Below are 56,824 nucleotides of genomic sequence, written 5' to 3'. Positions count from 1 at the left end.
CAGGTCGAGGACGAGTACGCGCGCGTGCGTGCCGAGAACGACTGGACCGAAGCGCAGGTCGCGCGTCATCCGGACCGGCTGGTGGCCTTCTGCGGATTCAGTCCGCTGCGCCCCTACGCACTGCGGGAACTGAAGCGCTGCGCGCGGCTGCCGCACACGAAAGGAATCAAGCTGCATCTCGGCAATTCGGGCGTCGATCTGCGCAACCCCGAGCACGTCGCGCGCCTCGCCCGTGTGTTCGCCGCCGCGAACGCACATCGGCTGCCGATCATCGTCCATGCCAAGACGCGGGCGACGGATTACGGTCGCCAGGATGCGCGCGCGTTCCTGGACGACATTCTGCCGAAGGCGCCGGACGTCACGGTCCAGGTCGCGCACATGGCAGGATCGGGGCCGGGCTATCCGGCATTCGCGGACGAGGCATTCGAGGTGTTCGCCGATGCGATCGCGCGCGGCGACCCGCGCACCCGGAACCTGGTCTTCGACGCGGCTACCGTGGTGACGATGGACACGTCGCCGGAAACGGCCGAACGGATCGCGCGGCGCATCCGGCAGGTCGGGATCGAGCGCATCGTGTTCGGGGCGGATCTCGCGGTCGGCGAGGACGGCAATCCGCCGCCGCGACAGGCCTGGGCGGCGTTCCGCATGCTGCTGCCGCTGACCGATGCGGAGTTCGAGACGATCGCCGGGCACGTCCTGCCCTACCTGCGTTGAGGTGGAACGGTCGATGGTGATGCCCCGCGTGCGGCGCAGCGGCAAGATCGATCTGCGTACCGTGCAGCATGATGATTTGGAGGGCAGTGAGCACCGGCCCAGATCATGTCACCGGCACTGGAAGTCGTCCGTGCCCACCGGCTCGCAACCGTCGCCCCAGTGTCCGGTCTGGCGCCAGTAGGCGACCACGCCGGCCTCGGTCAGCAGCGTCTTGAAATCCGGGTGCGCACGCAGGTCGGAGTAGGGCGCATTCCAGAATGCGACATAGGGGAACTGCGCCATGCTGCCTTCCTTGAATCCCGCCTGGGTTTGCAGGTTCTTGCGCAGCGCGGCCACGGCCAGGTCGGCGTCGCCCAGGGCATCGGCCACGTTGATCCACGCGTGCGCGACGTCGATGCCGCCGTCGTAGGCGTCGTCGGCGAGCGCTTTGCGCACCAGGGCCAGCATCGCCTCGCGGTCGTCCAGCACCTTGCCCAGGTCGTGGAAGAACGGCGTATCGAAACTCTGCCGCACCAGGCGGCGGTGCAGTTCGCGCAGGTCCTCGAGTCCGCCGGGCCGCTTGCCCGCCAATTGGCGGAAGAAGGCGACATAGTCCGGCTCCAGCTGGTTGCCTTCCAGCTTCCGGCCGCGCTGGTACTCCGCCTCGGCATCCTGATAGCGGCGCGCGGCGGTGTAGTCGAACTGCAGGTCGCGGGAAAGGAACAGCGCCATCGGCTCGATCGCGCGCACCTGTTCGACCAGCGCCACGGCCTCGTCCAGGTGGCCCATGGCGTAGATCATGTAGCTGTAGTCCCAGACGCGCTCCTTGCTCGGCGGGCCGGAATCCACGATCTCCTTCGCCAGGGCGATGGCCTCGGCGCGCCGGCCCTGGCGCCACAGCGCATTGGACCGGTCGCGCTTGGCCACCCAGCTGTCCGGCGCGATCCGCGCGATGCGCTCACGCACCTGCAGCGCCTCGGCCCGCAGCCGCTCGGCCTGCGTGCCGCCGATTTCCTGCGCCACGGCAGTCAGCGAGCCGGCCAGCGCGTCCCAGCACAAGGCGCACTGCGGATCGAAGGTCACCATTTCGCGCGCCAGCTGCAGGCGTTCGCGGTCGTGAGCGAAATCGAACTGTTCCCGCATCACGATGCTGCGCCAGCGCAGGAAGCGCTCGTAGGCCTCCACCTGGGTGGTGCCGCCCTGCTCGCGGTTGAACCTGGCCACGTCCAGCTTCACGCTCAGGGCCAGCGCCACGTCGCGCGAGATTTCCTCCTGCACCGCGAAGACGTCGCGCAGCTCGCGCGCGTAGGTCTTGGACCACAGGTGGGTGCCGTCGTCGGCGCGGACCAGTTGCGCGGTGACGCGCAGGTGCTCGCCCTCCTTGCGCACGCTGCCTTCCAGCAGGTAGGCGACGTCGAGCTTGCGGCCGATGGCGCGCAGGTCCTCGTTCTTGCCCTTGAACGAGAAGCTCGACGTGCGTCCGGCCACCCGCAGCGCCTGCGCTTGCGCCAGCTGGTTGAGGATTTCCTCGGCCAGGCCGTCGGCCAGGTACTCCTGGTCGCGTGCCCGGGAAAGATCGGCGAACGGCAGTACCGCCAGCGAAGGCCGCACCGGCGCCGCGGGCGGATCGTCCTGGGCGGTGGGCGTCGCGGTGGGTTCGTCCTCGCGCAGCAGCCATGCCGCCGCCGCGAGTGCCAGCGCCGCGGCAACGGCAGCGGCGGTGAGCCAGGAGCGGCGCGTCCGGGCCGCTCCCGGTGCCGCGCCGGCCGGAGGCGGCGTCGGCGGCAGTGCGTTCGTTGCAGCGGGGAACTCGGCCGCCGGCGTTGCTTCCGGCACCGGTGCCGGTACCGGCAGGTCGAAGCGGTAGCCGATCCCGTGCACGGTATGCAGCAGGCGCGGGTGCTGCGCGTCTTCGCCCAGCGCCTGGCGCAGCAGGCTCATGATCCGGTTCAGCACGCTCGGGGTGACGTGCCGGTGACTCCAGACCGCGTCCAGGATCTCGTCCCGGGTGAACACCTGGCCCGGCGAACCGGCCAGCAGCGCGAGCACGGCGAAGGCCTTGGGTTCCAGCGCCTGCTCGGCCCCCGCGCGCGACAGTCGCCGGCCGGCGAAGTCGATGACCACGTCGTCGAAGGCGAGGCTGCGCGGAACGGGTTGCGACATGCGGTCTCCCGACGGGAAAGCCCCCGTCCGATCAGTATAGATGCGCGGCCGTCCGGGCCGGCCTAAACCCCTTCTGAGCTTTTCCTCACCACCCTGCGCAAGGCCTGCGGCGTTCCTCAAGACGTGCCCGCGCCGCCGCGGGAAGCTGGCCGCGCCGGAAGCGATCCGGTGCCATCCACCTGCGGGGAGCACGCCGTGAACGAGCAAGCCAGGCCGACCATGGGCCGGGTCCAGCCCCAGCCCGCTCCCGTCGAAGACCGCGTGCTCCGCGGGGTCGGCCGCTTCTACCGGTTCGCGGCCCTGGCGGGCCTGGCGGCGTTCGGCAGCTACATCATTCTCCGGGCGGCCGGCGCCACGTTCAAGAATTTCGAACAGTGGCACACCCTGGTGGCAGGCCTGCCGATGCCGACGGTGTCCGACTGGATCGCCAACATCGGCATCGGCGTGCACTTCGTCACGGGCGCGGTACTGGTGCTGGCCTGGCCGATCCTGTTCTCGGCCCGGATCCGGGCCCGCCATCGCGCCGTGCACCGCTGGACCGGCCGGGTCTACGTGAGCGCGGGTGTCCTGGCGGGGATCGGCGGCCTGTCGTTCATTCTGACCCACGGCGCCTACACCCGGTCGGCCTCCATTGCATTCGGCCTCTGGGGGGCGGTGCTGACGTTGAGTGCGGTGATGGCGTACGTCCATGCCCGCGCGAAACGGTTCGACCTGCACCGGGCGTGGGTCATCCGCCTGTTCGCGATGGTGCTCGGCGCGTGGCTGTTCGATCTCGAATTCCGGGCCTGGAAGGACCTTGCCGGTGGCATCGGTATCGGCAAGGGCGGCGCGAGCGGGCCGTTCGACCAGGCGATCCTGTACCTCTTCTTCGTCCCCAACCTGGTGATCGCGGAGTTCTTCATCCGCAACGCGCACCGGCGGATCGTCCTGCCACGCCGCCTGACGTGGCCGGCCGTGGCCGTGCTCGCAGTCACCGGGCTGGTTTTCGCCTATGCGATCCTTGCGGTCAGCGCCACCCCCACCGGGAAATACGGAAAGCACCTGTTGCAGCTCGTACCCCGCTGATCGCAGGACGGCGCGCGGATCGCGCGGCGGCAGGCCTTCGCGGAAAAGCGCCTGCCGGATCGTGGCGGCCATGGTCCGGCGATCGTCGGCTTCCCGAGAGGAACGTCCAGGCTGGGCGCCTTCGCGCGGCTCGATCCTGCCCGCGTATCAGCCGTGGAGAGCGGCGGTGCGCCGTCCGCGTCGAACGGCGCGTGCAGTGGTGTGGGTCAGTCCCGCGATGGTCCCGAGGGCACGAACGGGACGGCGCGCCGGGCGTCGGGCGTCGAGATCGCCAGCTGCGGCGGCCCCGGTTGCGCTGCGCGAGGCACGGCCTTGCACCGGGCATGTCCGGATGCCCGCAGAGCGGCTTGGCGTCACAGGTTGGGTGACGGCGCGCTGGTACCGCCGCGAAACACGCCATCGCGCGCAAGTGCCTGCTGCTGCGGCGTCATGCTGTGGGTGACGATGATCTGCCCACAGGAACTCGATTCGAAGTGGAAGGGCGCGATGGCGAGAAAGTAGTCGCCGCTGTCCACCTGGGCGAGGTCCAGCGTATCGACCACGCTGCCGGAGTCCACCGCGTATCCGCACGGCGCGTTGTTGCCGCATTGCGCGCGCAACAGGAACAAGGCCGGATCGTAGCCCGCACTCGCCGACTGCACTGAAATCTGCCCGATCGGGTAGGGCAACGGCATGCGTATGACCAGGGCCGGGCCGGTCAACGCGAACATGCCGCAGGCGACGACGAGGCTGTTGTCGCCGCTCAGGCACGTATTGAAGAAGGTCGATTCATTGACGGTCAGCACGGAGGGGGCAGCGCAGGTCTGGGCGCCCGCCTGGCCGATGACCATCGCGGCGCCGAGCACGATGCCGGACGGGAGTAGCGACAAGGAACGCCAGGTGCTCATGATCCCTTCTCCTTCGGTGATTCCGGGTTCCGGGGCTGGTCTGGCCTCGATGAGATCGCGCTTGGACAGCGTCATTTCTCGCGCGGGGACGGCCCGCGGGCGGTCGCGGCCCCTGTCCCGCAGTATTTCGCGGGCATGCGGCGGACGCTTGAGGAAAGGCATGGGGCCTGGCGAGGCCGCGTCCGCATTCCTTAGGGAAAGCTTGGGGCGGCATCCGGCCGCCCGTGCGCGCGGGCCTTCCGGCGCCGGCGCTCGCCTCGATCAGGCCGAGCGAATACGAGGCCTGGCCAGCCGCCATCGCCCCGCCGGCAGCGCGCGCGGGCGGGGCCTCGTCCTGGCCGAGGGCCAGTCCGCGGCATCGCCACGGAATCGCGGAAGGCGCCTGCGCGCCGCGTCCTGACGGACGCTCCGACCGGCGTGGCGCCCGTCAGCGGGGACGTGATCGCCGCGGTGATTGCCGCGGCGTCGGGGCTCAGTAGCGTGCCGCAGTCAGCGGTGCGTCTGCCCACTGCCACGCGGCCGCCTGCCGACGCGCCGTTTCGTGCGCGGCATCGGCCTGCCCGAGTTCGCGTTGCGCCTGCGCCAGGCCGAACAGCGACCAGCCGTTGTCCGGATAGGTCTTCAGGTCGTGGCCGAACGCTTCCGCTGCGCCGTTCGCATCGCCTGCTTCCAGCAGCGCGGCGCCCAGGTAGGGCCGGACCGGCAGCGGCCAGTCCGCCGGTTCGTTGTAGGCCAGGGTGTCCTCGACGGCCGCCGCTTCGCGCAACGCGGCGATGGCCTGCGGGTGCTCGCCCTGCGCACGCAGCAGTTCCCCGCGCAGCAGGGCGTCGGCGACGCGCAGCACGGTGTCGGCGTGGTTGATGTCGAAGAAGCTCACCGTCGCCATGGCCGGGTCGCGCGCGATTGCATGCAAGGCGTCGGCTTCACGCCCGGCCTCGGCCAATGCGCCCTTGCGCACGTGGGCCATGCCGCGGGCGAAGTGCCGGATCGCGGCGGGGTAGGGCAGCTCCGGTGGTGCGCTGGAATCGGACAGGATCGCGTCCCAGTCGCCGAACCGGACCTGGACCAGCGGGGGCGCCACCACGTACTGCTGCATGAATTCCATCGGCGGCTGGCCCATCGCGGCGCGGTCCGCGCGCTGGGCGGTCTGTCCCGCCGCTTGCAGCGCCAGCGTGCGTGATCCGGTCAGGCTGGTGGTCATCGTGACGAAGTGCCAGTTGTGCGGCACGTAGCCCAGCGGGTAGACCCCGTTGCTGCCGCGGCACACCGCCAGGAAATCCTTGTCCGCGGTGGTCGCGGCGAAGTTGGTCAGCGTCGCGTCGTGGTAGCGGCCGACGCGGATGTAGGTATGCGCGGGCATGTGCACGAGGTGGCCGGAGCCGGGTGCGAGCGCGGCCAGCGCATCGGCATAGGGCAGGGCGCGCTCGGGCGCGGGCGAGGCCTCGGTGGCGTGGATGTAGTAGTGCATCGCACCGATGTGGCGTGGGTTTCGCGCCAGCACGCGTTCCAGTTCGCCGAGGATGCGCGCAGTGAACTGCGCCGGGGCGCCATCGTTCTCCCAGTACGCCCAGGGCGAGAGGTCCATCAACGCTTCCGTGTACAGGGTCGCCGCATCGTCGTCGTCGGGGAACTGCGTGACCACGTGGGCCATCGCCTCGGCGTAGGCGCGATCCAGTGGCTGGCGGTCCTCCGGCGCCGGGTCGGCGTAGCGCGCCTGCAGCGCCTGGATCAGTGCACGGTCGGCCGGGCGCGCCGATCCGGAGAGGCGCGCCGCCTGCGCGGCGAAGGCGGTGGCGTCCTTCGCCAGCGCCGGATCCATCGGCAGGTTGATGTTGGGCCCCAGCACCAGGGCCTGGCCCCATACGCACATCGCGCAGTCCGGGTCGAGCCGCGCCGCCTCGGCGAAGGCGCGCCCGGCCGCCTCGTGGTTGAAGCCGTAGGCCATGCGCAGGCCCTGGTCGAAGTAGCGCTGGGCCGTGGGCACGCGCGTGCCCACATCACGGTGCAGGTCGCCGAAGGTGTCGAACAGCGGGACGGCGGCATCGGGAGCGGCAGCGGCACCGGTGGTCGTTTTCTGCACCGGATCGCAGCCGGCCAGCAGGACCACCAGCAGCGGCAGCAGCAAGGATCGACGAATCATCATGGTCTCCCCCCAGAGTGGTAGGCCGACAGTAGCAGAGCCCGTGGACGGGGGGCGGGCAAGGCGGCCCTCGCGTGTTTCAGCCGCTGACCCCTGTCCCGGAAAGATCCGGAGCCCTGTCGGGAAGACGCATGCACGGGCCGGAAACCGGATGAGCTTTGCGGGAGGGGCTGGCATACCCGAGCCGAGGGCGGCGAAAATCGATCATGCGCGGGGAGATCGTCGCTTGGGTGCCGATCGTGGGGGGATGGGTGCCGCGGGCCCATCCAGCGCTCAGCGGAGGAGGATGAGCAGGCGTCGGCGGGTCCGGCTACACGCCAGCTCGTTGGCCGGACCTGACAGCCCTGGGGGCGAGCGACATCGCGGTGATGGTCCGATGCGACGTACCGCATCGTGATCCGGCTATCAGTCTGCACGACACGAATTCGGAGTTCTTCATGGACCACCCCCCGCAGGAAAAAACACCGCACGTCAGTCTCGATACGGCCGTCGAGCTGTCTTTTGACTACCTCAAGCAGTTGGGGACGGTCGCCATGACGGCTGCCGGCGGACTTATCGCGCTGGTCCAGTTCGTGGATGGCGACAAGAAATTCTTCATCAAGATCATGCTGGCGGCCGGCCTCATGTTCCTGTCGGCGCTGCTGGCCTTCTTTGTACAGTTCTCACTGATGGACCGGATCCGGCAAAGTCATGAGATCCTGCGAAAGCGTGAGCGGACAGACTATCCCCATGCGGGAGCGAAGAAGCTCGAGAGACTGTTCGAGGGGCTGGCGCTCTGGCTCTTGTCCATCAGCATGGGCATTGCCTTGCAGGCACTGATCGGCATCGGCATGCCCTCCTGACAGGTGTTTCCAGCCGATGCTGCTTCGCGGCGTGGCTCGATCCGGTCGTCGGCACCCGCGGAGGGCCAGCACCGGCACGGTCAGGGCGCGCATCGCCGAAGGCAAGGCCTTCGGCAGCGAGGGCTACCACAGCGTCGTACCGCTTTTGCGCGAAGCATTGCATGCCAGCCAGGCACCTGGTGGACCGGCTGACCGCGATCGCAAGGGCGTGGGCGCCGGCATGCGCCGGCGCCGGTCGCGTTCAGTCGCCCAGGTCCGCGAGAAGCGGGCGTGCGGGCGCGAAGAACACGACACCGGTCATGGCTTTCGAGAAATCCAGGACGCGGTCGTGCAGGGGCGGCGGATCGCCGATGAACATGTGTTCGAGCATCTTCTCGATCACCCACAGGTATCGCGAGTAGCCGATGAAATAGGTGCCGTACTCGCCGCGACCCGGGGTGGCGAAAGGCATGTTGTCGCGCAGGATGTCGTGCTCGCCCTGCGCGTCGGTGATCGTGCACAGTGTCTTGTGGGATTTCTGATCGGGCGCCGGTGCATCGGGCAGTTCGGTGTTGCCATGTTTCGTGCGTCCGATGATCTGCTCCTGCGTCTCCACCTTCAGAGCACGCCACGCCGCCAGGTCGTGCAGATACTTCTGAATCACCACGTAGCTGCCACCGGCGTAGTCCGGGTCCTCCTCGCCGACGATCGTAGCCGCAGGCAGCGCCAGCCCGTCCGGGTTCGCGGTGCCATCGACGAACTCGAGCAGGTCGCGGCCGTCGAAGTAGCGAAAGCCGGCTACGTCATCCAGTGGAACGGCCGCGTCGCCGAAGGCCTCCAGAAGGATCTTCTCGAACTCGACGACCAGGTCCATGGACGGGGCGCGGATGTGGTAGAGCAGGTCGCCGGGCGTGGACACGGCGGTGTGCTTGGCGCCTTTGATTTCCTTGAACGGCCTCAGCTCCTTGGGCAAGGGCCGGCCGGTCAGTGGATGCCAGACACGGTGAGCGATACCGACGTTGCAGGTGAACGTGTGGCTGATGTCGCGGACGGTGATGCTCTTGATCAGGTCGTCCGTGCTGCCCAGCACCGAACGTGCGGTCGCCAGGGACGCGTCGTCGTCCTTGATCGCCAGGACGAGGAAGGCGGCGGCGACCGATAGCGGCGCATCGATGTACTGCGGCTCGGTGTCGAGCGCCTGCTTCGTCGCGGAGATCGGCGCGGGGCGGGAGGGCACGTATCCTTTCCTTTCAACGGATGGGGGGATTCACGCGCTACGGCGTCTACCCGGTCATGGTATCGGCCACGGCGGAGACGTCCATAGCCAAGTCCACGCCAATCGTTATAGTGCTCATCGTGACGTCGCTGCTGCCTGCACTGAGCCGTCGCAGCCGTTTGAAACTGGCCGAAATCCCGCGGCACGCGCGTGCTTCCGGGACCGGTCGTGTCGCTGATCATTAGAGATAAAAAATTGAGTTACAAAGAAAAAATTCTTTCGGTCGCGCCCATGATGGAACGGGCGGAAAGTCCTTGAGTTTCAGTTGCTTGAAAAGGGGCGTGTGCAGTATGTGTGCATTAATTGCGCACCACTATTGGTTAGCGCGTGCTGTTGTCTTAGTGAGGATGGCTCGCCACGGCTAAGCGTTGAGTTTGAACGTCATCACGGTTTCGGTGCGCATTCGCTTGGACAAGGCACCGTGTGCAGTCATGGGCAGGTAGCGGCTTCCGGTCGGCAGTTCTCGTTCGCGCAACTGCGCCAGAGTCAGGCCCGCCAGTTCGGCGGCCTTCGCTACGCCTTCGGAGTTGCGGATGAAGACCTCCTTGAGGCACGAGTTGCCCACCACGAACGTGGCCTGTCCGGAGGTCTTCAGTACCCGCTCGACCTGGGTGAGCATACGCACCAGATCGCCGGCGTATCGCTCGACCATGTGGTGCTGGCGCGGGGTCAGGGTCTTGACATCGCACATGGCTGTGGCCACGTCATGTATGGCGCGATCCGCGACCGCATCGGCAGCTCGTTCGGCACCAATCGTTGTCGATCGGATCGTGCGCAACTCTTCGAGGCGATACCCGAGCCACACCAGCGACATCCGGTGTCCGCGCATATAGTCGATGGCGTTCAGATAGGGTGGTGAGGTCAGGATGGCATCGACGCTGCGTGCCTCGAGCGTCAACGCGCGCGCATCACCAATCTCGATACGAGCGGCCTGTGGAGGACGGTTCTCAAGCAGACGACGCTTGAGTTGCTGCACCGAGCGCAGGAAGTTCGCATTGACATCATAGTCCGAGGTCTCGGCCACACGATGTGGTCGACTATGCGAGGTGTCGCGGGCTAGCGAAGCCCCTTGCTCCTTGGTCACGATCAGTCGACTTAGGGCGATGGACATCACATCCAGCGCGGCCCGGCGCCGCCCAGACAGGCGGGCGCACCGCAGCTCATCCAGGACATAGGCTAGGCGCGTCAGCGCCCGGCGCTGCGGTCCGTCGAACCAGTAGCGCACGAAGGCACGTGTCTCCTCGTCGTGCCAGTGCAGCGTCTGGGAGCGTAGGTCCACGACGGTGGCCCCATCCATCAGTCCCTGCACTTCACGATCGAGGACGGCCTCGTCGACCGGTGCGGTCCACACCCGGCTCATCAGCACGGCCAAGGGGTCCATGTCGAAGCCGATCGCACGATGGCCCAAAGCCAGGGCTTGGCGCAGGACGGTACCCGACCCTGCCATCGGGTCTAGTACGAGGCTGTCTGCTGGTAGATCCGCCAGGGAAGATAGCGCCAACTCCGGGGCCATGCGTGCCGGAAAGGGATGTATGGTGCGGATTTGCATACGGACAGGCTCGGCAGGGGCGGTGGGGCCGCGGTCAGCGTAGGAGGGTGTCATATCGTGCGCTGAGATCGGCGCGAAGTCGGGGTCACAGATGCCAGCGCCCGCTGGAGTTGAGCTAATGCGGTGTGCACAGCGTCCCAGCCCTGGATTGCACTAGGCTGCGGGAGAACGCTCTCGCCCAATATATTCATACAATGAATCACGATATGCGCGGGAGGCGCGACCCGGCCGCTCTCGTACTTGCTGACGAGACCCTGACTTTTGCTCACCCGCGCCCCGAAATCGCGCTGCGATAACCCTAAAGCTGTGCGAGCGCGCAAGACAAGTTGTGCCGGATCAGGCGAGGATGTAGGCTTCATAGGACGCCATGGTGGCATGCATATTATGAATATGCCACTGCTGCACCGTGACTGGATGGAGCGGATTGGGGGGGCGATGCAGTTCGTGGAGGTGACATCGCCAGCACAGGTGCGCGCGCGCCGGCTTGTTGACGCGCCCTTGTCCGGCCATTGGGATCAGGCCGACACGCCCGAGCCCAGGCTGCACCGTATCCATGCCTATCCCGCGAAGTTTCCGGCCTTCCTAACCGGGCGTGCCTTGGCCTACGGCGCAGCCCAAGGTATGCGTATCAAGCGCGTAGGGGACGTGTTCTGCGGCTGCGGCACCGTGGCCCATGAAGCACGGCGTGCCGGGCTTGCGTTCTGGGGCTGCGATGTCAATCCGGTAGCGACGCTGATCGCGCGCACCAAAAGCACCCCTTGCTCAGGGACGGCAGTGCGTAAGCGCAGCGACGCCATTGTCCAGGCCATGCGTACCGCGTCTCGCCGGCACGGATTGACCGAACCGGCTGCCCGGCGCCTCCGCCGCTGGTTTGCACCCAAATCGTTCGAGGACTTGGCGCGCCTGCGTAACGCGATCAAAGCGGAGGTGCCTGCGCGGTCCAAGTACCGGCCAGTCTTCTATTGCGCGTTCTCGGCGATTCTGAAGAGCTGCTCGCGCTGGCAGCAGCGCGCCATCAAGCCTGCGCTCGATCCGGACAAGATGCCGCAGGATGTACGCAAAGCCTTCCTGGAACAGGTCGAGTTGATGGCGCAGGCCTTCGACGAAGCCGGCGACGCCGCTGCCCCGGGCCCTATGCCGGACATTTGGCACGCCAACGTACTCACCGTGACGGCCCCCGCGCAGCCAGTGGACCTGATCGTGACCAGCCCGCCGTACGTCACCTCCTATGAATACGCGGACCTGCACCAGCTCTCGTCGTTGTGGCTGGGTTACGCGCAAGACTACCGCGAGCTGCGCATTGGGTCGATCGGCAGCAGCCAGCATGCGCTGAACTTCAGGCGCGGCCATGCCGCGCTCAACCACATCGGCCGGCAGATCGTATTCACGCTGTATTCCCAGGATTCGGCTGCCGCCGAGGCGGTCGCCAACTACTTCCTGGACATGCAGCGTGTGGCCGAGCGGTGTCTCGAGTTCCTTTCGACGAAAGGCATGGCGATGTTCGTGATCGGCAATACCTACTATCGCGGCGTCGAGATCGATAACGCTGCGCATTTGACTGAGGCCTTGTTGCAGGCGGGCTTCCGCTCCGTGCGCGCTGCGCGCCGGCGCATCTCCAACAAATGCGCAACGCCCTATCGTGATGGGGTGGGGCGCTACACCCGATCGCGTACTCCGCGTCCACTGTATGCTGAAGAATTCGTTCTAATTGCCCATATATGAGCCGAGCCAAATCCCTGAAGTTCCGCCCTTACGCTCGGCTGCTGACGATGCTGGGTGACCAGCTGATCAAGAATGAGCGTGTGGCGCTGGTGGAGCTGATCAAGAATGCTTATGACGCCGACGCCAGTTGGGTGAAGGTCAGTTTCGACGGATTCGACTCCACCTTCCGCGGCAACGCCGACTCCAGGATCGTGATCGAAGACGACGGCGTTGGAATGACGCCAGACATCATCGAGAACCATTGGGCCAACCCGGCTACACCTATCAAGCTGCAGGACAAGCATGCCCAGCGCGGCATCACGAAGAAGGGGCGCGTGATCCAGGGCGAAAAAGGGATCGGCCGATTCGCTCTGCTCAAGCTCGGACGCACGATCACGCTTACCACGAGGGCCAGTCGCGCCAGCGCTGAGCAGGTACTGATCCTCGACGTTTCTGGATACAACACGGATTTTATCGACGAAAATAAGAACGCCTTGTTCCTGGACGACGTGCGTCTGTCGCTGCGCGAGGTCGAGCCAGCGCAGCAGATCAGCACGCAAGTCATGGAGCTGGGTGTGAAGTCGATGCGTCGGCCTCGCCACGGCACACGCATCGAGATCAGTCATCTCACTAGCACGTGGTCCAAGAAGAAGGTGGACGAGGTATATCTGGATCTGATGCGCTTGCAGTCGATCTTCAACCTTGGCGGCGAGGATGACGAACCGGAAGACCCTTTCGAGATTGTCATCTATCGTAACGGTACCTACGAACCGTTCGCTGACGTGCGCCAGCAGGATTTGGCGAATCTGCTGAAGAGCCGCGCCGTATTCCATATAGAAGGACGCTTCGATGCGGTCACGGAGAGCTTTAAGTTCACCGTTGACGGACGGCCGCAGCAAATAGCGCTGACCGATCCGGTACTGACAGGCATGCGGATTTTCCGCGATAACTTTGGTACGTCACTCGACCGACGGACGCAATGTGGCCCATTCCGATTCGAATTCTATGTCTTCGATTTTGGTGCCGACGCTGGCACAAAGTATCGGTTGGACAACGACGACAAAGAGCTGCTCCGGCAGCACCGCATCTATCTTTATCGAGATGGCATCCGCGTATATCCCTACGGCGACCCGGATGACGACTGGCTGTTGATTGATGTTCGGCGTGGTACCGTCAAGGCCAGTGAATTCCTGAGCAACGACCAGGTTGTCGGCCATGTGAACATCACGCAGGCCGGCAACCCGGACCTGCGCGACAAGACCAGCCGCGAAGGCTTGGTGGATACTGGCGATCCCACCGCTGATTTCCGGGCCCTCCTGCAGATATTTCTGGCGTGGGTACGCAAGGACCCGTACGCCAAGTACAAGATCAAGCACCAGCGCAGCGAAGATGTCGTCGTGTTCAAGGAGAACGCGGTGCAAGCCTCGCTGGACGAAGCCGCCGAAGCGGCCAAGCAGGCAGGTACACCGACGGAAGTTCGCGAGAAGCTGGACACGGCGGCTCGTCAGTACAAACGGGAACGACGCTACCTCGTCCATCGAGCCGAGACGACCGAGCACTTGGCAGGCGTCGGCTTGTCAGTGGAATCCGCCACGCATGACCTGACCTTGGCCATGCGAACTGCGATGTCCGCGACCGACGCACTCATCGCCCAGGCGCAACGCGGCGGCGCGATCGACCCGGAGGCATTGAAGCGTGAATTGCTGTCGATCCGCGGAAGCCTGGCCTTCATCGCAGACCAGCTCAAGGACATGCAATTGCTGTTCAAGAGCACCAAGCAACGGCGCAAGGACATTGTTGTCTTCGAACTGGTCCAGAAGGTCGAGCGCTTGTTCGGCGCGCTGCTAGATAAAGCCAGCATCGAGGTGACCATCGAGCAGGCCGGCAGTCCACTGGTCGCCAAGACAACCGATGCGGTATTGCTTCAGGTGCTCCTCAACCTATTCGACAACGCGCTCTATTGGCTTAAGGGTATTCCTGAGCCGCGCAAGATTGAGATCTTATTAGACGGCGACCGAGGGCTGCTGTTCTTCGCCGACAACGGGCCTGGCATTCGTGCCGATGACGTGCCTTACATTTTCGATGCGTTCTATTCAGGTAAGGCGGAAGAAGGTCGTGGCTTGGGCTTGTACATAGCGCGGCAGCTGCTCGACCGCCATGACTACGGGATTGAGGTCGCCGACAAATCCGAGCGCCTTTTGCCCGGCGCGAATTTTGTGGTGTCGTTCGTCAAGGGGGATGGAGAATGAGCGAGATCGATCAAGGGCTGTTCAAGGGAGTTGCGGTCGTCATTGACGACCAGGCCGAGGACGGTAGCGACGAACAGATCACCGAAATTATTGCGGCGATTCGTGCCGCAGGGGGGCATCCGATCATCCATACGACTCTGCCGCCCTTACGTGCTGATCTGGAGAATTACACGGGTGTCGCCTTCGTCATCATGGACTGGCACCTCTTCCCTTCCGAAACTCCGCTGAACGAATCGCTTCGAGAGCAGTTTTACGAGGCCAATGTCGACTTCATACGTCGGCTCGGCACATATCGGCACACTCCGGTCGTAATCTTCACCAACGAGGACCTGGAAACCGTTGAGGGGCATCTCAAACGGCACGATGACATGGGCGGGTACCTCGCCAGCGGGCGGCTCCTGCTTAAGAACAAACGTGATGTCGGTGCGAAGGTGTATCACGTCCTGAACGAGTGGGCGAAAAACGTACCCTCGGTGCTTACGCTCAAGACGTGGGAGCGGGAAAGTATCCGGGCGCTCAATGAGCTGTTCATCGACTTGCACGATCGCAGTCCCCATTGGCCAGTAATGCTGTGGGAAACCTATACCGACGATGGTCCGTCTGCTGCTGACGATCTTGGACGCCTAATCACTCGGCTGGTCGCATCGCGGATGGACACGCTCAAGCTTGACCTGGATTCCTTCGTGTCCGAAATCGAGGCCAAGCACACTGCCGATCCTTCCGGCTATGAAAAGATTCTTAAGCGCGTGCTGGAAGGCGAGCGCGTGCTTGAGGAGAAGCGGCTGCATGCCAACAGTATTGCGCCCGGAGACTTCTTCAGGCGTCCTGACGACAATGGGCTCTACATTAACGTGCGACCTGAGTGCGATGTGGTCATTCGCAAGAATGGTGTTGCGCCGAATCTGTATCTGCTTCGGGGCAAAAAGATCGCAGATTCGAGAATAACTATCGGTAAGTACGGCCAAATCATGGATCGTGACCCGCAGTACACAGTCTTCGCAATGTTCGACGGCGATGCATATTGCTTTGAATTTAAGGAGCTGCAGGTGGGGGGCTGGGAGGAGTGGAAGCCGCATCGCAAGGGGCGTTTGCTGCCTCCGTTCTCGACGCGCTTGCAGGAAAAATACACCAGCTATCTTCAACGTACCGGCTTACCCACCGTTCCCAAGATTCTGCGACCGGCCGCCACAGATGCCTCGGCGTCGCCGGCGCAAGCCACCGCCGTTGCCAGCCCCGCCTCAGGTGATGTAGCCCAGTCTCTCTGACAATAGCTTGCGCTCAATCCTCGCTGAGAATCATCATTTCGTCCTGCGATCAGATGATCAGCTTGAGTCCTTCCCGAACCGCTCAGCGGCCACGCGTTCGACAGCGTCGATAGAAGGCATGAGCTAGCTTGACCTGCGTACGAAACTTGTAGCCAATCAGGCGGTGAGTTCGGTGGGTATGGTATCGGGTTCTTGCCATCGCCTGCGGATACTGGCCGGGGTCTTGTAGCGGTGTGCGCTGTGTGGCCGTTTCTCGTTGTAGAACTGCCGCCAGCGCTCGATCAGTACCTTCGCCTCCGCGCGGCTGCGGAACCATTCGCGATTGAGCAGCTCGTCGCGCAGCTTGCCGTTGAAGCTCTCGACAAAGCCGTTCTGCCAAGGGCTTCCCGGCGCGATGAATGCGGGGCCGATGGCCGCGTCGCGCAGCCAGCGCATGACCTTTGCCGCCGTGAACTCGGCGCCGTTGTCGGAGCGCACGAACGCCGGCTTGCCGTACAGACGCATCAAGCGCGACAACGTCAGGATCACATCCTGCGCCCTCAGGCTCGCGCCGACCTCGATCGCCAGGCACTCGCGCGTGTACTCGTCGATCACGCACAGCAACTTCAGGGCGCGACCGTCGATCATCTGGTCGTGCACGAAGTCGTAGCTCCAGACGGCATTCGGCCGGACGGCACCTGGCAGCCGGATGTCGCAGCCCGAACGCCGGCGCCGCGGGCGGCGGCGCGGGATGTTCAATCCCAGCGCCCGCCACTGCCGGCGCACGCGCGCCTCGCCCATTTCCAGCCATGCCGCCATCCGGCGGTAGCCGAAGCGAGGCACCTGCGGCGACGCGGCCAACAGCTTCTCCGCCAAGATCCTGTCCTTGGCCGCCTGCCGAGGCTGATAGCTGCTGATGCGCCGGCTCAGGCCGAGATACCGGCACGCCCTGCGTTCCGAGACTCCCCGACGGACCAGCTTCTGGATCGCATCGCGCCGCGCCGACGGGGTTGTCATTTTTTTCGGACGATTTCCTTCATGCCGTCGATCACGAGCAACTGCTCGGCGACGAGGCGTTTCAGGCGCGTGTTCTCCGATTCCAGGTCCTTCAGCCGACGCGCGTCCGGCACGTCGAGCCCGCCGAACTTGTTGCGCCAGCGGCAAAAAAGTTCTGCTCGGTGATGTTGTGCTTCTTGCACAGCGCCTTGATCGACGTGGCGCCGACCTCGGCCTCGCGCAGGATCCCGATGATCTGCTCATCCGCGAATCGCTTCTTCATGAGTTCTCCTTGCCTCTTCAGGGTAGAGAACTCACCATCCCGCTGGCTACACGATTCGTCTCAGGTCATCCGCACTACAGGCCTGATCGCCGCTATGACGATCTGCTGGCCTTCCTGTTTCCCAAGGCCGCTGATGAGATCAAGATGCTGCCTTCCGCGGTGATCGCAATGCGCCGGCGTTAACCGGGTGCTTCACATTTGCGCGGATCGTTTGCTCCCGCCACATCGACTATCGGAGCCTTGGTCGGCGACTGCTTCAGTTTCACTGTGCAGCATCGGGTCAGCAAAGTTGGAAGAACTTCTTCAGATCAGGCGATCCGATCTTGATGCCGAATGAAGACCAGAACCCACTACGTCCCATTTTGGCGAGGATGGCGCTAGTCTCGGAGACGGCTGCTCTGCACTCTACGAGGGTATAAAGGTCGGCGATTCTGGGGTCGCGGAAGTGCCGGCGCAGGTGTGCGTTGGTTGGATAGCCAAGGTCCACATACATACGACATGCATCCACCGCGTCATCAACCGCAATGTCCTCTCCAAACTCCGATTTCACAATCGCCTGATAGGAATAGGGCGTAAGCGCCGATTCATCAGTCGCGACCTGGAAGTCGGCTTGTCTTAGGTGCAGTGCATGTGCCTTGTGATCGATTGCGGTGAGAAGACGGGACAGCTCAACGAACTCATCCGACCAATCCGGCGAGACCTGCCACGGCTGCTTGTAGCTCCAGTTGCGGGAAAGGAAATTGAAGGCCTGCTGGAAGATCGTGTGGATCTGAACTTCAACCCTGCCGGGATAAGCCGACGCCTGGTAGTCGGAGCGCTTCTCGACCACTACATGGGTCGCTCGATAACCGGTCTCGTGCTCGATCTTGACGCTCTTGATGATCTTGAGGTCTTTGCTGACCTCCTGCCGAGTGAGAAATCGCATGACGATGGGGACCTCGGCCAAGGTTCCGACTACTACGCGCAGGCCGGCCAGGTCATCGAGCATGTCGATGGGGATATCGAGGAGCGCCGACTTGGCTACCGCGCGCTCGTACCGCTTGACGCGATCAGAAACCGAAAACACGTTGAGATTGCTGACATCTCTAACGAAGAAGTCCCACTCAAGTACGAGCCTCTTGAGGGCCCGCCGATGGGGCTCGACCACGACCTCGTAGCGCGCGAGCGAGGGAATAGGGTTTCCTGTCATCGATGGTTCCCTGTTGGTGAGGCAGAACTATAGCGAGTTCGCGCGTCCAATCTCTTGGAGGGCGCGGTGGACGTTGCCGTAGTGGAGGACCACTGTGGACAGAGCAAGCCCGATAGATTGCTGTGGGTGGCGGCCGATGCCGGGCGTCCTTGTTCCGAGTTATCGATCAATTTGACGGACTAGCGAGCTCATGTTGGCTTAGGCATAGGAAATGACCGAAGTGGAGTGCCGCAAAGGGAGCTAAGAACTGTGGCGTCCACGGCCGCTGATGGCGACTCGGCTTCGCCAACGGGCTCGCTGGCTGCGCCCCGCGCCTCTCACCGAGTCGCGGCCTGCGGCTTTGATCCCTGCCGCATTTCGGCCCTGACGGGCCTGCGCGCTCCGCTTGCTGGGGCGTAATATTTGGGGCGGTCTTGCTGGTCCCTTCAACGTACCACGGCGTGCTCACCGTCAAGGGCTGCGTGTGCCTGCACGCTGGCGGCCTGCGGCCGTCTTTGACCCCTGACTGCTTGCGCTGCGCCGTGTGGGGCGCCGGTGCCGGGCAATTCCGCCCGAGCAACCGGAGCACGAAGATGTCGCACGAATCCAATTCGCTGGCTACCTCGTTGATGGTGCGGGACGCAGCAGGCCGTCGCTATCGTCCGGCAACCGATGCGCAGATCATCGAAGCGGCGCGCCAAGTGGTCGACCGCAAGATGCAGCGGGGCGAGGCGTTCACGTCGGCAGCCGATGTCGAGACCTTCTTGCAGACCAAACTGGCCGGCCTGGAGCACGAAGTGTTCGCGGTGCTCTTCCTCGATCAGAGGCATCGGCTGATCGAGTACGCCGAACTGTTCCGCGGCACGGTCCATGAGGCGCACGTATACCTGCGCGAAGTCGTCAAGCTGGCGTTGCGGCTCAATGCGGCGGCGGTGATCGTCGCTCACAACCACCCGAGTGGCGATCCGACACCGGGTGGCGCGGACCAGTCAGTCACCTGTCGCCTCAAGGAGGCGCTCGCGCTGGTGGACGTGCGACTGCTCGATCACATCATCATCGGCGGACGGTCTTCGGTGTCTATGGCTCGGCGTGGCCTGATCTGATGAGAGGGGGCTTCGGCCCCCTTCTTTTGCTTCGCCCTTCAGGCCCGGCGGGCCAGCGCGTCCTATGCGCTTGTTGGCTGCACGAACGGGTGGAAGCGGGGCGTTTGCTGGTCCCTTCACCGTATCACGGCGTTCTCGCCGTCAAGGGCTGCGCGTGCTCGCACGCTGGCGGCCTGGGGCCGTCTGCGCCCCTGTGACTGCTTGCGCTGCGCCGTGCTGGCCCGGTGCCGGGCAATTCCGCCCGAGCAACGGAGTCACCTCATGAACGACAAGTCTTATATCTCCCTGGAGCGGCGCGTCTGCCTGGTCTGCGGCGTCGCGTTCGATACCGGCAATCTGCTGCTGGACAAGCGCCTGCGCGCGAGCATGGATCGCTATACCACGACGGGCTGGGGCCTGTGCGCCGTACACCACAAGCTGTTCGACGACGGCTACGTCGCCTTGGTCGAGTGCGATCCGGAGCGCAGCGGTTTGTCGGCGAGCGAAGATCGGGTCAAGCCCGGTGACGTGTTTCGGGCCGGGCGCGTGGCGCACCTCAAGCGCGAGGCATTCGCGAAGGTATTCGCGAGGCCGCTCGCAACCAAGCAGCCGTGCGTGTTCGTCGATGGGGCCACTTCCGAAGACCGAGAGCGTCAAGGTGACTTTCGCGTGCCCGGCCATGCTCAAGGCCGACCTCGACCGCTATGCGGCGCTGCACGCGCAGACCTACGGCGAGGCGGTGGACGCGACCACGCTGATCCCGCACATGCTGGAGGCGTTCATGGCGCGGGATCGTGCGTTCAAACGTCAGGTCCAATAGCAGGTTTCATTCGTCCGCTCGACCAATCAGGGGCATCGGAAGCAGCGCATATTGCTCCGCGTGCTAGTGCTGGGAGAGGTCTTCACATGGTCTATGCTTGATCACAATTGATCGAGCCAGACAGGCATGGCCATGAGTGAAGCACCGAGGTTCTTCCTCCCGGCATCTTCAAGCGAAACGGCCGAGGCCGACTTCGCGAATCTCGCCGCGTTTGCGAACAGAGTTGTGCCAACCCCTTCGCGGCGCGTGTACTCCATCACCTACCTGCACAACGGTGTTGAATGGACGGCTACAGTCGGAGAGCCGCTACAAGGCATCAGGTCAGCCATCAACAGAGGCAGGAGCAGCGACTTCTCTGGTGGAACGACCGTATCGGACCCCGCAGTCGTGCTCGCGATCTTCCCAGGTGATCCGTATTTGGTAGTCACGAACCACGGTTTAGTGGGGAATACCGGATCCCGTTGGGAGAATCCGTTCATGGCCGGCCGGCCGCTATCGGAGCGTCGATTCGCGACCTAGAAGATTGGGCGGCACATTGGGAGGAAGCTGTGGTGAGGAGGATCGAAACCTGCTGGGCGTGTGGCCAGCGCGAGGAGTACGACACGGACAAGCACCATCGGCCTTTCCACTGGCATTCCTATCCCCTGGCCGGCGGCGTGCATATGCTTTGCCAAGGCTGCATCGCACTGCTGAATGTGCGTGGCCGCGTGTCCCATATTCTCATCGAACGTGTCCGGTCAACGCAGGGAATCTCCATCGACGAGCGAGGGGATGTTCGCGCCGTTCCAGCGGATCTACGGTTCGAGACCGAGTTGGTTGAGGAAGACAATAGTTCCGCTAAGGGGAGGGTGAAATGACTCCAAATATCAAGAAGGCGCAAGTGCTTCTCGCAGTCGCGGAAGGTCAGACCGTCGTAGCTGCAGCGCGCGCCGCCGGTCTATCGCCAGCACAGGGAAAGAGTGCGGTAGTGACGATCTGTAGAGTCCTTGGGATGGCGCCAGATGTTGCCGAGATCCGCGCTAATCCGGTGGCCTATCGCGATGCCGCACAAGGGATCATCGACGATCCCAAGCAATCTATGAACAAGGATCTGCGCGGGAGGCTGGTGCGTGGTTTGAAGTTGAGAAATCCCGACGAGCTGACTCCGCACTACGTGTCCAACTTGACCGCATCCTCGATGCTGACCGCGGGATTCACCTGGACGACCGTCGCAGATACGCAGGCTTGGCTCGTAGCGCACGGGCTGCGGTTCAAGCCTCAGGCGCCGAAAGAGGGAGGAGAGGCACAGGCCGCCCTACGGGCAGTGCTTCTATTGGACGCATTCGGCCTAGATGTGAAGGCTGCTCAGGACGCCTTGTGCGAGCTCGATCAGCCAGAGATGTAGCCTGTTGTGCGCCGGGTGCTTTCCCTGGAGACGAGACTGCAGTCCTGGACCCCTCCGGCGGCGAACGGAGATGCGGTCGGCCCTGCTGGATTCGGGTTCATTTCGAAGAAAGTAGAGAAAGCGCGTCGAGCGATCTTGTAGAAGTGCTGACGCATCCATCTGATCGATTTCTACCACAAGCTTGGGGGAGTGACATGGCGATCAGGCCAATAACCACCCATTACAAGGGATACAAGTTTCGCAGCCGTCTGGAGGCGAGATGGGCCGTTTTCTTTGACACGGCCAAGATCAAGTGGGAGTACGAGGTGCAGGGATTCGTGGTCGATGCCGATCTGTACCTGCCGGATTTCTACTTGCCGGAGTTTCATTGCTACTTCGAGGTCAAAGGCAGCGATGAGTACGATATGGAATTGCTCCAGCGCTTTGCGCGCGAAATTGGGCGTCGCGTCGTGGTGGCCCAAGGTCCGATCCCTGATCCTGGCGAAGGAACGTGTGGTGATGAGATTGGATTGCAGGTTCTGCTGCCGTTGGACGCAACGGACTGCTCCGGTGGCATCGTCGACCACACGTCGTGGGGCTACAAAGATATGTTCCTGCGATGCGATGGCTGCGACCGCGTCGCAATCATGAACGAAGTTTATAGCAGCATGAAAGGGGCTTGTTCCTGCGGAGATGAAGGCTCGCGAGTAATGCCGTTGTCTGATGCCTTGACGGCGGCCAGGGCTGCTCGCTTCGAGCATCGTGTCTGAGGCACAGGCGGGGCGGGGTTATTCCGCTCCGGTGCGTCCTTTGCTGGAAGACGTGAGCGATCTGGCGGTGGTTATGCTGCTTCAAGCTCCACATGCACTTGTTGCCCCAGTGCTGCGGCAATGTTCACCAACGCATCCAGCGAGAAGCGCGAGATGCGACCACGCAGCAGATCGTTGATGCGCGGTTGAGTGACCCTGCACCGCAAGGCGGCTTCCATCTGTGTCCAGCCGCTGCCCTGGATCAGATCGGCGATCTTTCGCATCAGTTCGGCGCGGACCTTGAGATTTGCCGCTTCCTCTGCCGATTCGGCGAGGGCATCCCACACGCTGGCGTAGCTCTCGGCCTTGGTACTCATGGTGTCTCTCTCATCAGTAGGGCGAAGCGCCTTCTTGCGATGTCGACGTCCCGCTTCGATGTGGCTTGCGTCTTCTTCTGAAAGGCGTGAATTACGTAGACCGCGTCCGCCAAGCGAGCCGTATAGATGACACGAAAGGCTCCGGACTCGTCCCAGACCCGGATCTCCTCGACGCCACGGCCGATCGAGGGCATCGGCTTGAAGTCGTCCGGTTGTAAGCCGCGCTGGACACGATCGAGTTGGTAGCCCACGTCCTGCTTGGCGTTGGCCGGGAAGTCACGCAGGCATTGCAGGGAGTCTCCCAGGAACCTTACGGGTTTCAGAGTCATGAGTATATCCATATGGATATAAATGGCAAGTCATGGGGCCATCCTTTGCTCGGGCGGCATTTGGCCGGCGCGGTGGGCGTCATTGCACTGGCGCGTTCGCGATGCCGGGGGCAAGTCCCTGCAAAAGGCACAGCAAGGCGTCCTGCGTAGAGAGCGTGTCGTCATCAGGGCCGGTAGCGGCAAGGGCTGCGTCCCCATGCCACTGGGTGGCCAGAGCTGCGGCGAGCAGGCGAGCGGCCTCGTGGGGCGGGACAGGAGCGGCAGATGCACGGGCGCGCGGACGGTCGCGATGCAGGTGCTCAGGGCGCAAATGCGTATACCGCTTGAGCATCTTCCAGTCGCGATGCCCCGTGACGAGTGCGACCTGCTCGATGCGCAGGCCCGCCTCGAACAGGCGGCTGGTCGCTTCGTGGCGCAAATCGTGGAAGTGCAGGTCCTGAATCTTGAGTTCGCGGCAGGCGCGACGGAATGCGGCGCCAACGGACCGGGAGTTGTAGGGGAAGATGAGGTCTCCTCGCGGGTGGTACTTGCGCTGGACCCGGATCAGCCGGAGCGCGTCGAACCCGCCGAGGTTGAGCAAAGGCACCCACTGGTCGTTTCCGTCCTTCTCGCGAGGATCCTTTCGGTCCCGAACCAGAACGACATGCTGCTCCACGTTCACCTCGCTCCAGCGGATGCGGCAGATCTCTTCCTGGCGCATGGCGCTGGCGATGGCGAACCGGACGATGCGGCCCATCGGGATCATCAGATGGCGCTTGTCCTCGAAGTATTCGAGCAGACGCCTGATCTCGTCGGGCGTGGGGCGTCGATCGCGCTGACGTGACTTCCCGATCAGGCCCAGGCGCTTGAGTGCCACGCGGGCAAGGTCGACCGGCTCTACCCTGACGTCGATGCCGTGCACGGCAGCGGCGTGCGTCAGGACGAGCTTGAGATAGCCGATATCCGCACTCAGTGTCACCGGGCCCGCACCTTCCTTCGCGCGATCCTTGCCGAACTGGATCAGGCGCTCGCGCGTGAGGTCCTTCAGCTTGACCTTGCCGAGCTTGGTCTTGAGGGCATCGAGCGTGAAGCGCTTGGAGCGTCGCAGGATTCTGCCGACTTCACGCATGTCTTCGACGTGCAGGTCGATGAGATGCGCGAACGTGGTCGGGTCCACTTTGGCCCGCTTCAGCGGCGACTCGCCAAGATCGATCCGCCGCTCGGTCGCTGTCGCCCACTTCCGCGCGTCTTCGTGGCGCAGGAAGGTCTCGCTCGCATACGATTGCTTGCGCCTGACCTGAACGCGCCATCGACCCGATGGGAGTTGAGTGATCGTGGCCATTTTCGTGTGCGCTATGTGTGCACTGGTCCGTCGTAGCAGGGCGAAATCGGGCGAAATCCAGTGCACACGAGCGGGGTTTCTGGTCCGTCCATGCCGATGATTTTACGAGATAAAGCATTGAATTACAAGGATAAAATTTTATCCACAGCCCCTATGATGGACTGGACCGATCGGCATTGCCGGTACTTCCATCGGCTGCTGTCGCCGCATGCCCTGCTGTACACCGAGATGGTCACGGCGCCGGCGGTGATCCACGGCGACCGCGCGCGCCTGCTGGGTTTCGATGCCGCCGAACACCCGGTCGCGCTGCAACTGGGCGGCTCGGTGCCGTCCGAGCTGGCCGAGGCTGCGCGGATCGGCGCGGACCTCGGCTACGACGAGATCAATCTCAACGTCGGCTGTCCGTCCGATCGCGTGCAGTCGGGCCGGTTCGGGGCGTGCCTGATGCGCGAGCCCGAACTCGTCGCGGACTGCTACGCTGCGATGCAGGCGGCGGTCGCGGTGCCGGTGACGATCAAGTGCCGCATCGGCGTCGACGACCAGGACGCCGAGGCGGACCTGAGCCGTTTCGTGGAGACCGTCCACGCGGCCGGCTGCACGGTGTTCATCGTGCACGCGCGCAAGGCCTGGCTGCAGGGCCTGTCGCCGAAGGAAAACCGGGACATCCCGCCGCTCGACTACGACCGCGTGTATCGCTTGAAGCGCGAGTTCCCGGCGCTTTCGGTGGTGATCAACGGCGGCGTGTCGTCGGTGGCGGACGTGCAGGTGCATTGGGCCGAGGTCGACGGCGTGATGCTCGGCCGGACGGCGTACCACGAGCCGTATCGGCTGGCGGAGATCGAGGCTGCGCTCTGGGGCACGCGGCTGCCCGAGCGCGATGCGGTGGTCGCCGCGATGCGGCCGTACGTGGAGGCGCATCTGGCGAGCGGCGGCCGCCTGCAGCACGTCAGTCGCCACCTGCTGGGCCTGTACCAGGGATTGCCCGGTGGCCGCGCCTGGCGCCGCACGCTGAGCGAGCGTGCGCATCGTGCCGATGCCGGCTTCGAGGTCCTGGTGGAGGCGCTCGAGGCGCGTCGCCGCGGCGAGTTGGCGCGAGCGGCATAGTCTTTTCTCCGGCGGGCGCTCATCGGCGGGTGTTCCCGCGCCGGGACGTCCTGTCGGGAAGGCAGGCACGCGCGCGATTCCACGCCATTCCCCGAGCGTCGCACGATGCCGGCCAGGCCGGCGTGAGTCGACCGCGGCATGAGGCCGGTCACGCGCGCGCGCTCCTTCGGCCACGCGACGCATCGTTCGGGCAGCGAGTCTGCAGCGCGGCGCGCCTGCCCGATCGGGCGAGGCGACGCGAGGAATCCGTTCCGGGTGTCGATTCGTTCGGCCGGACCGGTCGGATGTGCGCGAAGCGAAGGCGAGCGGCGGGCCGCTAGGCACCTGTACGCCAACGCCACTTCCGTCCAGTCTGGATGCAAGCCGGCACGTGTCCGTGCAGTGGTTGCTTCCCGGGATGAAAACCATACTCGCAAAGTCCGGTGTCCCTGGCATTCCTGAAATGCAGCGACTGGACGGCGCGGCCCTCGATCAATGGGCGTTCTGGGCTGATCGTGTCGCGCACCAAACTCTATCTATCTATAACGGGGTCGACGAGATGAGAACTGTCAGTATTGTTTCGGTGGTGGCCGTGCTCGCTGCGATGAGCGGCCAGGTAATGGCGCGTGAGAAGCCGGTTCGCCCGGGTTATGTGCCCGTCCCATCGACGTCGGCACCTGCCGGTGGAACCTGTGCGGCGCCGGAAGGCACCATCAGCTATGCGGGGAACGCCGGCCAGACCGTCACGGGCAGCACGACCGGTGGCACCAACAACGTTCAGAACGTGCCGGATCCCACGGGCGCCGTGCAGTGCAGCGAATTCACCAACCCCGTGAATGCCCAGGGGCCCGACGATGTATGGGTAGTGACGCCGGGTACCGGCAACGCGATGACCTTCGCGATCTCCAACGCCACCTTCGATCCGCACATCTACATCCTCGGCACCTGCGGCGATGCCTCCAGCTGCGTCGCCGGCAGCGACGACGAGCCCAGCGTCACGGCGCCTGCGATCACGCCGACGCTCACCGCCGGCACGACCTACTACGTCTACGTCGATTCGTTCTATCCGATCGGTGACGCCGACTGCTGCGGCAGCTACACGCTCAACGTGACCGGCACCTTCCCGGTATCGCTGAAGGAGTTCCGGATCGACTGACCGGACGGTACGGCCTGTGCCGATGCCCGTCAGGCCGATGCGGGCCTCGATGAGGATCTCCCGGCTCGCCCTTGCCCTCGCCCTTGCGGCGGCCGGCGCGGGCGCGCAGGAGGCGATCGCCCGTGACGTGGCGGCCGAAAAAGGCCCCAAGGGAGAGCCGGCGGTGACGTCGCTGCAGGCGCGCTGCCTGCCGTCGGCCTGCCTGCCGGTCGAGGTCTACCAGCGGGCCGTCGCGACGCAGGCCTTCCTGGTCGGCAATACCGGTCCGTCGCCGGTGAGCATCGCGCAGGTCGCGTCGCTCGCCGGCGACGGCACCGCCCGCTTCGATCCGGTCGTGCTCGCGCCCGGTGCGGAGACGCGCGTCACGGTGGAGCAGCCGGTGGGTGACGTGCTGGGCCTGCAGACGGTCCACTTCGACGTCATCAGTCCCGATACCGGGCGACTGCGCCTGAGCTTTCCCGTCTTCGTCCAGTCGGCCTATGCACCGGAGCGGCCGCAGGTCGACCTGGGCTACGTCCGGCGTTCGGAGGCATCGCCGAAGCTGGTCGGGATCAGCAGTTACCAGGCCGCCCCGCTGTCGGTGCTGGAGATCGTGCAGAAGCCGTACTGGCTGTCGGTGATGGTGGTTCCGCGGGCGCCGGGGGCGGACGTCCAGTCGGCCGAGCTTCGCACGGTCCTGCTGCCGTCCGCACCGCTGGGCGAGCTGTCCGGTCATGTCCTCGTCAAGACCAACGTCGCCGATCAGCCGCTGCTGGCGGTCGGTGTGCGTGCGCATGTCTACGGCGACGTCAACGCCATGCCCGCGACCATCAGTTTCGGGGCCGTGAAGCAGGGCGAACCGGCGGTGCAGGAAATCACGCTGCGTGCCGTGGACGGCAAACCGTTGTCGATCACGCGCGTGGCGCAGGTCGGCGAGGATCTGGCGTTCTCGTCCAAGCCGTGCGGCGAGGGCTGCGTCCACCTGCGCATGGACCTGGACACCGCCCAGGCGCGCCTGATCTCCAAGCGCGCGGCCACGGTCTGGTTCGAGGGGCGCGAGGAGAGCGTGGAGCTGCCGTTCTCGGGCCTGGTCGTCGGGCCGGACACGAACGTCCACTCGCTCGGCGTCGTGACCGGAGAGGAAGACATCAAGGTGGACGGGGAAAAGAAGGGGGGCCAGCCATGAGGCGCCGGGCTTGCCTGCTGCTGTCCGGCAGCATCCTGCTCGGCGGCGCGGCCGTGGCATCGGCACAAGCGCCAGCGCCGGTGAACACGCTCAGCTGGACCGCGCGCGACCTGGATCGCGCGTACGGGTTCGTCGTCTACCGCGGACCGGCAGCGGAGGGCCCGTTCCTGCGGCTCAACAAGGACATCATTCGTACCAGCCCGAGCCAGGGCGAATACCGCTACGTCGATCGCGATGTCGTTGCGGGCACCACGTACTACTACCAGATCGATGCGGTCAGCCAGACCGGCGTCAAGAAGCGCCTGAGTCCGCCGCTTCCGAAGAAGACCGGCGGCACGGCCGCCAGCGCCGAACTCCCCGGCACCGGCAAGGCCGGCGGGTCGCGCGGACCTTGAGCGAACGGTGAAGGCATTGCCCGGCCGGTCGTGCAGATCGACCGGAGGAGCCTGCATCGCCTGTCCTGTCTACGTCGATTCGCGCCCTCCGGTCGGCGAGGCCCCGCGCCCTGGTGTCTGCGCACCGATCGTCACCGGCATATTCCCGTTGTCGCTGCGGGCGCTCCGGATCGACTGCGGACGCCGCACCGGACGGCGCGTCGAAGGCGCGATGCCGGGCATACCCGATCGGCTAGGAAGCCGGCGCCACCTGCGTGTCGGCGATGCGCGCGATGCGATAGACCGTCGCCGGCGGCAGGTTGCCCCAGACGCGGCCCAGCCGCCGGGCCTTCAGGCCGTGCCGTCGCAACACCGGCACAGGTATCGGACAACGCAAGCCATAGGTGAACTGGTACAGGCATGCCCCCGGCGCCAGCCAGTGGAAGAGGCCGGCCGTGATCGCCTCGACCGCGGCAGGCGTCATCGCGCGCAACGGCAGTCCACTGACGGCGGCGCCGACGCGGGCGTCGGGAAACAGGGCCAGTGTCGCGAGTCGCGTGGCATCCAGATGCAGCACCCGCGCCTGCGGAAAGCGGCGTCGCAACCGTTCGGCGAAGCAGGGTGCGGCCTCGACCAGGGTGAGCTGCGTGGGCGCCAGGCCACGCGCGAGCAGTGCCTGCGTGAAGACGCCGGTGCCGGGACCGAGCTCGATCACCGGGGCCTGCCCGGGTTCGATCTCGCTGCAGATCAGCCGCGCCAGCGCCGGCGAAGACGGGGCGATGGCGCCGACGCGCCGAGGATTGCGCAGCCAGCCGCGCAGGAAGGCCAGACCGTCGGACAGGCGGCCGCTCGCGCCGGTGGCGTCTGCGAGGCGGGATCGGGGAGAAAGCTCGGGCATCGTCGTCGGCGCTCGGTTGCGGAGCGCGCAGCTTCGGCCAGGCCTGTGAATCGGATATCAAGCCGCGTCGGGTGCGAGCGCGCCGCCGCCGAAGCGCAGCCCGAAACGGCGGTCCTGCCGCCCGTCAGCTCCGGCCGATCGGCTTGCGCAGCCGGCGCATCAGCGCGGCGAACGCCCCGCCGTTCTCATCCGCGTGGCGCGGCGAACGCGGCGTCCATTGCAGATAGCCGATCGCATCGAAGGCGTTGATCGTGTCGAACACCTCGCCCATCGCCGCGTCCGATGCGCGCGCGATGTCGTGGATCCGCTGCGGTTGCACCATCACCGAGGCGATGCGGAACTGGCGCGCATAGCCGCGGTCGATCTCCAGCCAGCGCTTGAGCAGGTAGGTGCCGCCGGGGTCCAGGTGCGGTGCCAGCCGGCCGTCCGAGCCGAGCAGCGCGCACAGCCACAGCAGGCGCTGGACCGGTTGGCCGGCACCGGCGGCCTGCAGCCGCGCCAGTCCGGCACTGGTCAGCGGGCGCCAATCGCCGCGCCGCAGCGGCTGCCGGCAGTAGGGCTCCAGGTCGCGCAGGCTGCCGCTGGCGTGGAAGACCTGGCTGCGCGGATCGACGATCAGCTCCGGCGCATCCGGCAATGCGATCGCCGAAGGACCGGCCAGCACGGAGCCGGTGAGGTACTCGCTCAGCCCATGCGTCCGCGCATCATCGGCCGACCGCGTGGAGGGAGCGCCTTGCGCGGCCGTGACCTGGCGATCGCGCAGGCGCGATCGCAATGCGTCCGGATCCTTCTGGGCCGGTCCGACGGGACCGGCATCGCGCGGACGTGCTGCCGGCGCGATCGAGGTGTCCTGGTCCAGCCGGCCGGCCGGAGGGCGCGGCGCGGGGTCGGCCTCGGGATGGACGCGCAGCAGTTCGTCGAGCCCGGACTGGAACGCCGGCGGGGCGGCGGCCGCCAGGGGCGCCGGCAAGGCCGAGTCGGTCGGTGTGTCGCCGAGATCGCCGAAGTAGAAATCCTGGTGGCGGGGCGCCACGACCGGGGACGGCTGTGACTGCGCCGCCACCTGATGCAGCAGGGCCACCAGTGCGTCGAGCTTCAACGGCTTGTGCAACACGGGGTCCTCGCCTTCGGGAACCCCGTTGCCGCCATCGAGCAGCGCGCAGCGGATGCCCTGCACGCGGGCGCGTGAGCGCGCCATCAGGCCGGCGAAGCTGGCCGGGTCGACGACGACCAGGTCCGCCTCGCTCTCGGTGCCCCAGCGCCACGGCATCTTCAGCGAGGACTCGGCCTTGCGGACCAGCAGGCGCAGGTGGGCAGCGTCCTCGTCGCTCAGCCCTACGACCGCGATTGTCTTCATGCCGTCCTCCGTCGACGCGTCCGCCTCGTGGCGAGCCCCGGCCCGGATCGGCCAGCGGCACGCCCGGACGGGGCCGCAGAGCGGCCGGGCAGAGGATACCGCGGACGATGGCTGCGCGCCGTGCGGTCCGCTCGCCCGTTCAGCCGCTGCGTGCGCGCTTGGGCTTGAGCATCGTGCCGGTGCAGCCGCGCTTGCCGCAGTGGCAGGCCCAGATCCGCTTCAGGCGCTCGGTGATGCGCCCATCGATGGTGATGCCGTAGTCGTAGCTCAGTTCCTCGCCGGCCCGGATCGACCGCAGCGTACGGATGACGACGCGGTCGGCGCGCCGATCGCGGCCGGGGGCCTCTTCCACCACCGCCTGGCAGTTGGGCTTGCAACTGGTGTTGATCCAGCGCGCGACATTGCCGTCCACGTTGGCGTCGATCACGTAGCGATCGTTGAGGATGAACAGGAACGTGTGGCCGTCCTCGGCGGTGTCGCCGTAGAGCTTGTCGGCCTGCGCATGGGTGAGGCGGCGGCCGCGGTACTCGATCAGGTCGATGTCGGCGGGAAGGTCGGTGGCGGCGAAGACGCCGTTGCCGTGGATCGGCGAGCGGCGGCGGATGATTTTTCTGGACATTCGGCTCGAGCAGGGGCGCGTTGGATAGGGGCACCATCATAGCGTGATGTGCCAGAGCACCGATCTTGCACGTTCCCTGGTTGTCGATCTCTGCACGGACTCGCGCCGGCGCGGGGTCCTCGGCCGCGCGTCTTGCTTGAACGCGGATGCGCCATGCCGCGACGATTCGATCCGTGAAAGCGCCAGGCGATAGAATCCGCGCTTCCAACGGTCAAGGGCAGGGGAGTCATGGGACGCAGCACGCCGTCGCACATTCACACATGGGCTTTGGCGAGCCTGGCGATGGCGGCCCCGGTTGCCATTGCGCAGCAGCCAGGCATCGCCTGGGAAACGCGTTTCGATCCGGTGCAGGCGCTGACCACGGGTTGGATGTTCGAGTACGGCCCAGTGGCTTCGTTCGAGCCACCGTCGGCATTGGCCGCCGGACCTGACGGCGGCTACTACTTCTTTGCGCGCGACACCCAGGGAACACCGGTGCTGTCGTTGATGTCCGGCCCCGATGATACCGTCGTCCATCAACGCACCGTTGGTGGCACCTGGCTCGGCAGGTATGGCGATGCGATCAGTGGCCGATCGTTGGCGGACGGGGGCGCCCTGGTCCTCCGCCAGGGCATTGCGCGGTTCTCCGCAGATGGCCGCCTGCTGTGGTCTCGGCATGTCGATACGGAGCGGCATCATCCTGCCAGGGTCGGCGTTTTCGGCAACGGCGATCTGATCCTGACGGAGAATCAGGACATCCGCGGACTGGCCGACACCTGGTCCGTTTCCAGGGTCGACAGGTTCACCGGGGCCGTGCTGGATGTACGCGATTTCTCGCTGCTTCCCACGTACGCCTGCGCGGGTATCCCGCTGGGCGCGGACGAGGCAGACAACGTCTACGTGACGGCCTTGTGTCGCTCGGAGAACTACACCTTCCATCAGCGCCTGCTCAAGCTCGGGCCGGACCTGACACCCCTCTGGACGAAACAGTTGTCGATCGGCAATACCGATACCGATTGGCTACCGAACGTCAACCTCGTCGATGCGCAGGGCGTCGTACTGGAGCGGTTCGGAACGACGGGCCTGCGCGAGCTGGTCAAGCTCAGGAGCGACACCGGCGCCGTCGTCTGGAGCCGCCCGGGCAACTGGTTCGCGTTGGAAACCGACGGCAGCACCCGGTGGGTGGGATACGTCGTCGAGGGCTCGGAACAGCGCTTGGAATGCCTCGATGCGGCTACCGGAGCGGTGGTCTGGTCACGCCTCCTGGATCTGCAGGGCCTGCCGCGTGTCGAAGTCGCCGGTGCGCAGGTGTTCCTGGCGGGTGTCGACAATGCGCAATCGCGAGGGTTCGTCGAGCGCCTCTCGATCGACGATGGCACGACCGTCTGGCGCCGCGAGCTCGAAGGCACTGCTCCGGGGCTCACACTCCGCCCCCGGGATGTTCTGGTGTCCGGCGATGTCATACGCGTGGCGGGCGCGAACTGCGTTACGGAGTCGTCCTGTACCAGCGGAGTCATGCGGCTGGACCGCGCTACCGGAAACGTACAGGCGGCCAAGTACCCGGCGCTGCCGCAGACGGCAAGCAGCGACGCCGTGCAGGATGGCGAGGAATGGCTGGTGGCGTCGCTGGAGGATGCGGATGAGGGGACGCAGATCCGCGTCAAGCGCTTCGACCAGGAAGGCGCCATTCTCTGGCAAGCCGTGTTTCCGGTAGAAGCCCCGCGCGGCGGCTATCAGTGGGGTCGTGTCCGGCGTGCATCCGACGGCGACCTGCTGCTCGTTGCAGGCGGCGGCACGTGTTGTGGCTATCTGGCGAGATACTCCGCCGATGGCGCGACGTTGCGTTGGCATCGGCCTCTGGTTGAGGGAAGCAGGCAGCCCGGTCAAGTCGGTTTCGACCTGGACGCAGTGGGAGACATCATCGTTACGGTCACTTCCAATAACGGCATGGGGGTGTACCAGCGTTGGATCGAGAAGCTTGACGGGGCGACGGGTGTTTCTGGCTGGAGAAGGGCGCTTCCGACCGAACTGGGAGATTCTGGCGCACCGGCTTTCTGGCTGGTCGGCAACGATGTTTTCTCGTTCGAGGTTCCACGGTACCCCCGGTGCGCATTGCTGCTCTCGGGTACCGACGGTTCGGAGCGCTGGCGCGATGACTGCAGTTTCCGCGGTGTCTTTCTCGCGGCGGCGGACGGTGACATCTACCTGTGGACCGCGGATGGCTTGATTTCGGCGGTTTCGGCGACGGACGGTTCGGTGCGCTGGAGCCGTGCTTTCACGGAAGCGGGGGGCGGCCACCGGCTCGTCTCCGGGCGCATCGGCGATGACGGCGACCTCTACGTGGGCGGTTCACGCCTGGATCTGTCCGGCCGGACCGGCCTGTTGATGCGGCTGGACCGGCAGTCAGGCGCGCCGATGTGGGTCAACCGCTTCGATGGTCCAGTGGGTGCACCACGCGCCGAAACCACGGTCCAGGAGATTGCTGAAGGTGTTGTCCTCGCGACGCAGTCGGATGGTGCGCGGACGTTCCTGACCCGTTTCGATTCGACGACCGGGATCTTCCTCGACGGCAGGGTGCTTGCCGTTGCTTCGACGCTGGACGAGGCCGTGGCTACCGACAGGACTTCGTGGGGACCACGCATCGCCGGTGGCGACCGGTTCTCGTCCGGCGAAGCCTATCGCCCAGGCCATGCGGCCGGCCCCTGGATTGGTCGGCTCACCGCACCGGAGCGCGGCAATCCCGGTGGGCTCGCCGTTTCCCTTGCCGCCTTGCCGGAGAGAGTCGAGCCTGGTGCGTCGTTCACGCTTTCCGCAACGGTCGCCTACAGTGGCGGACAAGCGGTCGCCGATGCGATGGCGTTCGTGCATATGGGCCGTCCCGCAGCGCCGGGTCTGTTCGCCGACCGCTTGGGCGTATCGGACCTGACCTGTGAAATCGTGGGGGGAGGACTCTGTACCGCGACGCGGACACCGGGTGGGATCCGTGCGCATCTGGATCTGGAGCCGGGTGCCTCGGCGCATCTGACGGCTACGGCACGGGTGCTGGCGCCTGGCGCTGTCTCCATCATTGCAGAGGCGTATGCGCCTTACGGGTGGTTCGAAACCCAACTGCTCGACAACGTTGCCACGGAGTTGCTGGTGACCGATCGGCTTCTTTATGCGGATTTCGATTGACCCGTTCGTCGCGCCTCAGCGCGCAACCATCTTCCGGTGCGCGTGGATCGACATCAGCACGCCGAAGCCGGCCAGCAGCGAGACGGCCGAGGTGCCGCCGTAGCTCATCAGCGGCAGCGGCACGCCGACCACCGGCAGCACGCCGCTGATCATGCCGCCGTTGACGATCACGTAGACGCAGAACGCCAGGCTGATCGCGCCGGCCAGCAGGCGCGAGTAGGTGTCCTTGGCGTTGGCGGCGATCCACAGGCTGCGGCCGATGATGAACAGGTACAGGGCCAGCAGCAGCACGACGCCGACCAGGCCGAACTCCTCCGAATACAGCGAGAAGACGAAGTCGGTGGTGTGCTCGGGCAGGAAGTCCAGCTGGGATTGCGTGCCGCGGTGCCAGCCCTTGCCCCAGAGGCCGCCGGAGCCGACGGCGATCTTGGACTGGATGATGTGCCAGCCCAGGCCCAGCGGGTCGGAGTCGGGGTCGAGCAGCATGCGCACGCGGTTGCGCTGGTATTCGTGCATGAACACCCAGGCGACCGGCGCGGCGGCGGCGACGGTGCCGCCGATCAAGCCGATGCGCCACCACGACAGTCCCGCCAGGAAGATGCCGAACAGGCCGCTGGCGACGATCAGCAGGGCGGTGCCGAGGTCGGGCTGCTCGGCGATCAGGCCGGCGGGAATGGCGATCAGCACGACGGCGCCGGCCAGGGTCGTCCAGTCCGGCGGCAGCGGCCGCCGGTTGAGGTACCAGGCCATCATCATCGGCATCGTCAGCTTGAGCAGTTCGGACGGCTGGAAGCGGACGAAGCCGAAGTCGAGCCAGCGGTGCGCGCCGCGACCTTCGCCGAGCAGCGCGACCAGGACCAGCAGCCCGAGGCTGCCGCCGTAGAGCCAGGGCGTCCAGTTGCGCAAGGTGCTCGGCGGGATCCGTGAGATCAGCAGCATCAGCGCGGCGCCGAGTGCGAAGCGGACGGATTGGTTGACGACCAGGCGCGGATCGGCGCTGTAGAGCGTGGCCAGGCCGATCGCGCCGAGCAGGGCGATCGCGCCGAGCAGCGGATAGTCCAGGCGCGGGCGATGCTGCAGCCGCCACAGCCAGCGGCGGGTGGCGTGGCGCAGGGCGGCGATCACGGCGCGGCGGCTCCGCTGGCGATGGCGGGAACGGCATCGGGCTGCAGCCAGGCGTCGAGGACGCGCCGCGCCAGCGGCGCGGCATCGGCCGAACCACTGGCGGCGAATTCCAGGACCAGGCCGAGTGCGATGCGCGGCTCGTCGGCCGGGGCGAACGCCACGAACAACGCCTTGTACTTCTGCCGGGCATCGAGTGCCGACAGGGCCTGCTCGTTCGTTTCGGTGCGCGAGAAGCGTTGCGCGGTGCCGGTCTTGCCGGCGATCACGTAGGTGGCGCCTTCGGCGACACGCCGGGCGGTGCCGGTGGGGCCGTTGACGACGGCGATCATGCCCTGCTCGACGATGGCCCAGTTGGCCGGGTCGCGGATCATCGACGGCGGGGCCGGCGGCTGCTCGACATCGGCGATCGGCGCATTGAAGCTGTCCTGCGTCGCCTTGAGCAGGTGCGGCCGGTGTGCGACACCGCGGGCGGCGAGCGTGGCGGTGGCGTAGGCGAGCTGGATCGGTGTGGCGGTCCAGTAGCCCTGGCCGATGCCGGCGATGACCGTTTCGCCCGGGAACCAGGGCTGGTTCTGGGCGCCGCGCTTCCATTCGCGCGACGGCAGGATGCCGCGCCCTTCGCCGGCCAGGTCGATACCGGTCGGCGCACCGAAGCCGAATTGCCCGAGGTACTGCGACATGCGGTCAATGCCGAGGTCCAGCGCCAGCGAATAGAAGTAGGTGTTGACCGACTGCGCCAGCGCCTCCACCACGTCGACGCGGCCGTGGCCGCCGCGGCGCCAGTCGCGATAGGCGCGCGGCTGGCCGGGAATGAAGAACTCGCCGGTGGAAAGGACCGTGTCGGCGCGCTTGCGCACGCCCAGTTCGAGGCCTGCCAGCGCCATGAACGGCTTGATCGTCGAGCCGGGCTCGAAAGTGCCGATCAGCGCGCGGTTGAACAGCGGCCGGTCGGGCGCTTCGAGCAGGGTGCGGTAGTCGGTGCGGCTGATGCCGTTGACGAACAGGTTCGGATCGAACCCGGGGATGCTGACCAGGGCCAGCACTTCGCCGTTGCGCGGGTCGATCGCCACCAGCGCGCCGGTCGCGCCGCCGAAGGCTTCCTCGGCGGCGCGCTGCAGGCGCGCGTCGATGCTGAGGTAGAGGTTCTTGCCCGGGATCGGCGCGCTGCGTTCGAGCGTGCGCAGCGGCCGCCGATTGGCGTTGACCTCGACCAGCTCGTAGCCGGGCTCGCCGTGCAGCAGGTTCTCGTAGTAGCGCTCGATGCCGGTCTTGCCGATGTGCGTGGTGCCGTCGTAGCGGGTGGCGTCGACGCGGGCGAGGTCGTCCGTATCGAGCCGCCCGACGTAGCCGATGACGTGGCCGAAATCCTTGCCGAGCGGATAGGAGCGCGTCAGGTACGGGACGACGTCCACGCCCGGGAAGCGCCAGCGCTCGACCGAGAAGCGGGCGATCTCTTCCTCGGCCAGCTTCATCCGCAGCGGGATGCTCATGTACGAGCGCCGCGACCTGCGCAGTGCGTCGAAGCGCTCGATGTCCTCGTCGCCGAGCGCCACCACCTCGCGCAGCTCGCCCAGCATCCGGGCCATGTCGGGAACGCGCTCGGGAACCACCTCGAGCCGGAACGCGGCGACGTTGTCGGCCAGCAGCACGCCGTTGCGGTCGTAGATCAGGCCGCGCGACGGCGCGATGTGGCGCATCGAGATGCGGTTGGAGTCGGCGCGCGCGCTGTAGTCGTCGTGACGCAGCACCTGCAGCCAGTAGAAGCGGCCGGCGAGACCGACGATGCCGAGGAAGGCCAGCGCGAATGCGGCGACCGCGCGCCGGCGGAACAGCTCGCCTTCGTGGCGGTTGTCCTTCATCGGCTTGCGGACGCGCTTCATGCCTCGCGTCCGCGCAGGCGCGACCGCAGGTCGTCCAGCAGGATGAAGACGAACGGCCATACCGTCGCGCCGACCAGCGGTGACAGCCAGAACGTGGCGGGCGGCATCGGATCGCCGGAGAAGCCGCGCACCATCAGCACGACGATGCGGTCGTTGAACAGCAGCGCGAGCACGGCCAGGGTCTGCTGCCAGACCGGGAAGAAGCGCAGGCGCGCGCGGAAGCGCAGCACGATGAAGGCCAGCGCGGTCAGGCGCAGGGCGTGCTCGCCGAGCAGCTGGCCGGCGAGCACGTCGCCGGCGAGGCCCAGCAGGAAGGCGAAGCCGAGGCCGACCCGGTCCGGCGTCTCGATCGCCCAATAGACCAGCACCAGGGCCAGCCAGTACGGCTTGATCGGCAGCAGCATCGCCGGCAGCGGCATCAGCTGCAGCAGCATCGCCAGCGCGATGCTGCCGGCGAACAGCCAGCCCTGGGCGCGGGCGCGGTTCATGGCACGGGCTCCGGTGCGGGCGCGGTGGCGTCCACCTGGGGCTGCGGCGGGCCGTAGGGCTGCGGCAGGTCGTGCAGCAGCAGCACTTCGCTGCTGCGGTTGATCGCCGCGGCCGGCGTGGCCAGCGCCGTGGCGAACATGCCGGTGTCGTCGTTGCGCACGTCGCGGATCTCGCCGACCGGGAAGCCGGACGGGAAGCGTCCGCCGAGGCCGGAGGTGATCAGCTTGTCGCCGACCTGGACGTCCGCGCTGGTCGGGATGTTCGACAGTTCCAGCAGGTCGCGTGCTTCCTTGTCGCCGTAGGCGATCGTGCGCATGCCGGTGCGCTCGATCGTCACCGGGATGGCGTGGCCGGGATCGGTCAGCAGCATCACCACGGCGGTGTTGGGCAGTACCTCGACGACCTGGCCCATGATGCCGAGGGCGTCGATCACCGGCTGGCCGACGCTGACGCCTTGGCGCGTGCCCCGGTTGATGACCAGGCGGCGCCGGCCCGGGTCGATGTCGATGTCGAGGAGGCTGGCCATCTGCACCGAGAGGCCGAGGCTCTTCTGCGCCTCGAGCAGGTCCTGCAGGCGCTCGTTCTGCGCGGCGACCGCGTCGGCGCGGTTGAGGCGCGCCTGCGCCAGCAGCAGCGCTTCGCGCAGCTCGCGGTTCTCGGCGACCAGGGCGCTCTGCGAGGCGACGGCGGTGCGCGTGGCACGTGCGGCGTCGGCGGGCAGGGCGGCCAGCCGATAGGCGGGCTCGACCAGCAGGCTGGCGTGGCCGCGCAGGGTCTGCAGGTAGCCGCCGCGGTGGTCGACGATCATCAGGATCGCCGCGGCGGCCAGGTAGACGATCAGCCGCAGCGTGCTCGCTGCGCCCGCGGAGAACAAGGTCGCGTTGTCGCCGGGTGCCAGGGCCATCGGGTGTCCGGGGTGCCGATCTGCGGCAGGAGCAATGCTACGTCAGAGGACCGGTGCCGGCCGCCGCGCCGCGCAGGCGCCGGCCGCGCACCACGAGGGCGCGCGGCACGGTCCACGGTACGACGCCGGCCGCCGGTTCATTCCGGCGCGAAGAAGTCGCCGCCGTGCTGGTCGACCATTTCCAGGGCGCGGCCGCCGCCGCGGGCCACGCAGGTCAGCGGGTTGTCGGCGACGAACACGTGCAGGCCGGTCTCTTCCGAGATCAGGCGGTCGAGGTCGCGCAGCAGGGCGCCGCCGCCGGTCAGGACGATGCCGCGCTCGGCCACGTCCGAGCACAGTTCCGGCGGCGTCTGCTCGAGCGCGCTCTTGACCGCGCTGACGATGCCGGCCAGCGGCTCGTGCAGCGCTTCGAGGATCTCGTTGGAATTGATCGTGAACATGCGCGGCACGCCCTCGGCGAGGTTGCGTCCGGAGACCTCGATCTCGCGCACTTCCGATTGCGGGTAGGCGCAGCCGACCTCCATCTTGATCCGCTCGGCCGTGGCCTCGCCGATCAGCGTGCCGTGGTTGCGGCGCACGTAGTTGATGATCGCCTCGTCGAAGCGGTCGCCGCCGATGCGTACCGATTGCGCGTAGACGATGCCGTTGAGCGAGATCACCGCGACTTCCGAGGTGCCGCCGCCGATGTCCAGCACCATCGAGCCGCGCGCTTCGCCGACCGGGATGCCGGCGCCGATCGCGGCGGCCATCGGTTCCTCGACCAGGAACACGTCGCGTGCACCGGCACTCTCGGCCGATTCCTTGATCGCCCGGCGCTCGACCTGGGTCGAGCCGCACGGCACGCAGACCAGCACGCGCGGGCTCGGGCGGAACAGGCGCGACTTGTGCGCGCGCTTGATGAACTGCTTGAGCATCTCCTCGGTCATCGAGAAGTCGGCAATCACGCCGTCCTTGAGCGGTCGCACCGTGACGATGTTGCCGGGCGTGCGGCCGAGCATGCGCTTGGCTTCGGTGCCGACCGCCGCGACGCTGCGCGGGCCGCCCGGTCCGCGGTCCTGGCGGATCGCGACCACCGAGGGTTCGTCGAGCACGATGCCCTGTCCGCGGACGTAGATGAGGGTGTTGGCGGTGCCGAGGTCGATCGACAGATCGTTGGAAAACATTCCACGAACGCGTTTGAACATTGAAGAGGGCCGGGATTGGAGGGGCGGAAAAGCAGATCAGTCTAGACAGTAGTCCGGGTGCAGGCAAGGAGCGATTGCGTTAATAAAGCCTTGTGGCGCCAAGGTTTACGTGAGCGTCTGCGGAGCGGGCATGAAGTTGGCCGGCACTTCGCTGCGCTGCAATATGTTAAGGTTTTGCCATTTCCCGCGAGTTCCACGGCCATGTCCTTCGACGCCGACCACCTGCGGCGCTGTGCCCGGCTTGCTCGCCTGGCGCTGGCCGACGACGAGATCGCCCCGCTCGGCACCGCCATCGCGCGCATGCTCGACCGCGTCGGCGAGCTGCAGGACGCGGCAGTCGACGCGGTGGAACCGATGGCGCATCCGCTCGGCCTGGCCCTGGCGGCACGGCCCGATGCGGTCACCGAGGGCGACGCGCGCGAGGCCCTGCTGGCACTGGCGCCGGAGGCACGCATGGATCTGTACCTGGTTCCCAAGGTCATCGAATGAGCCATCCGCTCGACCACGGTGTGCGTGCCTGCGTGCAGGCGCTGGCCGAAGGCCGCCTCGCGGCGGCGGACCTCGCGGACGAGGCGCGCCGCCGCGCCACCGCGGCCGCCGCGCTCAACGCGTTCATCAGCCCGGACCCACGCACGCCGGCGCCGGTGGCCGGTCCGCTGGCTGGCATCCCGTTCGCGCAGAAGGACAACTTCTGCACGCAGGGCCTGCGCACCACCTGCGCCTCGCGCATGCTCGAGGGCTTCGTGCCGCCGTACGAATCGGCGGTCGGCGAGCGCCTGCGCGCGGCCGGCGCGGTCTCGATCGGCAAGACCAACCTCGACGAGTTCGCGATGGGCTCGTCGAACGAGAACAGCCACTACGGCGTGGTGCGCAACCCCTGGGACGCCACGCGCGTGCCGGGCGGCTCGTCCGGCGGCTCGGCGGCGGCGGTCGCCGCCGGCATCGTGCCGTTCGCCACCGGCAGCGACACCGGCGGCTCGGTGCGCCAGCCGGCCGCGTTCTGCGGCGTGACCGGCCTGAAACCGACCTACGGCCGCGTCTCGCGCTGGGGCCTGGTGGCCTATGCCTCCAGCCTGGACTGCCCCGGCGTGCTGGCGCGCAGCGCCGAGGACTGCGCGTACGTGCTCGGCGCGATCGCCGGCCACGATGTGCGCGACGCCACCAGCGCCGACCGTCCGGCCGAGGACTACGCCGGCGCGCTCGACGCACCGCTGGCCGGCCTGCGCATCGGCACCGCCCGGCCGTACTTCGGCGCGGGCGTCGAGGACGGCGTGGCGGCGACCGTGCGCGCGGCGCTGGCCGAGTACGAGCGGCTCGGCGCGCGGCTGGTCGAGATCGACCTGCCGCATGCGCACCTGGCGATCCCGGCCTACTACGTGATCGCGCCGGCCGAGGCGTCCAGCAACCTGTCGCGCTACGACGGCGTGCGCTTCGGCCATCGCTGCGCGAATCCCCGCAGCCTGGAGGACCTCTACACGCGCAGCCGCGCCGAGGGCTTCGGCGCCGAGGTGCGCCGGCGCATCCTGATCGGCACGTTCGCGCTGTCGGCCGGCTACTACGATGCCTACTACCTGCGCGCGCAGAAGGTACGCCGGCTGATCGCCGGCGATTTCGACGCGGCGTTCGCGGCGGTCGACCTGATCGCCGGGCCGACGGCACCGACCGTGGCGTTCGGCCTCGGCGAGAAGCACGCCGATCCGCTGGCGATGATCGCCGCCGACATCAACACGGTCGCGGTCAACCTGGCCGGCCTGCCGGCGGTCTCGATCCCGGCCGGCTTCCACGCCGGCCTGCCGGTGGGCCTGCAGCTGATCGCGCCGGCGTTCGCCGAGGCGCGCCTGCTGGCCGCCGCCCACCGCTTCCAGCAGGCGACCGACTGGCACCGGCAGCGCCCGGGAGGCAAGCCATGAGCTGGCAGCCGGTGATCGGCCTGGAGATCCACGCCCAGCTGGCCACGCGCAGCAAGCTGTTCTCGGGCGCATCGGCCGCCTACGGCGCCGAACCCAACAGCCAGGCGTCGATGATCGATGTGGGCCTGCCCGGCACCCTGCCCAGCGCCAATGCCGAAGCGGTGCGCATGGCGGTGGCGCTCGGCCTGGCGATCGATGCCGCGATCGCGCCGCGCTCGGTGTTCGCGCGCAAGAACTACTTCTACCCGGACCTGCCCAAGGGCTACCAGATCAGCCAGTACGAGCAGCCGGTGGTCGGCGAGGGGCGCCTGCAGGTGCGGCTGGACGACGGACGCACGCTTTCCGTGCGGATCGAGCGCGCGCACCTGGAAGAGGATGCCGGCAAGTCGCTGCACGATGCGTTCCCGGTGCAGACCGGCATCGACCTCAACCGGGCCGGCGTGCCGCTGCTGGAGATCGTCTCGGCGCCGGTGCTGCACTCGCCGGCCGAGGCGGTGGCCTACCTGCGCACGATGCATCGCCTGGTGCGCTGGCTGGGCATCTGCGACGGCAACATGCAGGAAGGCTCGTTCCGCTGCGACGCCAACGTCTCGGTGCGCCGCTCGGCCGATGCGCCGCTCGGCACGCGTACCGAGATCAAGAACGTCAATTCGTTCCGCTTCGTCGAGAAGGCGATCGCCTACGAGATCGAGCGGCAGATCCGCGCGCTCGAGAACGGCGAGGCGATCGTCCAGGAAACGCGGCTCTACGACGCCGCGCACGACCGCACGCGGCCGATGCGCAGCAAGGAGTCGGCCGACGACTACCGCTACTTCCCCGATCCGGACCTGCCGCCGCTGGCGATCCCCGAGGCGCTGGTCGCCACGGTGCGCGCCGCGCTGCCGGAACTGCCGGACGCGCGCTGGCAGCGCTATGTCGAGGTGCTGGGCCTGCCGGCCCAGGACGCCGGCCAGCTGTGCGCCGACCGGGCGACGTCGGACTACTTCGAGGCGCTGCTGGCGGCGCTGCCGGGCGAGGCCAAGCTCGCCGCCAACTGGGTGCTCGGCGAGCTGGCCGCCGCACTCAATGCCGCGGCCACGCCGATCGAGCACGCACCGCTGGCGCCGGCGGCGCTGGCGCTGCTGCTGCGCCGGCTGCGCGAGGGCGTCATTTCCGGCAAGCAGGCCAAGGACGTGTTCGCCGCGATGGTGGCCGGCGAGGGCGACGCCGATGCCGTCATCGCCGCGCGCGGCCTGGTGCAGATCAGCGACGAGGGTGCGCTGCTGGCCGCGATCGACGCGGTGATCGCCGCGCATCCGGCGCAGGCCGCCCAGGTCCGGGCCGGGCAGGACAAGGTGCTCGGCTTCCTGGTCGGCCAGGTCATGAAGGCGACCGGTGGCAAGGCCCATCCGCAGCGGCTCAACGCGCTGCTGCGCGAGCGGCTGGCCGGACCGGCCTGACGCCGCCACCGGGCGGCCCGATCTGCGACAATCGCGCCGTTTGTCCGCGCCGCCGGCGCGGACGCCTGCATTCGTTCACGCCATCCGGGGAAGGAAAACACCGTTCATGTCAGCACTGATCTGCGGTTCGCTCGCGTACGACACCATCATGGTGTTCCAGGACCAGTTCAAGAATCACATCCTTCCCGACCAGGTCCACATCCTCAACGTGTCGTTCCTGGTGCCGCGCATGCGGCGCGAGTTCGGCGGCTGCGCCGGCAACATCGCCTACAACCTCAAGCTGCTCGGCGCCGCGCCGCTGCCGATGGCGACGGTCGGGCAGGATTTCGGCCCGTACCACGAGCATTTCACGCGCTGCGGCATCGACATGCGCTACGTCTCGACGCTGGACGACCTCTACACCGCGCAGGCGTTCATCACGACCGACCTGGACGACAACCAGATCACCGCCTTCCATCCCGGCGCGATGATGCGCTCGTACGAGAACCACGTGCGCGACGTGCCGGAGGCGACGTTCGGCATCGTCGCACCGGACGGCCGCGAGGCGATGCTCCAGCACGCGCAGGAGTTCGCCGAGCGCGGCATTCCCTTCATCTTCGATCCCGGCCAGGCGATGCCGCTGTTCAACGGCGCGGAGTTCCGCGCGTTCATCGAGCAGGCGCAGTACGTCACCGTCAACGACTACGAGTCGCAGCTGCTGGAGGTCAACACCGGCTGGACGCCGGCGCAGATCGCCGAGCGGGTCGAGGCCTACATCGTCACGCGCGGCCCGCGCGGCTCGCTGATCCACGCTCGCGGCGAGACCTACGAGATCCCGCCGGCGCACGAGCGCCGTGTCTCCGATCCGACCGGCTGCGGCGACGCCTACCGCGCCGGCCTGATCCACGGGATCATGCAGGGCCTGGACTGGCCGACCGTCGGCCGCATGGCCTCGCTGATGGGCGCGCTGAAGGTCGAGCACCCCGGCACGCAGAACCAGCGCTTCACCTACGGCGAGTTCGCCGACCAGTTCCGCCAGCAGTTCGGCTACGCACTGGACTGACCGGCCGGGTTTCCGGGCGCTTTGGCGATCCGCAGGAAGCGACCTGCGACCGATCTTGTGCGCGTCGTATGCTCTGGCTTTCGCTTTTGCCTTGGCTTTCCGTCTTTGCCGTCGGAGCGCCCAAAGCGAGCCGAGCATCGCAGGCCGGCCAGGCCGGAGAGCTGCCCCGTGTCTGAGCGAAGCGCGTTGGGGCAGCGCGCCTGGCTGGCCGAGAAGCGCAGGGGACCGGCGCGGCGCAGCCGCGTCGGCTCGCGTCAGCGCAGGCGGTTTTGGTGACTATTTCCAAGAAAAAAGTCACCCGCTCGCGGAGCGAGCGGAAGCTCTTGCTCCTAAAGATGTCCGCTTGAGTTTTTTCTGAGGATGCCCCGGCCCGAAAAGGGCAAGGTCAAGACCGGCATCGACATCGAAGCCCAAGCGCTTCAGATCGCTCGAAGGCAAAAGCCGGAGCCGGGCAGGAATCGAAACCGCGTAATCCCGCAGACGCGAAAAGACGAGTCCATCCTCGCGCGCTGAGGCGACCGGCCCTACGCCGGCCGCCTCGTCAGGGCCTCAGCGGCCGAGTCCCTTCGGCGCGTCGGGTGTCTTGACCGGATCGGCCGGGCGCGGCGGCAGGCCGACCGGAGCCGCGGCGATCGCCTTCTTGAGTTCGTCGATCGCGCGGTCGAGCTGCGGGTCGCGGCCGCCGAGCTGGGCGGCGACGTCGTTCTCGACCGCGATGTCCGGCTCGACGCCCTCGCCCTCGATCACGTACGTACCCTCGACACTGGCCGTGGCGAACTGCGGCACGCTGACCTGGCCGCCGTCGATCAGCGGGCCCCAGTCGCTGATGCCGACCACGCCGCCCCAGGTGCGTTCGCCGATCAGCGGGCCGAGCTTGGCGCGCTTGAACATGTACGAGAAGATGTCGCCGTCCGAGGCGGTCGTGCCGTTGCACAACGCGGCCAGGTGGCCGAGGAAGGTCTGCTGCGGGTAGGTGCCGGTGGTCTCGAAGCCGCGGCCGTAGCCCAGGCCCAGCGGCTTGCGCGCCAGCCGTTCGATGATCATCGCCGAGACGTTGCCGCCGCCGTTGTCGCGCACGTCCACCACCAGGCCCTGCTTGCGCAGCTGCGGGTAGAACGCCTTGATGAACTCGCGGATGCCGTCCGGGCCCATGTCGGGAATGTGCAGGTAGCCGAGCGTGCCGCCGCTGGCCTTCTCGACGTAGGCCCGGTTGTGCCGGGTCCAGGCGTAGTAGTTGAGGTCCATTTCGTTGGCGACCGGTTTGACCAGCACGGTGCGCGCGCCGGTCTCGTTGGGCCGCGCGTTGAGCGTCAGCTGCACCAGCTGGCCGGGTGCGACGCGCAGCAGGCGGTAGGGATTGTCGGTCGCGCCCAGCGGCTGGCCGTTGATCGCCAGCACGTAGTCGCCGACGCGGGCGTCGACACCGACCTCGGTCAGCGGCGAGCGGTAGCGCTCCTCGTCGTTGCTGCCTTCCAGGATCCGGGCGATGCGGTAGCGGCCGCTGGCCGCGTCCAGCTCGAAGCGCGCGCCGATCAGGCCGACGTTGGGCCGCTGCGGCAGCTGGAAGTCGCCGCCGCTGACGTAGGCATGGCCGACGTTGAGCTCGGCCACCATCTGGCCGAGCAGGTAGTTGAGGTCGCTGCGGTCACCGACCCAGGCCAGCATCGGCTCGTACTTGGCGCGGATCGCGTTCCAGTCGTAGCCGTGCATGTTGTGCACGTAGAAGTGGTCGCGGTAGCGCCGCCAGACTTCGCCGAAGATCGCGGCGTACTCGGCCTTCGGGTCGACCCGCGCATAGAGGCCGTCCAGCTTGACGTCCTTGGGCTCGGGCTTGCCGGCCGACAGGTCGATCAGCTTGTAGGCCTGGCCGCTCTGCACGAGCACGCTGGAGGACGCCGGCGCGAACGCCAGCCCGTGCACGTCCTCGAACACGTCCTGCTCCTTGCGCTCGTCGAAGACGTAGGCCTTGAGCTTGCTCTTGTAGGCGCCCTCGCGGCCGTAGTAGAAGCCGTCGCCGGTCACGTAGTAGAGCGCCTTGCCGGTCAGTCCGATCCAGCCGATGTTGTCCGGCTCGATCGGCGCGCGGATCAGGCGGCGGTCGAGGCCGTCGAAGTCGATGCGATCGTCGACCGCACCGGGCTTGGCGTCCTTCTTGGCACCTTTTTCCTCGTCCTTGCCGTTCGCCTTGGCGTCCTTGTCCTCGTCCTGGTCGGCACGGTCGTTCTTCGGCGCGAACGGATTGGCGCCGTCCTTGCGCAGCGCCAGCGCGAAGATGCCGGCACTGCGGTTGGCGGCGAAGTTCCACTCGACGCTGGAGATCTGCGGCGTCCATTCGCGATCCCCGATGAAGTACAGGTGCTTGCCGTCCGGCGAGAACGCCGGTCCGTAGGCGCTCGCCTCGGCACCGCCGACCGGGACGCTGCGCGTGGCGGCGAGGTCGTAGACGAACAGGCGCTGGACCTGGGTACCGGCGTCGGTCAGCGTGTAGGCGAGGTAGTGCCCGCCGGGCGACCAGGCGTAGTCGCGCCGCGAGATGCCCGGGTCGTCGGCGATCACCGGCGCCGGCCCGCCGCCGGCGGTGGCGACCACGCGCAGGCGGCTTTCGCTGTCGACGAAGGCGATGCGCGAGCCGTCCGGCGACCAGCGCGGCGCGTACAGCCGGCCGAACGACTCGGTGGTGAGCTTGGTCGCGCCGCTGCCGTCGGCGTTGCGCACCCAGATCGCCTCCTCGCCGTCCTGGTCGGACACGTAGGCCAGGCGCTTGCCGTCGGCGGACCAGGCCGCCTCGCGCTCGTGCAGGCCCGGCGTGTGCGTCAGGTTCAGCGTGATGCCGTCCTTCACCGGCACGCTGAAGACCTCGCCGCGCGCGGTGAACAGCGCGCGCTTGCCGTTCTCGCTGAGCGCGAAGTCCTCGATCCGGTCCTTGACGCTGCGTTCCTCGGCGCGGGCGCGCACCAGGTCGCTCGGCACGGTGATCGCCAGCGCGCGATCCTCGTCGGTCTTGGTGTCGTAGACGTGCAGCGTGCCGTCGACCTCGTAGGCGATCAGGCCGTTGCTGCCGCCGCTGGCCCAGCGCGCGTCCGCGCCCTGGTAGTGGGTGAGCTGGCGGGTCTGGCCGCTGCCGACGTCGTAGCGGTACAGGTTCATGTAGGCGCCGCGGTCGGCGAGGAAGTACACCGCCTCGCCGATCCAGACCGGATCGCGGTCGGTATTGGGATCATTGGTGATGTTCTTGGCGGACTTGGCCGCGAAATCGTAGATGTACAGGTCCTGCGCCCAGCCGCCGACGTAGCGGTTCCAGGTGCGGAAATCGCGGAACTTGGGCGAGTAGACGATGCGCGTGCCGTCCGGCGAATAGCGGCCGACGCCGGCGCTGGGCATCGGCAGCGCGGTCGGCAGGCCGCCGGCGGCCGGTATCGTGTACAGCTGCGGATGCGAGGTGTTGATCGAGTCGCGCCAGGAGCGGAACAGCACTGCCTGGCCGTCCGGCGTCCAGCCGTAGACCTGGTGATCGAAACCCCAGCGTTGCGGCAGTGGGCCGATCGTCGGGTAGTACGTGAGCTGCGTCGGCTCACCGCCGGCCGCGTCGATCACGTAGACCTGGTCGTCGCCGCCGTACTGGCCGGTGAACGCGACGCGCGAGCAGTCGGGCGAGAAGCGCGCGGACTGCTCCAGGCCGGGGCCGGCTGTCAGGCGCACCGCCGTGCCGCCCTGGACCGACGTGGTCCACAGGTCGCCGGCATAGGTGAAGACGACACGCTCGCCGCAGACATCGGGAAAGCGCAACAGCCGCGTATCGGCTGCGGCCGGCAGCGAGACCGCGGCTGCGCCGGCAAGGAGGAGGAGGGAAAACGCGCGTTGCGGGGACATGCAAGCTCCGGTTCGGCGAGACGAAGCGGACCGATACCGCCAACGGCGGCCGCCGACCAGCCCCGGAAGTCACGGAGGCGGCTCGCCGCCCTCGCGCATCGGGAGCGAAAGGCCGGCCCCGCGCGCGGGACGCCGCCGCGCGGGACGCCGCCGCCGGCCGCGTCGGTACAGCGCCGGCCGGCCGGGAGCGAGGCGTGCGGACGGCCGTGCCGGGCCTGCGCGCGGCCGTCCCGGCTCGCGCGGCCGGACGCGATGCGTACAATGCGCGGATGCGCAAACCTCCCACCGTCCTCGCGCGGCGGCCTGTCGAAGGCAGCCGCTTCCTGCGGGTCGAGCAACTGGACCTGGAGTTCTCCAACGGCGAGCGGCGCACGTTCGAGCGGCTGCGCGGCAGCGGCCTGGGCGCCGTCATCATCGTGCCGATGCGCGACGAGGACACCGTGCTGCTGGTGCGCGAGTACGCCGCGGGCCTGGACCGCTACGAGATCGGCGTGCCCAAGGGCCGGCTGGACCAGGACGAGACGGTCGAGCAGGGTGCCGACCGCGAGCTCAAGGAAGAGATCGGCTTCGGCGCGCGCGACCTGCACATCCTGGCGACGCTGTCGCTGTCGCCGTCGTACATGACCGCGATGACCCATGTCGTGATCGCGCGCGACCTCTATCCGGAGCGCCTTCCCGGCGACGAGCCCGAGCCGCTGGACATCGTGCCGTGGAAGCTGTCGGAGCTGCACGACCTGATCGGCCATCCGGAAGTCAGCGACGGCCGCTCGATCGCCGCGCTGTTCATCGCGCGCGAGTACCTGGCCGGGCGCTATCGGCCATGCCCCTGAGCCTGGACGCCCTGGCGCCGGCGATCTGCGCGCTGGCGGGCCGGGCGGCGGCGGCCATCCTCGAGGTCTACCACGGCGATTTCGCGGTCCGTCACAAGCAGGACCACACGCCGCTGACGGCGGCGGACCTGGCCGCGCACCGGATCATCGCCGACGGGCTGCAGGCGCTGACGCCGGACTGGCCGGTGCTGTCGGAGGAGGCCGCCGACATTCCGTGGGTGCACCGGCGCGGCTGGACGCGCTACTGGCTGGTCGACCCGCTCGACGGCACGCGCGAGTTCGTCAAGCGCAACGACGAGTTCACCGTCAACATCGCGCTGATCGACGCCGGCGCGCCGATCCTCGGCGTCATCCAGGTGCCGGTCAGCGGCGAGACCGGCTTTGCCTGGCGCGGCGGCGGTGCCTGGCTCGCCGGCCGGTCCGGCCCGGCGCGGCGGATCGCGACGCGTGCGCGCGCGGCGCCCCTGGTGGTCGCCGGCAGCCGCTCGCACGGCAGCGACCGGCTCGGCGCGATGCTGGCGCGGGTCGGCGACTACGACCTGCTGCCGCTCGGCTCGTCGCTGAAGTTCCTGCGCGTGGCCGACGGCACGGCCGACCTCTACGTACGCCTGGGGCCGACCTCCGAATGGGACACGGCCGCCGGCCAGATCGTGCTGGAGGAAGCCGGCGGTGCGCTGCTCGGCTTCGACGGCCGGCCGTTCGCGTACAACCGGCGCGAGACGCTGCTGAACACCGATTTCATCGCCTGCGGCGACCGCTCGGTGGCCTGGCCGCGGCTGCTCGCATCCGACTTTTCCTGAGCCCGAGGCCCGTTTCATGCGTTCGATCGACGACCTGCTGACCATCATGGCGCGCCTGCGCGATCCGGACGGCGGCTGCCCCTGGGACCTGGAGCAGGACTTCGACACGATCGCGCCGTACACGATCGAGGAAGCCTACGAGGTCGCCGACGCGATCGACCGGCGCGACTTCGCCGACCTGCGCGGCGAGCTGGGCGACCTGCTGCTGCAGGTGGTGTTCCATGCGCGCATGGCCGAGGAGGCGCGGCATTTCGCGTTCGCCGACGTGGTCGAGGCGATCTGCGCGAAGATGGTCACGCGGCATCCGCACGTGTTCGCCGATGCCGCCGCCGACGACGCGCAGGCGGTCGCCGCGTCGTGGGAGGCGATCAAGCGCCGCGAGCGCGCCGCCGACGGCGACACCGATACCAGCGCGCTGGCCGGCATCGCGCGCGGCCTGCCGGAGTGGCAGCGGGCGGCCAAGCTGCAGAAGCGCGCCGCGTCGACCGGCTTCGACTGGCCCGGACCCGAGCCGGTGCTCGACAAGCTGCAGGAAGAGCTGGACGAGGTGCGCGCCGAGTTCGCGGCCGGCGCCGGCCGCGAGCGGCTGACCGACGAGATCGGCGACCTGCTGTTCGTCTGCGTCAACCTCGCGCGCCATGCGCGCGTGGACGTCTCGACCGCGCTGCGGCACGCCAATGCGAAGTTCGAGCGCCGCTTCCGCCGCATGGAGGCACTGGCGGCCGAGGCCGGCTCGGCCCTGGCCGGTACGCCGCTCGATGCGCAGGAGCGGCTCTGGGACCGCGCCAAGGCCGAAGAGCGGGCCGGCTGACGGAGCGCTCCGATGGAGACGATCGCCGTCGTGCTCGCGATGCTGCTGGCGGTGGTCGCCAGCGGCTTCCTGGTGCGGATGCTGCCGGTGCCGCTGCCGCTCCCGCTGGTGCAGATCGCGCTCGGCGCGGTCATCGCCTCGGTGGCCAACCACGGCGTGACGCTGGACCCGGAGATCTTCTTCCTGCTGTTCCTGCCGCCGCTGCTGTTCCTCGACGGCTGGCGCATCCCGAAGGAAGGCCTGTTCCGCGACAAGGGCACGATCCTGGAGCTGGCGCTCGGCCTGGTGGTCTTCACCGTGGTCGGCATGGGCTTCCTGATCCACTGGATGATCCCGGCGATGCCGATCGCGGTCGCCTTCGCGCTGGCGGCGATCGTCTCGCCGACCGACCCGGTCGCCGTTTCGGCGATCGCCGCGCGCGTGCCGATCCCCAAGCGCATCATGCACGTGCTGGAAGGCGAGTCGTTGCTCAACGACGCCTCCGGCCTGGTCTGCTTCCGCTTCGCGGTCGCCGCCGCGGTCACCGGCGCGTTCTCGCTGTCGGATGCCGCACTGACCTTCCTGTGGCTCGCGATCGGCGGCGTGGTGATCGGTGTGGCCTTCACCGCGGGCGTCACGCTGGCCAAGAACGCGGTCAGTCGCCGCTTCGGCGAGGAGGCCGGCTCGCAGATCCTGGTCAGCCTGCTGATCCCGTTCGGCGCCTACCAGCTGGCCGAGCACGCCGGCTGCTCGGGCATCCTGGCCGCGGTCGCGGCCGGCGTGACGATGAGCTACGCGGAGCTGACCGGCCGCGCGCTGGCCACCACGCGCGTGCAGCGCACGGCGGTCTGGGACACGGTGCAGTTCGCGCTCAACGGCATCATCTTCGTCCTGCTCGGCGAGCAGCTGCCGCGCATCTTCTCCGGCGCGGTCGAATCGGTGCAGGAGTCCGGCCACCACTCGCCGTGGTGGCTGGTGGTCTACGTGCTGGCGATCAACCTGGGGCTGGCGGCGCTGCGCTTCTTCTGGGTCTGGCTGTCGCTGAAGTTCACGCTGTTCCGCGCGCTGCAGCGCGGCGAGGCCGTGCGCCGGCCGAGCCTGCGCCTGGTCCTGGCGGTCTCGCTGGCCGGCGTGCGCGGCGCGATCACGCTGGCCGGCGTGCTGACGCTGCCGCTGGTGCTGGCCGACGGCACGCCGTTCCCGGCGCGCGACCTGGCGATCTTCCTCGCCACGGCGGTGATCATCCTGTCGCTGCTGGTGGCCAGCATCGGCCTGCCGTGGCTGCTGCGCGACCTGGAGCTGCCGACCGAGCCGGAGCACCACGCCGACGAGGACCGCGCGCGCGTGGCCGCCTCGCAGGCGGCGATGCAGGCGGTCGAGGCGGCCGGCCACCGGCTCGCGCAGGGCCAGGCCGACGCCGACCTGCACGCCGAGGCCGCCGCGCGCGTGATGGACCTGTACCGCCGCCGCATCGACGGCCAGGCGCAGACCGGCGAGGCGGCCGACCGCATCCGCAAGGGCGACGCGGTCGAGCGCGAACTGCGGCTGGCCGGCCTGGGCGCCGAGCGCGAGGCGGTCTATCGCCTGGCGCGCGAGCGGGCGCTGTCCGACGAGAGCGCGCGCAAGCTCGTACGCGAGATCGACCTGCTCGAGGAGCGCTATCGCTGAACGGCCGGGCGGCGGTCGCGGACTTTTTCTCGCCACGGGTGTAAACCATCGGCGGTCCCGGCGTATCGAAGATCCCAACGTCCACGAGGAGACCGGTCATGTCGCGAGTCCTGCTTTCCGTGCTGCTGTCGCTCACCTCGACCGCGGCGTTCGCCGATTCCTGCGCGTTCAGCGCGCAACGCACGCTGGACATCGATGCCGCCGGGCTCAAGACGGCGGCGTTCCGGCTGGAGGCCAACGACATGAAGCTCGAAGGCGTGGCCGGGCTGGCGCGGATCGAGGTGCGCGGCCGCGCCTGCGCCTCCGAGCAGGCGGGCCTGGACGGCCTGGCGATCAAGGACTCGCGCAGCGGCGACCGGGCCAGCCTCTGGGTCGAGCGCACCGGGCCCTCGAGCGGCCTGTTCGGCTCGAACTACGCCTACATCGACCTGACCGTGCGGGTGCCGGCACAGCTGCTGGTCGAGGTCGATGCCGGGTCGGGCGACGCGGAGATCCGCGACGTGGCCGGTCTCTCGTTCGTTTCCGGTTCGGGCGACCTGGAGGCCAGCCGCATCGCCGGCGCGGTCGCCGTCAAGGTCGGCTCCGGCGATGCCGAGCTCGACACGATCGGCTCGCTTCAGCTGCGCGCCGCCGGCTCCGGCGACGTAAAGGCCCAGCGCGTGAGCGGGCCGGTCAGCGTCGGCCAGGTCGGCTCGGGCGACCTGGCGTTCACCGACGTCGCCGGCGACGTCCGTGTCGAGCGCATCGGGTCCGGCGATGTCACGGTGCGCGACATCGTCGGCAACGTCTCGGTCGGTTCGATCGGCTCGGGCGACGTCACCGCGCGCGGCGTCCGCGGCGACCTGACGGTCGAGGCGCAGCGCAGCGGCTCGGTCTACCACAGCGACGTCTCCGGCCGCGTCAGCGTGCCCGAGAGCCGCTGAGCGGCAGCCGGCGGCGCCGGCGACCGGCGCGGCGCGTGCCGTGCGGGCGGATCAGGCCGGCGTCTTGTCGGGCCAGCGGCACAGGTCGCGGATCACGCACTGCGGGCAGTCGGGCTTGCGCGCCTTGCAGACGTAGCGGCCGTGCAGGATCAGCCAGTGGTGGGCGTCGTGCCGGAATTCGGCCGGCACCACCTTCATGAGTTTGTCCTCCACCGCGCGCACGTCCTTGCCGGGTGCCAGTCCCGTGCGGTTGGCGACGCGGAAGATGTGCGTGTCGACCGCGATCGTCGGCTCGCCGAAGGCGGTGTTCAGCACGACGTTGGCGGTCTTGCGGCCGACGCCGGGCAGCGCCTCGAGCGCCTCGCGCGAGCGCGGCACTTCGCCGCCGTAGCGCTCGACCAGGATCGCGCAGGTGGCGATGATGTTCTTGGCCTTGGCGTTGTACAGGCCGATCGTCGCGATGTAGCGCTTGAGCCCGGCCTCGCCGAGCGCGAGGATCGCCTGCGGCGTGTTGGCCACCGGGTAGAGCCGGCGCGTGGCCTTGTTGACGCCGACGTCGGTCGCCTGCGCCGACAGGATCACCGCGACCAGCAGCTCGAACGGCGTGGTGTAGGCCAGTTCGGTGGTCGGGTGCGGATTGAGCTCGCGCAGGCGCGTGAACAGCGCGACGACGTCCGGTCGCTTCATGGCGGCGTCGACCCGCCGCCGCGCCGCGCCTTGCCGCGGGCGATCGCCGCGAGCACGGCAGTGCGGCTGATCGGGGCCGCTGCCGCGGCCGGCTCGGCAGCGGCGGGGGACCGGCGCATTTCGCGCGCTTCGCGTTCGCGGGCCGGCCGTGCATTGCGCGCCTCGAAGCGCTGCCGCGCATGGGCGGCACGCGCGAGCACCTCGGACCGCGCCAGCGGCGCCGGCCGTACCGGCACCAGGTCGATGCAGTCCACCGGGCAGGGTGGCAGGCACAGCTCGCAGCCCGTGCATTCGGCCGTGATCACGGTATGCATGCGCTTGGCGGCACCGACGATCGCATCGACCGGGCAGGCCTGGATGCACTTGGTGCAGCCGATGCAGGTGTCCTCGTCGATGACGGCGAGCAGCGGTGCGGCCTCGTGCCCGTACCGCGGGTCGAGCGGCTGCGCCGGCTGGCCGGTCAGCGCCGCCAGCGCCTGGATGCCGGCCGCGCCGCCGGGCGGGCACTGGTTGATCGCCGCCTCGCCGCGCGCGATCGCGTCGGCGTACGGACGGCAGGCCGGATAGCCGCAGCGCGTGCACTGCGTCTGCGGCAGCACGGCGTCGATGCGATCGGCCAGGGTCGGGTCCGCGGCGGTCATCGGTTTGCGGCCGCGGCCGTTTCGGCCGCCTGGCGCAAGCGCACGAACGCGGTCGGCGCGGCGCGCCAGGCATGCGCACAGGCCGGGCAGCGGTAGCGGCTGACGGCCAGGTGGCGCAGCAACGGCACCAGCAGCATGACCAGCCACGGCAGCGCCGCGACCACCAGGATGGCGTCCTCGCCCAGCCCGGTGACGATCAGCGCGAAACCGAACGCCGACCACAGGCCATAGGCCAGGAACAGCCGGCGGCGCGGCCGCGGGTCGGGCTCGCCGTGCAGGTCGCCGAAGTGCGGGCAGGCGGGGTGTTCGACCAGGCCCGGATCGAGCGCCAGGGTGCCGTCGCGATAGGCCGCCACCACGCTGCGGGCGGCGTTGGCCTCGCGCGCCGGCACCATGACGCGGAAACCGCCGTAGGCGAGGATCTTGAACCAGTCCTGGCGGACCGTCGCCTCGTCGAACAGGTGCGCATCGAATCCCTCGGCGCGCAACACCGCGACGACGACGTGACCGTCGAGATACTCGGCCGCCCAGTCGACGCAGCGCATGGCCGCTGCGGTCAGCGCACCGGCGCGCCGGGCGGCGCGCCGGCGTCGACGTCGAGCAGGAACAGATCCGCCCCGCCACTGCCGGCCGACAGGATCATCCCTTCGGAGACGCCGAAGCGCATCTTGCGCGGCGCGAGGTTGGCCACGAACACCACGCTGCGCCCGATCAGCGCTTCCGGCTCGCCGTAGGCGGCGCGGATGCCCGAGAAGATCTGTCGCTCGCCGAGCGGACCGGCATCGAGGCGGAAGCGCAGCAGCTTGTCCGAGCCCTCGACGAACGCGCATTCCAGCACCTTGCCGATGCGCAGGTCGAGCCGTGCGAAATCGTCGATGCCGATCGGCGGCAGGGCGGCGTCCGGCGTCGCGGCGGTGGCCTTTGCCGCCTCCGGTGCCGGCGGCGCGGGTGACGGGGCCGCCGGTGCGGCCAGCGACTCGGTCGACGCGGCGACCATCGCCTCGACCTGCCTGGGGTCGATGCGCGTGGCCAGCGGCCGGTAGGCGGCGACCGCGTGATCGCCCAGGTGGGCGGCGACGTCGCCGAAACCACGGAAGCCGTCCGGCAGCGCCAGGAACCGCTCGGCCTCGGCGGCGATCCGCGGCAGCACCGGCTTGAGCGCGCAGGCGATCGCGCGGAACAGGTTGATGCCGGTGGACACGATCACGTGCAGCTCGTGGCGGCGCGCGGGGTCCTTGGCGACCGCCCAGGGTGCGGCTTCGGCGATGTACTCGTTGGCGCGGTCGGCCACCTGCATGACCGCCGCCACCACCTTGCTGAACTCGTCGCGGTCGTACAGCTCGACCGCGCGCGCGAGCTGCCCGGTCGCCAGCGCGAGGTTCTCGATCGCCTTGGCCTCGTAGGCCTGCGGCGGCTGCGGCGCGCCCGGCGCGGTGACCCAGAACGGGGCGATCAGGCGGTTGTCGAAATGCGTCTCCAGCAGCTTCGCGCAGCGGCTGGCGATGTTGACGAACTTGCCGACCAGGTCGGCATTGACGCGCTGCGCGAAGTCTTCCAGGTTGAGGTCCAGGTCGACGACGCCGCCGGAGGACTTGGCCGCGAAGTAGTAGCGCAGCGCATCCGGGTCGAGGCCGGCGTCGAGGTAGGTGCGCGCCTGGATGAAGGTGCCGCGCGATTTGGACATCTTCGCGCCGTTGACGGTCAGGTAGCCGTTGACGTGCAGCGCGGTCGGCACGCGCAGCGAGGCGCCCTGCAGCATCGCCGGCCAGAACAGGCCGTGGAAGTTGACGATGTCCTTGCCGATGAAGTGGTGCAGCTCGGTGGCGCTGTCGGGCCGCAGCCAGTCGTCGAACGACAGGCCGGTGCGCTCGCACAGGACCTTGAAGCTGGCCAGGTAGCCGATCGGCGCATCGAGCCAGACGTAGAAGTACTTGCCCGGCGCATCGGGGATCGGGAAGCCGAAGTACGGCGCGTCGCGCGAGATGTCCCAGTCGCGCAGGCCGCCGTCGGCGTCGAGCCATTCGCGCAGCTTGGCGATCACGCCCGGGTGCGCCACCGGGGTGCCGCCGGTCAGCACACCGGCCAGCCAGTCGCGCAGGAACGCCTCGAACTTCGGCAGCTCGAAGAAGTAGTGCTCCGATTCGCGCAGTACCGGCGTCGCGCCCGACATCACCGAGCGCGGATTGCGCAGGTCGGTCGGGGCGTAGGTGGCGCCGCAGTTCTCGCAGTTGTCGCCGTACTGGTCCGGCGTGCCGCAGTTGGGGCATTCACCGCGGATGTAGCGGTCCGGCAGGAACATCGCCTTGACCGGGTCGTACAACTGCTGGATCGCGCGGCGGGCGATGAAACCGCCGTTGCGCAGGCGCGTGTAGATCGTCTCGGCCAGCGCGCGGTTTTCCGGCGTGTGGGTCGAGTGGTACTGGTCGAACGCGACGCCGAAGTCGGCGAAGTCGCGCTCGTGCGAGGCCTGGATCGGCTGGATGAACGCTTCCGGCGTGACGCCGGCCTTCTCGGCGGCCAGCATGATCGGCGTGCCGTGCGCGTCGTCGGCGCAGACGAAA

At 67.6% G+C, this 56,824-nt stretch carries 47 protein-coding genes and 1 pseudogene (2 of these 48 cut by a window edge); 24 read left to right on the top strand and 24 right to left on the bottom strand.

Going from position 1 to position 56,824, the window contains the following annotated elements:
* Positions 1-714, top strand: the 3' portion of a protein-coding gene (locus I596_RS13200) for an amidohydrolase family protein (RefSeq protein WP_067648791.1). It extends 624 nt beyond the left edge of the window; only the last 714 of its 1,338 coding nucleotides appear in the window; its start codon lies beyond the left edge, outside the window; it ends in the stop codon at positions 712-714.
* A 108-nt stretch (positions 715-822) separates the two neighbouring features.
* Here I596_RS13200 and I596_RS13195 read toward each other — a convergent pair whose 3' ends face one another.
* Entirely contained in the window at positions 823-2,856 is a 2,034-nt protein-coding gene (locus I596_RS13195) for a winged helix-turn-helix domain-containing protein (RefSeq protein WP_067648787.1), read from the bottom strand.
* A 195-nt stretch (positions 2,857-3,051) separates the two neighbouring features.
* Here I596_RS13195 and I596_RS13190 point away from each other — a divergent pair, with 195 nt between their 5' ends.
* Positions 3,052-3,921: a DUF2306 domain-containing protein gene (locus I596_RS13190; RefSeq protein WP_190278908.1), complete on the top strand. Its 870-nt coding sequence runs from the start codon at positions 3,052-3,054 to the stop codon at positions 3,919-3,921.
* A gap of 353 nt (positions 3,922-4,274) precedes the next feature.
* Here I596_RS13190 and I596_RS13185 read toward each other — a convergent pair whose 3' ends face one another.
* Complete coding sequence (locus I596_RS13185; protein ID WP_150132150.1) at positions 4,275-4,883, bottom strand: hypothetical protein; 609 nt, start codon at positions 4,881-4,883, stop codon at positions 4,275-4,277.
* A 397-nt stretch (positions 4,884-5,280) separates the two neighbouring features.
* Positions 5,281-6,948 (bottom strand): tetratricopeptide repeat protein, encoded by a 1,668-nt coding sequence (locus I596_RS13180; RefSeq protein WP_067651953.1) that lies wholly within the window; start codon positions 6,946-6,948, stop codon positions 5,281-5,283.
* Positions 6,949-7,385: 437 nt separating this feature from the next.
* On the opposite strand from I596_RS13180, the gene I596_RS13175 reads away from it, so the two are divergent.
* Positions 7,386-7,790 carry a hypothetical protein gene (locus I596_RS13175; RefSeq protein ID WP_067648778.1) on the top strand — a complete coding sequence of 135 codons (405 nt, stop codon included), beginning with the start codon at positions 7,386-7,388 and terminating at the stop codon, positions 7,788-7,790.
* Between the two features lie 241 nt (positions 7,791-8,031).
* Here the strand turns inward: I596_RS13175 and I596_RS13170 are convergent, their stop codons facing one another.
* The 3 genes from I596_RS13170 to I596_RS19290 form a co-directional block, all read right to left on the bottom strand.
* Positions 8,032-9,006, bottom strand: a complete 975-nt coding sequence (locus I596_RS13170) for a Dyp-type peroxidase (protein ID WP_067648775.1) — start codon at positions 9,004-9,006, stop codon at positions 8,032-8,034.
* A 400-nt stretch (positions 9,007-9,406) separates the two neighbouring features.
* Positions 9,407-10,594 carry a TRM11 family methyltransferase gene (locus I596_RS13165; protein WP_067651950.1) on the bottom strand — a complete coding sequence of 396 codons (1,188 nt, stop codon included), beginning with the start codon at positions 10,592-10,594 and terminating at the stop codon, positions 9,407-9,409.
* Between the two features lie 50 nt (positions 10,595-10,644).
* The gene (locus tag I596_RS19290) at positions 10,645-10,953 is read right to left on the bottom strand and encodes a helix-turn-helix domain-containing protein (RefSeq protein WP_190278907.1); all 309 of its coding nucleotides are present in this window, start codon (positions 10,951-10,953) and stop codon (positions 10,645-10,647) included.
* 25 nt (positions 10,954-10,978) lie between these two features.
* On the opposite strand from I596_RS19290, the gene I596_RS13160 reads away from it, so the two are divergent.
* The 3 genes from I596_RS13160 to I596_RS13150 are packed head-to-tail and all read left to right on the top strand — an operon-like array spanning position 10,979 to position 15,809.
* On the top strand, positions 10,979-12,316 hold the full coding sequence (locus I596_RS13160; protein ID WP_150132149.1) for a TRM11 family methyltransferase: 1,338 nt from the start codon (positions 10,979-10,981) through the stop codon (positions 12,314-12,316).
* Positions 12,317-12,363: 47 nt separating this feature from the next.
* A complete protein-coding gene (locus I596_RS19230; protein ID WP_269465535.1) occupies positions 12,364-14,544 on the top strand; it encodes a sensor histidine kinase in 2,181 nt (726 codons plus the stop codon).
* On the top strand, positions 14,541-15,809 hold the full coding sequence (locus I596_RS13150; protein ID WP_067648770.1) for a hypothetical protein: 1,269 nt from the start codon (positions 14,541-14,543) through the stop codon (positions 15,807-15,809). Before I596_RS19230 ends, I596_RS13150 begins: the two co-directional genes overlap by 4 nt.
* Before the next feature lie 156 nt (positions 15,810-15,965).
* On the opposite strand, the pseudogene I596_RS13145 reads toward I596_RS13150, so the two are convergent.
* Together I596_RS13145 and I596_RS13135 are read right to left on the bottom strand one after the other, a co-directional pair.
* Positions 15,966-17,067 (bottom strand): annotated as a pseudogene (locus tag I596_RS13145) (IS3 family transposase).
* Between the two features lie 280 nt (positions 17,068-17,347).
* Positions 17,348-18,256, bottom strand: a complete 909-nt coding sequence (locus I596_RS13135; protein WP_067648765.1) for a RelA/SpoT domain-containing protein — start codon at positions 18,254-18,256, stop codon at positions 17,348-17,350.
* A gap of 440 nt (positions 18,257-18,696) precedes the next feature.
* Here I596_RS13135 and radC point away from each other — a divergent pair, with 440 nt between their 5' ends.
* From radC to I596_RS13115, 4 genes are all read left to right on the top strand, one after another.
* Entirely contained in the window at positions 18,697-19,338 is a 642-nt protein-coding gene (gene radC / locus I596_RS13130) for a RadC family protein (protein WP_425478775.1), read from the top strand.
* Between the two features lie 604 nt (positions 19,339-19,942).
* A complete protein-coding gene (locus I596_RS13125) occupies positions 19,943-20,137 on the top strand; it encodes a DUF2274 domain-containing protein (RefSeq protein ID WP_067648759.1) in 195 nt (64 codons plus the stop codon).
* Positions 20,138-20,990: 853 nt separating this feature from the next.
* The gene (locus I596_RS18505; RefSeq protein ID WP_150132148.1) at positions 20,991-21,521 is read left to right on the top strand and encodes a hypothetical protein; all 531 of its coding nucleotides are present in this window, start codon (positions 20,991-20,993) and stop codon (positions 21,519-21,521) included.
* A gap of 194 nt (positions 21,522-21,715) precedes the next feature.
* Entirely contained in the window at positions 21,716-22,270 is a 555-nt protein-coding gene (locus tag I596_RS13115) for a PDDEXK family nuclease (protein ID WP_067648753.1), read from the top strand.
* Between the two features lie 71 nt (positions 22,271-22,341).
* Here the strand turns inward: I596_RS13115 and I596_RS13110 are convergent, their stop codons facing one another.
* From I596_RS13110 to I596_RS13100, 3 genes are all read right to left on the bottom strand, one after another.
* Positions 22,342-22,626: a helix-turn-helix domain-containing protein gene (locus I596_RS13110; RefSeq protein ID WP_067648751.1), complete on the bottom strand. Its 285-nt coding sequence runs from the start codon at positions 22,624-22,626 to the stop codon at positions 22,342-22,344.
* Positions 22,623-22,955 (bottom strand): type II toxin-antitoxin system RelE/ParE family toxin, encoded by a 333-nt coding sequence (locus I596_RS13105; protein WP_223303832.1) that lies wholly within the window; start codon positions 22,953-22,955, stop codon positions 22,623-22,625. The genes I596_RS13110 and I596_RS13105 overlap by 4 nt, the downstream gene beginning before the upstream one ends.
* Before the next feature lie 79 nt (positions 22,956-23,034).
* A complete protein-coding gene (locus tag I596_RS13100; RefSeq protein ID WP_083965562.1) occupies positions 23,035-24,276 on the bottom strand; it encodes a site-specific integrase in 1,242 nt (413 codons plus the stop codon).
* A 96-nt stretch (positions 24,277-24,372) separates the two neighbouring features.
* On the opposite strand from I596_RS13100, the gene dusA reads away from it, so the two are divergent.
* The 4 genes from dusA to I596_RS13080 all read left to right on the top strand — a co-directional run bounded on the left by dusA (position 24,373) and on the right by I596_RS13080 (position 28,075).
* A complete protein-coding gene (gene dusA / locus I596_RS13095) occupies positions 24,373-25,380 on the top strand; it encodes a tRNA dihydrouridine(20/20a) synthase DusA (protein ID WP_067651941.1) in 1,008 nt (335 codons plus the stop codon).
* A 397-nt stretch (positions 25,381-25,777) separates the two neighbouring features.
* On the top strand, positions 25,778-26,515 hold the full coding sequence (locus I596_RS13090) for a hypothetical protein (RefSeq protein ID WP_150132147.1): 738 nt from the start codon (positions 25,778-25,780) through the stop codon (positions 26,513-26,515).
* A 49-nt stretch (positions 26,516-26,564) separates the two neighbouring features.
* Entirely contained in the window at positions 26,565-27,680 is a 1,116-nt protein-coding gene (locus I596_RS13085; RefSeq protein WP_067648746.1) for a hypothetical protein, read from the top strand.
* Complete coding sequence (locus I596_RS13080) at positions 27,677-28,075, top strand: hypothetical protein (RefSeq protein WP_067648743.1); 399 nt, start codon at positions 27,677-27,679, stop codon at positions 28,073-28,075. The genes I596_RS13085 and I596_RS13080 overlap by 4 nt, the downstream gene beginning before the upstream one ends.
* 232 nt (positions 28,076-28,307) lie before the next feature.
* Here the strand turns inward: I596_RS13080 and I596_RS13075 are convergent, their stop codons facing one another.
* From I596_RS13075 to I596_RS13065, 3 genes are all read right to left on the bottom strand, one after another.
* On the bottom strand, positions 28,308-28,952 hold the full coding sequence (locus I596_RS13075) for a class I SAM-dependent methyltransferase (protein WP_150132146.1): 645 nt from the start codon (positions 28,950-28,952) through the stop codon (positions 28,308-28,310).
* A 124-nt stretch (positions 28,953-29,076) separates the two neighbouring features.
* Positions 29,077-30,309 carry a hypothetical protein gene (locus I596_RS13070; RefSeq protein WP_067648740.1) on the bottom strand — a complete coding sequence of 411 codons (1,233 nt, stop codon included), beginning with the start codon at positions 30,307-30,309 and terminating at the stop codon, positions 29,077-29,079.
* Positions 30,310-30,448: 139 nt separating this feature from the next.
* Positions 30,449-30,928 (bottom strand): SET domain-containing protein, encoded by a 480-nt coding sequence (locus tag I596_RS13065; RefSeq protein WP_067648737.1) that lies wholly within the window; start codon positions 30,926-30,928, stop codon positions 30,449-30,451.
* A gap of 228 nt (positions 30,929-31,156) precedes the next feature.
* Here I596_RS13065 and I596_RS13060 point away from each other — a divergent pair, with 228 nt between their 5' ends.
* Complete coding sequence (locus I596_RS13060) at positions 31,157-34,081, top strand: outer membrane protein assembly factor BamB family protein (protein ID WP_067648734.1); 2,925 nt, start codon at positions 31,157-31,159, stop codon at positions 34,079-34,081.
* A 15-nt stretch (positions 34,082-34,096) separates the two neighbouring features.
* Here I596_RS13060 and rodA read toward each other — a convergent pair whose 3' ends face one another.
* The 5 genes from rodA to I596_RS13035 all read right to left on the bottom strand — a co-directional run bounded on the left by rodA (position 34,097) and on the right by I596_RS13035 (position 39,663).
* Positions 34,097-35,206, bottom strand: a complete 1,110-nt coding sequence (rodA, locus tag I596_RS13055; RefSeq protein ID WP_067648731.1) for a rod shape-determining protein RodA — start codon at positions 35,204-35,206, stop codon at positions 34,097-34,099.
* A complete protein-coding gene (gene mrdA / locus I596_RS13050; RefSeq protein ID WP_067648728.1) occupies positions 35,203-37,086 on the bottom strand; it encodes a penicillin-binding protein 2 in 1,884 nt (627 codons plus the stop codon). Before mrdA ends, rodA begins: the two co-directional genes overlap by 4 nt.
* Positions 37,083-37,574 carry a rod shape-determining protein MreD gene (gene mreD / locus I596_RS13045; RefSeq protein ID WP_067648725.1) on the bottom strand — a complete coding sequence of 164 codons (492 nt, stop codon included), beginning with the start codon at positions 37,572-37,574 and terminating at the stop codon, positions 37,083-37,085. The genes mrdA and mreD overlap by 4 nt, the downstream gene beginning before the upstream one ends.
* A complete protein-coding gene (gene mreC, locus I596_RS13040; protein WP_067648722.1) occupies positions 37,571-38,479 on the bottom strand; it encodes a rod shape-determining protein MreC in 909 nt (302 codons plus the stop codon). The genes mreD and mreC overlap by 4 nt, the downstream gene beginning before the upstream one ends.
* 137 nt (positions 38,480-38,616) lie before the next feature.
* Positions 38,617-39,663, bottom strand: coding sequence for a rod shape-determining protein (locus I596_RS13035; RefSeq protein WP_067648719.1), 1,047 nt, complete (start codon positions 39,661-39,663; stop codon positions 38,617-38,619).
* 201 nt (positions 39,664-39,864) lie between these two features.
* Between I596_RS13035 and gatC the strand changes: the two genes are divergently transcribed.
* From gatC to I596_RS13015, 4 genes are all read left to right on the top strand, one after another.
* Positions 39,865-40,152 carry an Asp-tRNA(Asn)/Glu-tRNA(Gln) amidotransferase subunit GatC gene (gatC, locus tag I596_RS13030; protein ID WP_067648716.1) on the top strand — a complete coding sequence of 96 codons (288 nt, stop codon included), beginning with the start codon at positions 39,865-39,867 and terminating at the stop codon, positions 40,150-40,152.
* Positions 40,149-41,573, top strand: a complete 1,425-nt coding sequence (gene gatA / locus I596_RS13025) for an Asp-tRNA(Asn)/Glu-tRNA(Gln) amidotransferase subunit GatA (protein ID WP_067648713.1) — start codon at positions 40,149-40,151, stop codon at positions 41,571-41,573. Before gatC ends, gatA begins: the two co-directional genes overlap by 4 nt.
* Positions 41,570-43,012 carry an Asp-tRNA(Asn)/Glu-tRNA(Gln) amidotransferase subunit GatB gene (gatB, locus tag I596_RS13020; protein ID WP_067648710.1) on the top strand — a complete coding sequence of 481 codons (1,443 nt, stop codon included), beginning with the start codon at positions 41,570-41,572 and terminating at the stop codon, positions 43,010-43,012. Before gatA ends, gatB begins: the two co-directional genes overlap by 4 nt.
* A 106-nt stretch (positions 43,013-43,118) precedes the next feature.
* Positions 43,119-44,054, top strand: coding sequence for a carbohydrate kinase family protein (locus tag I596_RS13015; RefSeq protein ID WP_067648708.1), 936 nt, complete (start codon positions 43,119-43,121; stop codon positions 44,052-44,054).
* A 549-nt stretch (positions 44,055-44,603) separates the two neighbouring features.
* Here the strand turns inward: I596_RS13015 and I596_RS13010 are convergent.
* Positions 44,604-47,924: a S41 family peptidase gene (locus I596_RS13010; RefSeq protein ID WP_067648705.1), complete on the bottom strand. Its 3,321-nt coding sequence runs from the start codon at positions 47,922-47,924 to the stop codon at positions 44,604-44,606.
* Between the two features lie 269 nt (positions 47,925-48,193).
* Between I596_RS13010 and nudE the strand changes: the two genes are divergently transcribed.
* The 5 genes from nudE to I596_RS12985 all read left to right on the top strand — a co-directional run bounded on the left by nudE (position 48,194) and on the right by I596_RS12985 (position 52,935).
* Complete coding sequence (gene nudE, locus I596_RS13005) at positions 48,194-48,754, top strand: ADP compounds hydrolase NudE (protein WP_067651935.1); 561 nt, start codon at positions 48,194-48,196, stop codon at positions 48,752-48,754.
* Positions 48,745-49,554: a 3'(2'),5'-bisphosphate nucleotidase CysQ gene (gene cysQ / locus I596_RS13000; protein WP_067648702.1), complete on the top strand. Its 810-nt coding sequence runs from the start codon at positions 48,745-48,747 to the stop codon at positions 49,552-49,554. The genes nudE and cysQ overlap by 10 nt, the downstream gene beginning before the upstream one ends.
* 16 nt (positions 49,555-49,570) lie before the next feature.
* A complete protein-coding gene (gene mazG / locus I596_RS12995; protein WP_067648699.1) occupies positions 49,571-50,365 on the top strand; it encodes a nucleoside triphosphate pyrophosphohydrolase in 795 nt (264 codons plus the stop codon).
* A gap of 12 nt (positions 50,366-50,377) precedes the next feature.
* Complete coding sequence (locus tag I596_RS12990) at positions 50,378-52,012, top strand: Na+/H+ antiporter (RefSeq protein ID WP_067648696.1); 1,635 nt, start codon at positions 50,378-50,380, stop codon at positions 52,010-52,012.
* A gap of 98 nt (positions 52,013-52,110) precedes the next feature.
* Complete coding sequence (locus I596_RS12985; protein WP_067648693.1) at positions 52,111-52,935, top strand: DUF4097 family beta strand repeat-containing protein; 825 nt, start codon at positions 52,111-52,113, stop codon at positions 52,933-52,935.
* Between the two features lie 51 nt (positions 52,936-52,986).
* Here the strand turns inward: I596_RS12985 and nth are convergent, their stop codons facing one another.
* The 4 genes in view from nth to metG are tightly spaced (at most 11 nt apart) and all read right to left on the bottom strand, a layout consistent with a single transcriptional unit that may run on beyond the window.
* Complete coding sequence (nth, locus tag I596_RS12980; protein ID WP_067648690.1) at positions 52,987-53,622, bottom strand: endonuclease III; 636 nt, start codon at positions 53,620-53,622, stop codon at positions 52,987-52,989.
* Positions 53,619-54,263: an RnfABCDGE type electron transport complex subunit B gene (locus I596_RS12975; protein ID WP_067648687.1), complete on the bottom strand. Its 645-nt coding sequence runs from the start codon at positions 54,261-54,263 to the stop codon at positions 53,619-53,621. The genes nth and I596_RS12975 overlap by 4 nt, the downstream gene beginning before the upstream one ends.
* A complete protein-coding gene (locus tag I596_RS12970) occupies positions 54,260-54,808 on the bottom strand; it encodes a hypothetical protein (protein WP_067648684.1) in 549 nt (182 codons plus the stop codon). Before I596_RS12970 ends, I596_RS12975 begins: the two co-directional genes overlap by 4 nt.
* An 11-nt stretch (positions 54,809-54,819) precedes the next feature.
* A protein-coding gene (metG, locus tag I596_RS12965) for a methionine--tRNA ligase (RefSeq protein ID WP_067648681.1) crosses the window boundary here: on the bottom strand, positions 54,820-56,824 show its 3' portion. 131 nt of this gene lie beyond the right edge of the window; the window shows 2,005 of its 2,136 coding nt (coding positions 132-2,136); its start codon lies beyond the right edge, outside the window; it ends in the stop codon at positions 54,820-54,822.

Source organism: Dokdonella koreensis DS-123 (assembly GCF_001632775.1).
GTDB lineage: Bacteria > Pseudomonadota > Gammaproteobacteria > Xanthomonadales > Rhodanobacteraceae > Dokdonella > Dokdonella koreensis.
Note: the sequence above shows the minus strand (reverse complement) of the source record. Positions and strands in the feature narration are given on the sequence as shown.

What these genes read in the sequence shown, in the direction of transcription:
- I596_RS13195 (WP_067648787.1), bottom strand. Translation starts at nt 2,856, where the DNA reads ATGTCGCAACCCGTTCCGCGCAGCCTCGCCTTCGACGACGTGGTCATC.
- I596_RS13185 (WP_150132150.1), bottom strand. Translation starts at nt 4,883, where the DNA reads ATGACGCTGTCCAAGCGCGATCTCATCGAGGCCAGACCAGCCCCGGAA.
- I596_RS13180 (WP_067651953.1), bottom strand. Translation starts at nt 6,948, where the DNA reads ATGATTCGTCGATCCTTGCTGCTGCCGCTGCTGGTGGTCCTGCTGGCC.
- I596_RS13175 (WP_067648778.1), top strand. Translation starts at nt 7,386, where the DNA reads ATGGACCACCCCCCGCAGGAAAAAACACCGCACGTCAGTCTCGATACG.
- I596_RS13165 (WP_067651950.1), bottom strand. Translation starts at nt 10,594, where the DNA reads ATGCAAATCCGCACCATACATCCCTTTCCGGCACGCATGGCCCCGGAG.
- I596_RS19290 (WP_190278907.1), bottom strand. Translation starts at nt 10,953, where the DNA reads ATGAAGCCTACATCCTCGCCTGATCCGGCACAACTTGTCTTGCGCGCT.
- I596_RS13160 (WP_150132149.1), top strand. Translation starts at nt 10,979, where the DNA reads ATGAATATGCCACTGCTGCACCGTGACTGGATGGAGCGGATTGGGGGG.
- I596_RS19230 (WP_269465535.1), top strand. Translation starts at nt 12,364, where the DNA reads ATGCTGGGTGACCAGCTGATCAAGAATGAGCGTGTGGCGCTGGTGGAG.
- I596_RS13150 (WP_067648770.1), top strand. Translation starts at nt 14,541, where the DNA reads ATGAGCGAGATCGATCAAGGGCTGTTCAAGGGAGTTGCGGTCGTCATT.
- I596_RS13135 (WP_067648765.1), bottom strand. Translation starts at nt 18,256, where the DNA reads ATGACAGGAAACCCTATTCCCTCGCTCGCGCGCTACGAGGTCGTGGTC.
- I596_RS13125 (WP_067648759.1), top strand. Translation starts at nt 19,943, where the DNA reads ATGGGGCCACTTCCGAAGACCGAGAGCGTCAAGGTGACTTTCGCGTGC.
- I596_RS18505 (WP_150132148.1), top strand. Translation starts at nt 20,991, where the DNA reads ATGACTCCAAATATCAAGAAGGCGCAAGTGCTTCTCGCAGTCGCGGAA.
- I596_RS13115 (WP_067648753.1), top strand. Translation starts at nt 21,716, where the DNA reads ATGGCGATCAGGCCAATAACCACCCATTACAAGGGATACAAGTTTCGC.
- I596_RS13110 (WP_067648751.1), bottom strand. Translation starts at nt 22,626, where the DNA reads ATGAGTACCAAGGCCGAGAGCTACGCCAGCGTGTGGGATGCCCTCGCC.
- I596_RS13105 (WP_223303832.1), bottom strand. Translation starts at nt 22,955, where the DNA reads ATGACTCTGAAACCCGTAAGGTTCCTGGGAGACTCCCTGCAATGCCTG.
- I596_RS13100 (WP_083965562.1), bottom strand. Translation starts at nt 24,276, where the DNA reads ATGGCCACGATCACTCAACTCCCATCGGGTCGATGGCGCGTTCAGGTC.
- dusA (WP_067651941.1), top strand. Translation starts at nt 24,373, where the DNA reads ATGATTTTACGAGATAAAGCATTGAATTACAAGGATAAAATTTTATCC.
- I596_RS13090 (WP_150132147.1), top strand. Translation starts at nt 25,778, where the DNA reads ATGAAAACCATACTCGCAAAGTCCGGTGTCCCTGGCATTCCTGAAATG.
- I596_RS13085 (WP_067648746.1), top strand. Translation starts at nt 26,565, where the DNA reads ATGAGGATCTCCCGGCTCGCCCTTGCCCTCGCCCTTGCGGCGGCCGGC.
- I596_RS13080 (WP_067648743.1), top strand. Translation starts at nt 27,677, where the DNA reads ATGAGGCGCCGGGCTTGCCTGCTGCTGTCCGGCAGCATCCTGCTCGGC.
- I596_RS13075 (WP_150132146.1), bottom strand. Translation starts at nt 28,952, where the DNA reads ATGCCCGAGCTTTCTCCCCGATCCCGCCTCGCAGACGCCACCGGCGCG.
- I596_RS13070 (WP_067648740.1), bottom strand. Translation starts at nt 30,309, where the DNA reads ATGAAGACAATCGCGGTCGTAGGGCTGAGCGACGAGGACGCTGCCCAC.
- I596_RS13065 (WP_067648737.1), bottom strand. Translation starts at nt 30,928, where the DNA reads ATGTCCAGAAAAATCATCCGCCGCCGCTCGCCGATCCACGGCAACGGC.
- I596_RS13060 (WP_067648734.1), top strand. Translation starts at nt 31,157, where the DNA reads ATGGGACGCAGCACGCCGTCGCACATTCACACATGGGCTTTGGCGAGC.
- mrdA (WP_067648728.1), bottom strand. Translation starts at nt 37,086, where the DNA reads ATGAAGCGCGTCCGCAAGCCGATGAAGGACAACCGCCACGAAGGCGAG.
- mreD (WP_067648725.1), bottom strand. Translation starts at nt 37,574, where the DNA reads ATGAACCGCGCCCGCGCCCAGGGCTGGCTGTTCGCCGGCAGCATCGCG.
- mreC (WP_067648722.1), bottom strand. Translation starts at nt 38,479, where the DNA reads ATGGCCCTGGCACCCGGCGACAACGCGACCTTGTTCTCCGCGGGCGCA.
- I596_RS13035 (WP_067648719.1), bottom strand. Translation starts at nt 39,663, where the DNA reads ATGTTCAAACGCGTTCGTGGAATGTTTTCCAACGATCTGTCGATCGAC.
- gatC (WP_067648716.1), top strand. Translation starts at nt 39,865, where the DNA reads ATGTCCTTCGACGCCGACCACCTGCGGCGCTGTGCCCGGCTTGCTCGC.
- gatA (WP_067648713.1), top strand. Translation starts at nt 40,149, where the DNA reads ATGAGCCATCCGCTCGACCACGGTGTGCGTGCCTGCGTGCAGGCGCTG.
- gatB (WP_067648710.1), top strand. Translation starts at nt 41,570, where the DNA reads ATGAGCTGGCAGCCGGTGATCGGCCTGGAGATCCACGCCCAGCTGGCC.
- I596_RS13015 (WP_067648708.1), top strand. Translation starts at nt 43,119, where the DNA reads ATGTCAGCACTGATCTGCGGTTCGCTCGCGTACGACACCATCATGGTG.
- I596_RS13010 (WP_067648705.1), bottom strand. Translation starts at nt 47,924, where the DNA reads ATGTCCCCGCAACGCGCGTTTTCCCTCCTCCTCCTTGCCGGCGCAGCC.
- nudE (WP_067651935.1), top strand. Translation starts at nt 48,194, where the DNA reads ATGCGCAAACCTCCCACCGTCCTCGCGCGGCGGCCTGTCGAAGGCAGC.
- cysQ (WP_067648702.1), top strand. Translation starts at nt 48,745, where the DNA reads ATGCCCCTGAGCCTGGACGCCCTGGCGCCGGCGATCTGCGCGCTGGCG.
- mazG (WP_067648699.1), top strand. Translation starts at nt 49,571, where the DNA reads ATGCGTTCGATCGACGACCTGCTGACCATCATGGCGCGCCTGCGCGAT.
- I596_RS12990 (WP_067648696.1), top strand. Translation starts at nt 50,378, where the DNA reads ATGGAGACGATCGCCGTCGTGCTCGCGATGCTGCTGGCGGTGGTCGCC.
- I596_RS12985 (WP_067648693.1), top strand. Translation starts at nt 52,111, where the DNA reads ATGTCGCGAGTCCTGCTTTCCGTGCTGCTGTCGCTCACCTCGACCGCG.
- nth (WP_067648690.1), bottom strand. Translation starts at nt 53,622, where the DNA reads ATGAAGCGACCGGACGTCGTCGCGCTGTTCACGCGCCTGCGCGAGCTC.
- I596_RS12975 (WP_067648687.1), bottom strand. Translation starts at nt 54,263, where the DNA reads ATGACCGCCGCGGACCCGACCCTGGCCGATCGCATCGACGCCGTGCTG.
- I596_RS12970 (WP_067648684.1), bottom strand. Translation starts at nt 54,808, where the DNA reads ATGCGCTGCGTCGACTGGGCGGCCGAGTATCTCGACGGTCACGTCGTC.